This is a genomic window from Enterobacter cloacae complex sp. ECL411, from assembly GCF_021869665.1.
In the GTDB taxonomy this organism is placed as follows: Bacteria; Pseudomonadota; Gammaproteobacteria; order Enterobacterales; family Enterobacteriaceae; genus Enterobacter; species Enterobacter intestinihominis.
The window spans coordinates 1322456-1380126 of record NZ_CP091486.1 but is presented as its reverse complement, the minus strand read 5'-3'; the positions used below and the strand labels follow the sequence as shown (position 1 = coordinate 1380126).

The 57671-nt window shown below is 55.3% G+C and carries 54 protein-coding genes and 5 tRNA genes (2 of these 59 running past the window's edge); 15 read left to right on the top strand and 44 right to left on the bottom strand.

Going from position 1 to position 57671, the window contains the following annotated elements; all coding sequences use genetic code 11:
• The 3 genes in view from L3069_RS06560 to hutI are tightly spaced (at most 19 nt apart) and all read right to left on the bottom strand, a layout consistent with a single transcriptional unit that may run on beyond the window.
• Window positions 1–721: the 5' portion of a histidine utilization repressor gene (locus L3069_RS06560; protein ID WP_063160743.1), read on the bottom strand. Its footprint begins 14 nt before the window's first position; the window shows 721 of its 735 coding nt (coding positions 1–721); the start codon lies at window positions 719–721; its stop codon lies beyond the left edge, outside the window.
• Window positions 722–740: 19 nt separating this feature from the next.
• Window positions 741–1679, bottom strand: a complete 939-nt coding sequence (hutG, locus tag L3069_RS06555) for a formimidoylglutamase (protein ID WP_038415705.1) — start codon at window positions 1677–1679, stop codon at window positions 741–743.
• A complete protein-coding gene (gene hutI / locus L3069_RS06550) occupies window positions 1676–2899 on the bottom strand; it encodes an imidazolonepropionase (protein ID WP_023299627.1) in 1224 nt (407 codons plus the stop codon). The genes hutG and hutI overlap by 4 nt, the downstream gene beginning before the upstream one ends.
• 223 nt (window positions 2900–3122) lie before the next feature.
• Between hutI and L3069_RS06545 the strand changes: the two genes are divergently transcribed.
• Window positions 3123–4406: a putative acyl-CoA thioester hydrolase gene (locus L3069_RS06545; protein WP_032624632.1), complete on the top strand. Its 1284-nt coding sequence runs from the start codon at window positions 3123–3125 to the stop codon at window positions 4404–4406.
• Between the two features lie 103 nt (window positions 4407–4509).
• Here the strand turns inward: L3069_RS06545 and pgl are convergent, their stop codons facing one another.
• Window positions 4510–5505, bottom strand: coding sequence for a 6-phosphogluconolactonase (gene pgl / locus L3069_RS06540; protein WP_023299626.1), 996 nt, complete (start codon window positions 5503–5505; stop codon window positions 4510–4512).
• 119 nt (window positions 5506–5624) lie between these two features.
• On the opposite strand from pgl, the gene L3069_RS06535 reads away from it, so the two are divergent.
• The gene (locus tag L3069_RS06535) at window positions 5625–6443 is read left to right on the top strand and encodes a pyridoxal phosphatase (protein ID WP_022647486.1); all 819 of its coding nucleotides are present in this window, start codon (window positions 5625–5627) and stop codon (window positions 6441–6443) included.
• On the opposite strand, the gene modC is transcribed toward L3069_RS06535, so the two are convergent.
• The 4 genes from modC to L3069_RS06515 all read right to left on the bottom strand — a co-directional run bounded on the left by modC (window position 6444) and on the right by L3069_RS06515 (window position 9298).
• Window positions 6444–7502: a molybdenum ABC transporter ATP-binding protein ModC gene (modC, locus tag L3069_RS06530; RefSeq protein ID WP_038415704.1), complete on the bottom strand. Its 1059-nt coding sequence runs from the start codon at window positions 7500–7502 to the stop codon at window positions 6444–6446.
• Complete coding sequence (gene modB / locus L3069_RS06525) at window positions 7502–8194, bottom strand: molybdate ABC transporter permease subunit (protein WP_006809548.1); 693 nt, start codon at window positions 8192–8194, stop codon at window positions 7502–7504. The genes modC and modB overlap by 1 nt, the downstream gene beginning before the upstream one ends.
• A complete protein-coding gene (gene modA, locus L3069_RS06520; RefSeq protein WP_038415703.1) occupies window positions 8191–8967 on the bottom strand; it encodes a molybdate ABC transporter substrate-binding protein in 777 nt (258 codons plus the stop codon). The genes modB and modA overlap by 4 nt, the downstream gene beginning before the upstream one ends.
• A gap of 178 nt (window positions 8968–9145) precedes the next feature.
• Window positions 9146–9298: an AcrZ family multidrug efflux pump-associated protein gene (locus L3069_RS06515; RefSeq protein ID WP_003858549.1), complete on the bottom strand. Its 153-nt coding sequence runs from the start codon at window positions 9296–9298 to the stop codon at window positions 9146–9148.
• A 127-nt stretch (window positions 9299–9425) separates the two neighbouring features.
• On the opposite strand from L3069_RS06515, the gene modE reads away from it, so the two are divergent.
• From modE to gpmA, 7 genes are all read left to right on the top strand, one after another.
• Window positions 9426–10214, top strand: coding sequence for a molybdenum-dependent transcriptional regulator (modE, locus tag L3069_RS06510; RefSeq protein WP_022647484.1), 789 nt, complete (start codon window positions 9426–9428; stop codon window positions 10212–10214).
• 67 nt (window positions 10215–10281) lie between these two features.
• Window positions 10282–11754, top strand: coding sequence for a molybdate ABC transporter ATP-binding protein ModF (gene modF / locus L3069_RS06505; RefSeq protein WP_038415702.1), 1473 nt, complete (start codon window positions 10282–10284; stop codon window positions 11752–11754).
• Between the two features lie 201 nt (window positions 11755–11955).
• Entirely contained in the window at window positions 11956–12972 is a 1017-nt protein-coding gene (galE, locus tag L3069_RS06500) for a UDP-glucose 4-epimerase GalE (protein ID WP_022647482.1), read from the top strand.
• A gap of 9 nt (window positions 12973–12981) precedes the next feature.
• The gene (gene galT / locus L3069_RS06495) at window positions 12982–14028 is read left to right on the top strand and encodes a galactose-1-phosphate uridylyltransferase (protein WP_038415701.1); all 1047 of its coding nucleotides are present in this window, start codon (window positions 12982–12984) and stop codon (window positions 14026–14028) included.
• 2 nt (window positions 14029–14030) lie between these two features.
• Window positions 14031–15179 (top strand): galactokinase, encoded by a 1149-nt coding sequence (gene galK, locus L3069_RS06490; protein ID WP_038415700.1) that lies wholly within the window; start codon window positions 14031–14033, stop codon window positions 15177–15179.
• Window positions 15173–16216: a galactose-1-epimerase gene (gene galM / locus L3069_RS06485; RefSeq protein WP_023305716.1), complete on the top strand. Its 1044-nt coding sequence runs from the start codon at window positions 15173–15175 to the stop codon at window positions 16214–16216. Before galK ends, galM begins: the two co-directional genes overlap by 7 nt.
• Before the next feature lie 274 nt (window positions 16217–16490).
• A complete protein-coding gene (gene gpmA / locus L3069_RS06480; protein WP_003858562.1) occupies window positions 16491–17243 on the top strand; it encodes a 2,3-diphosphoglycerate-dependent phosphoglycerate mutase in 753 nt (250 codons plus the stop codon).
• Window positions 17244–17304: 61 nt separating this feature from the next.
• On the opposite strand, the gene aroG is transcribed toward gpmA, so the two are convergent.
• Window positions 17305–18357 carry a 3-deoxy-7-phosphoheptulonate synthase AroG gene (aroG, locus tag L3069_RS06475; protein WP_022647478.1) on the bottom strand — a complete coding sequence of 351 codons (1053 nt, stop codon included), beginning with the start codon at window positions 18355–18357 and terminating at the stop codon, window positions 17305–17307.
• Window positions 18358–18661: 304 nt separating this feature from the next.
• Here aroG and L3069_RS06470 point away from each other — a divergent pair, with 304 nt between their 5' ends.
• On the top strand, window positions 18662–19021 hold the full coding sequence (locus L3069_RS06470; protein WP_022647477.1) for a protein YbgS: 360 nt from the start codon (window positions 18662–18664) through the stop codon (window positions 19019–19021).
• Between the two features lie 99 nt (window positions 19022–19120).
• Window positions 19121–20059: a CDF family zinc transporter ZitB gene (gene zitB, locus L3069_RS06465; RefSeq protein WP_022647476.1), complete on the top strand. Its 939-nt coding sequence runs from the start codon at window positions 19121–19123 to the stop codon at window positions 20057–20059.
• Here zitB and pnuC read toward each other — a convergent pair.
• The 20 genes from pnuC to mngA all read right to left on the bottom strand — a co-directional run bounded on the left by pnuC (window position 20056) and on the right by mngA (window position 36946).
• Window positions 20056–20775: a nicotinamide riboside transporter PnuC gene (gene pnuC / locus L3069_RS06460; protein WP_022647475.1), complete on the bottom strand. Its 720-nt coding sequence runs from the start codon at window positions 20773–20775 to the stop codon at window positions 20056–20058. The two genes, zitB and pnuC, sit on opposite strands and share 4 nt — an antisense overlap.
• Window positions 20776–20797: 22 nt before the next feature.
• Complete coding sequence (nadA, locus tag L3069_RS06455; RefSeq protein WP_023299618.1) at window positions 20798–21841, bottom strand: quinolinate synthase NadA; 1044 nt, start codon at window positions 21839–21841, stop codon at window positions 20798–20800.
• A 330-nt stretch (window positions 21842–22171) separates the two neighbouring features.
• Window positions 22172–22247: transfer RNA gene (locus L3069_RS06450), tRNA-Lys, on the bottom strand.
• Window positions 22248–22278: 31 nt separating this feature from the next.
• Window positions 22279–22354 (bottom strand) — tRNA-Lys (locus tag L3069_RS06445).
• Between the two features lie 41 nt (window positions 22355–22395).
• Window positions 22396–22471 (bottom strand) — tRNA-Lys (locus tag L3069_RS06440).
• A gap of 3 nt (window positions 22472–22474) precedes the next feature.
• Window positions 22475–22550, bottom strand: a tRNA-Val gene (locus L3069_RS06435).
• A gap of 27 nt (window positions 22551–22577) precedes the next feature.
• A tRNA-Lys gene (locus L3069_RS06430) sits at window positions 22578–22653 on the bottom strand.
• 161 nt (window positions 22654–22814) lie between these two features.
• Window positions 22815–23603, bottom strand: coding sequence for a cell division protein CpoB (cpoB, locus tag L3069_RS06425; protein ID WP_038415699.1), 789 nt, complete (start codon window positions 23601–23603; stop codon window positions 22815–22817).
• A 9-nt stretch (window positions 23604–23612) separates the two neighbouring features.
• Entirely contained in the window at window positions 23613–24134 is a 522-nt protein-coding gene (gene pal, locus L3069_RS06420; protein WP_003858578.1) for a peptidoglycan-associated lipoprotein Pal, read from the bottom strand.
• A 34-nt stretch (window positions 24135–24168) separates the two neighbouring features.
• Entirely contained in the window at window positions 24169–25461 is a 1293-nt protein-coding gene (gene tolB / locus L3069_RS06415; protein WP_022647472.1) for a Tol-Pal system beta propeller repeat protein TolB, read from the bottom strand.
• Window positions 25462–25590: 129 nt separating this feature from the next.
• Window positions 25591–26844 (bottom strand): cell envelope integrity protein TolA, encoded by a 1254-nt coding sequence (tolA, locus tag L3069_RS06410; protein WP_023299616.1) that lies wholly within the window; start codon window positions 26842–26844, stop codon window positions 25591–25593.
• A 28-nt stretch (window positions 26845–26872) separates the two neighbouring features.
• Window positions 26873–27301 carry a colicin uptake protein TolR gene (tolR, locus tag L3069_RS06405; RefSeq protein ID WP_003858589.1) on the bottom strand — a complete coding sequence of 143 codons (429 nt, stop codon included), beginning with the start codon at window positions 27299–27301 and terminating at the stop codon, window positions 26873–26875.
• A 3-nt stretch (window positions 27302–27304) separates the two neighbouring features.
• Window positions 27305–27997, bottom strand: a complete 693-nt coding sequence (gene tolQ / locus L3069_RS06400; protein ID WP_022647470.1) for a Tol-Pal system protein TolQ — start codon at window positions 27995–27997, stop codon at window positions 27305–27307.
• Complete coding sequence (ybgC, locus tag L3069_RS06395; protein ID WP_003858593.1) at window positions 27994–28398, bottom strand: tol-pal system-associated acyl-CoA thioesterase; 405 nt, start codon at window positions 28396–28398, stop codon at window positions 27994–27996. The genes tolQ and ybgC overlap by 4 nt, the downstream gene beginning before the upstream one ends.
• A gap of 148 nt (window positions 28399–28546) precedes the next feature.
• Window positions 28547–28837: a cyd operon protein YbgE gene (ybgE, locus tag L3069_RS06390; protein ID WP_003858596.1), complete on the bottom strand. Its 291-nt coding sequence runs from the start codon at window positions 28835–28837 to the stop codon at window positions 28547–28549.
• The gene (gene cydX, locus L3069_RS06385; protein WP_014169181.1) at window positions 28837–28950 is read right to left on the bottom strand and encodes a cytochrome bd-I oxidase subunit CydX; all 114 of its coding nucleotides are present in this window, start codon (window positions 28948–28950) and stop codon (window positions 28837–28839) included. Before cydX ends, ybgE begins: the two co-directional genes overlap by 1 nt.
• Before the next feature lie 14 nt (window positions 28951–28964).
• On the bottom strand, window positions 28965–30104 hold the full coding sequence (gene cydB, locus L3069_RS06380) for a cytochrome d ubiquinol oxidase subunit II (RefSeq protein ID WP_022647469.1): 1140 nt from the start codon (window positions 30102–30104) through the stop codon (window positions 28965–28967).
• Window positions 30105–30119: 15 nt separating this feature from the next.
• On the bottom strand, window positions 30120–31688 hold the full coding sequence (gene cydA / locus L3069_RS06375; RefSeq protein WP_023299615.1) for a cytochrome ubiquinol oxidase subunit I: 1569 nt from the start codon (window positions 31686–31688) through the stop codon (window positions 30120–30122).
• A gap of 681 nt (window positions 31689–32369) precedes the next feature.
• Window positions 32370–35006, bottom strand: coding sequence for a mannosylglycerate hydrolase (gene mngB, locus L3069_RS06370; RefSeq protein ID WP_038415697.1), 2637 nt, complete (start codon window positions 35004–35006; stop codon window positions 32370–32372).
• Between the two features lie 23 nt (window positions 35007–35029).
• Window positions 35030–36946 carry a PTS 2-O-a-mannosyl-D-glycerate transporter subunit IIABC gene (mngA, locus tag L3069_RS06365; protein WP_038415696.1) on the bottom strand — a complete coding sequence of 639 codons (1917 nt, stop codon included), beginning with the start codon at window positions 36944–36946 and terminating at the stop codon, window positions 35030–35032.
• Window positions 36947–37117: 171 nt separating this feature from the next.
• Here mngA and L3069_RS06360 point away from each other — a divergent pair, with 171 nt between their 5' ends.
• Window positions 37118–37834, top strand: a complete 717-nt coding sequence (locus tag L3069_RS06360) for a GntR family transcriptional regulator (RefSeq protein ID WP_022647465.1) — start codon at window positions 37118–37120, stop codon at window positions 37832–37834.
• Between the two features lie 86 nt (window positions 37835–37920).
• Here L3069_RS06360 and sucD read toward each other — a convergent pair whose 3' ends face one another.
• From sucD to sdhC, 8 genes are all read right to left on the bottom strand, one after another.
• Window positions 37921–38790 carry a succinate--CoA ligase subunit alpha gene (gene sucD, locus L3069_RS06355; RefSeq protein WP_006809578.1) on the bottom strand — a complete coding sequence of 290 codons (870 nt, stop codon included), beginning with the start codon at window positions 38788–38790 and terminating at the stop codon, window positions 37921–37923.
• Window positions 38790–39956, bottom strand: coding sequence for an ADP-forming succinate--CoA ligase subunit beta (gene sucC / locus L3069_RS06350; RefSeq protein ID WP_022647464.1), 1167 nt, complete (start codon window positions 39954–39956; stop codon window positions 38790–38792). The genes sucD and sucC overlap by 1 nt, the downstream gene beginning before the upstream one ends.
• Window positions 39957–40052: 96 nt before the next feature.
• A complete protein-coding gene (odhB, locus tag L3069_RS06345; RefSeq protein ID WP_023299612.1) occupies window positions 40053–41279 on the bottom strand; it encodes a 2-oxoglutarate dehydrogenase complex dihydrolipoyllysine-residue succinyltransferase in 1227 nt (408 codons plus the stop codon).
• A gap of 14 nt (window positions 41280–41293) precedes the next feature.
• The gene (sucA, locus tag L3069_RS06340) at window positions 41294–44101 is read right to left on the bottom strand and encodes a 2-oxoglutarate dehydrogenase E1 component (protein WP_022647462.1); all 2808 of its coding nucleotides are present in this window, start codon (window positions 44099–44101) and stop codon (window positions 41294–41296) included.
• 238 nt (window positions 44102–44339) lie between these two features.
• On the bottom strand, window positions 44340–45056 hold the full coding sequence (locus L3069_RS06335; RefSeq protein WP_022647461.1) for a succinate dehydrogenase iron-sulfur subunit: 717 nt from the start codon (window positions 45054–45056) through the stop codon (window positions 44340–44342).
• A gap of 15 nt (window positions 45057–45071) precedes the next feature.
• On the bottom strand, window positions 45072–46838 hold the full coding sequence (gene sdhA, locus L3069_RS06330) for a succinate dehydrogenase flavoprotein subunit (protein WP_003858619.1): 1767 nt from the start codon (window positions 46836–46838) through the stop codon (window positions 45072–45074).
• Complete coding sequence (gene sdhD / locus L3069_RS06325) at window positions 46838–47185, bottom strand: succinate dehydrogenase membrane anchor subunit (protein WP_100167671.1); 348 nt, start codon at window positions 47183–47185, stop codon at window positions 46838–46840. The genes sdhA and sdhD overlap by 1 nt, the downstream gene beginning before the upstream one ends.
• Window positions 47179–47583 carry a succinate dehydrogenase cytochrome b556 subunit gene (gene sdhC, locus L3069_RS06320; RefSeq protein ID WP_026080740.1) on the bottom strand — a complete coding sequence of 135 codons (405 nt, stop codon included), beginning with the start codon at window positions 47581–47583 and terminating at the stop codon, window positions 47179–47181. The genes sdhD and sdhC overlap by 7 nt, the downstream gene beginning before the upstream one ends.
• A 639-nt stretch (window positions 47584–48222) precedes the next feature.
• Here sdhC and L3069_RS06315 point away from each other — a divergent pair.
• On the top strand, window positions 48223–49506 hold the full coding sequence (locus L3069_RS06315; protein WP_006809584.1) for a citrate synthase: 1284 nt from the start codon (window positions 48223–48225) through the stop codon (window positions 49504–49506).
• A gap of 84 nt (window positions 49507–49590) precedes the next feature.
• On the opposite strand, the gene nei is transcribed toward L3069_RS06315, so the two are convergent.
• From nei to L3069_RS06280, 7 genes are all read right to left on the bottom strand, one after another.
• On the bottom strand, window positions 49591–50382 hold the full coding sequence (gene nei, locus L3069_RS06310; protein ID WP_023299610.1) for an endonuclease VIII: 792 nt from the start codon (window positions 50380–50382) through the stop codon (window positions 49591–49593).
• An 18-nt stretch (window positions 50383–50400) separates the two neighbouring features.
• Complete coding sequence (pxpA, locus tag L3069_RS06305) at window positions 50401–51141, bottom strand: 5-oxoprolinase subunit PxpA (RefSeq protein ID WP_038417003.1); 741 nt, start codon at window positions 51139–51141, stop codon at window positions 50401–50403.
• Window positions 51128–52060, bottom strand: a complete 933-nt coding sequence (pxpC, locus tag L3069_RS06300) for a 5-oxoprolinase subunit PxpC (RefSeq protein WP_038415695.1) — start codon at window positions 52058–52060, stop codon at window positions 51128–51130. Before pxpC ends, pxpA begins: the two co-directional genes overlap by 14 nt.
• A complete protein-coding gene (pxpB, locus tag L3069_RS06295; protein WP_022647457.1) occupies window positions 52054–52710 on the bottom strand; it encodes a 5-oxoprolinase subunit PxpB in 657 nt (218 codons plus the stop codon). Before pxpB ends, pxpC begins: the two co-directional genes overlap by 7 nt.
• Window positions 52711–52724: 14 nt before the next feature.
• Window positions 52725–53468 (bottom strand): type 2 GTP cyclohydrolase I, encoded by a 744-nt coding sequence (locus tag L3069_RS06290; RefSeq protein WP_003858635.1) that lies wholly within the window; start codon window positions 53466–53468, stop codon window positions 52725–52727.
• A 10-nt stretch (window positions 53469–53478) separates the two neighbouring features.
• Window positions 53479–54891 carry a deoxyribodipyrimidine photo-lyase gene (phrB, locus tag L3069_RS06285; RefSeq protein WP_038415694.1) on the bottom strand — a complete coding sequence of 471 codons (1413 nt, stop codon included), beginning with the start codon at window positions 54889–54891 and terminating at the stop codon, window positions 53479–53481.
• A 598-nt stretch (window positions 54892–55489) separates the two neighbouring features.
• Window positions 55490–55696: a YbfA family protein gene (locus L3069_RS06280; protein ID WP_014069366.1), complete on the bottom strand. Its 207-nt coding sequence runs from the start codon at window positions 55694–55696 to the stop codon at window positions 55490–55492.
• A gap of 310 nt (window positions 55697–56006) precedes the next feature.
• On the opposite strand from L3069_RS06280, the gene kdpF reads away from it, so the two are divergent.
• Entirely contained in the window at window positions 56007–56096 is a 90-nt protein-coding gene (gene kdpF, locus L3069_RS06275) for a K(+)-transporting ATPase subunit F (RefSeq protein WP_003858638.1), read from the top strand.
• Window positions 56096–57671, top strand: partial view of a potassium-transporting ATPase subunit KdpA gene (gene kdpA / locus L3069_RS06270; protein WP_038415693.1) — the 5' portion only. It continues 104 nt past the right edge of the window; only the first 1576 of its 1680 coding nucleotides appear in the window; the start codon lies at window positions 56096–56098; its stop codon lies beyond the right edge, outside the window. Before kdpF ends, kdpA begins: the two co-directional genes overlap by 1 nt.

Here is a 57671-nt window from a genome sequence, read left to right as displayed (position 1 = left end):
GGCCCTGCAACCGGTAACGATTCCCCGGGAACAGCAGCTTCGCATGCGACACGATCTGCGAGGATGACCAGGTACGACGGCGGATCAGCAGGCAGGGATCGTGCTCTTTAATACGCAACAACTCGCACTCCTGAGGCGTGGCGCGCACGGCCTCCACGATATGCTCCCCTTCCGTCAGCGGGGCGACGAGCGAGAGATACGCATGCGGTGTGGTTTGGGTGTAATCCTGGTTCAGGTAGTCCGGGATCCGCTCCGCGTTGACGCAGCGATCTTCAATCTGGACCGGAATATCGTTCTCATAATGCACCATCACCGAATGGAAGATCCGGGTGCCCTCATTAACGTTCAGCTCAATGGCCTGTTCGGCGCTGGCCTGCGTCTCTTCAATCACCAGCACTTCGCAGTGGTGCTGATGGTTGCGGGCGGCAATTTCATCGGCAATGCTGCGGATTTCAAACAGCGCCGACTGTCCTTTTGGCTCGGCGACAAAGGTTCCGACACCCTGCAAACGCACCAGCAACCCTTCATCGGTCAGTTCCCGCAGCGCCCGGTTAATGGTCATTCGACTAAAGCCAAACTGCGCGACCAGTTCAGCTTCGGAGGGAATACGGTCGTGCGGACGCCAGACGCCGGCAGCAATTTTTTCGCTGATCGCCTGCTTCACCTTTTCGTAAAAAGGCGCAGGAGGGCTCGGCTGCGGCAGGGGCGAGCGTGAAAACATCATGACTCCTTGAATGTTGTTATGCCCACCAGTGAGCAATTTGCCAGGCCAGTCGGGCGGCAAGCTTCGCCCCCTGACCGTCCCGGTCGTAGTGCGGATTATATTCCACCAGATCCGCCGCCTGTAGTTTACCGCTTCGGCAGATACGCTCAATCACCGGGAACAGATCCAGCGCCGGGATCCCCAACGCCGCAGGGGCGGACACGGCGGGCATTTCTGCGGCGGGCAGCACATCGAGGTCAATGGTGAGATAAACCCGGTCTGCCTGCGCAAGCACGCTATCCAGCGCGGATAGCGCATCCCGGCGAAAATCGAGATCTTCAACCAGCATCACGTTCAACCGTTCAGCTTCCTCCCACAGCGCCTGGGTATTCGCCGCACGGCTTACCCCCAGGCAGGCGTAGTGAAACGACCGCGACTGCGACGCGCAGTAGTGCGCCAGCTGGCGGAACGGCGTGCCGGACGTAGCCCGTTCAGCCTTACGCAAATCGAGGTGCGCATCCAGGTTGATCACCGCAATGCGATCGTTCGGAAAGGCGTCCAGCACGCCGCGCCCGTGCGCCCAGGCGGTTTCATGTCCACCGCCGAAAACCAAAGTACGCATCCCGGATTGCTGGCACGCGGTAATGGCCTCGCTCAGCCCCTGCTGTGCCGCCTCCAGCGCATTGCCTTCAACATAAATGGAGCCCATATCCACGAGGCGCGCATGCCCCTGATGGCTCGCCATATTCGCCAGCGCGCCGCGCAGAACATCGGGAGCCTGTGCAGCACCGGGCCTGCCCTGGTTACGCTTAACCCCTTCATCACATTCAAAGCCCAGCAGGGCGATGCCTGACGGCACGGGTGCAAAGTGTACGCGCTGCTGTATGGTCTGGAAGAGACGTTTCGCGGTGCTGGATTCGGCGCTGTCGTCACGACCCTGCCAGACCTGCGGGGAAACGGGATGCCACAATTTCATGCTACCTGCCCCCGAAACACGCGTTGATATAAAGGATTCCGCCCCGGCTCGTAAACCATCTCAACCGGATGATTCGCCTCCCAGACGACGAAATCAGCCACATAACCGGGCTTTAACTGCCCGTGCGTCGCGCCACGACCTAGCGCCTGCGCCGCATGCCGCGTCACGCCAGCCCAGGCCTCTTCCGGCGTGAGGCCAAACTGGACGCAGGCCATGTTCATTGCCAGATGCAGGCTGGCAAACGGGCTGGTGCCCGGGTTGTAGTCGGTAGCCACCGCCATCGGCACGCCCTGCTCTCTGAGCTGCGCCACCGGTGGACGCTGGCGCTCCTGAAGAAAATAGAACGCGCCGGGGAGCAATACCGCCACCGTGCCGCTTTGCGCCATCGCCTGAATACCTGCATCATCGAGATACTCAATATGATCGGCCGACAGCCCCTTATACTGGCTGACCAGCGCCGCGCCGCCCAGATTCGACAGCTGCTCTACATGCCCTTTAACCGGTATCCCGAGCGCGGCGGCGGCCTGAAACAGGCGCTCGGTTTGCGCCGGGGTAAAGCCGACGTTTTCACAAAACACGTCCACCGCTTCAAATAACTCTTTTTGCCACAGCGTGGGCATGATCTGCTCACAGACCAGCGTGAGATAGGCATCCGGATCCTGTCGGTACTCGGCAGGAACGGCGTGCGCGGCCAGCAGCGTCGGGCTGATATCGACCAGATTGTTCAGGCTGAGCTGGCGGGCAACCAGCAGCATTTTCTCTTCGGCCTGGGCATTCAGTCCGTATCCCGATTTGATTTCAATGGTCGTTACGCCTTCATTCATCAGCCGCTGGAGCCGCTGCTGTGCCACCGTCAGGAGCATTTCCGGCGAACTGTTGCGGGTCGCCGTGACCGTGGCGTTAATACCGCCGCCCTGCGCGCTGATGGTCTGATACGACACGCCGTTAAGCCGTTGCTCCCATTCCGCTGCGCGATCGCCGCCGAACACCAGATGGGTGTGGCAATCGATCAGGCCGGGAGTAACCAGACGCCCGTCGAGATCGACACACTGACGATGCCCGGAGGGGATCTCGGCTTCAGGAATAACGGCCGCAATCGTCTGGCCGCGCACGACGAGGGCATGTTGTTCTTTCAGACCATAGGGTTCCGGCTCACCTGTTGCCAGGGTCGCCAGTCGCGCATTTCGCCATATCACATCATCGGGATGAAGCTGCTGCATGTGCCTTCCGCTTGTCATGGGTTGTATAGACATTTATTTTCATCTGTCACCTGCTGTCAACCGCCTTGCAGGAAAATGTTATTTATTTGTGATGACTTTCCCGTCGCCTGCGGGCAAAAATGCAACTTTTCCCGTTTTTATCTTCCCGTTTCGCTCAACTTAGTATAAAAAAGCAGGCTATTTCGTCTATTCAGATAAGACTTGCATACCCAGGAGCATTACCTTGAATATTTCCAGGATTTCCCGTCTGGCGTTGGCACTCGCCTTTGGCGTGACTTTATCCGCTTGCAGTTCAACACCACCGGATCAGCAACCTTCTGAGCAGGTTGCTCCGGGCACCGCTTCCCGTCCGATCCTGTCAGCGGCTGAAGCGAAGAACTTCACCCGTGCGCACTATTTCACGGCGATGGATCCCAATGCAGCCCCATGGACGCCTTCTTCTATTAACCTGCCGAAACAGCCAGACTTCGTTGTCGGCCCGGCCGGAGCAGAGGGCGTTACGCACACCTCAATTCAGGCAGCTGTTGATGCCGCAATCACCAAACACAGCGCATCTCGTCAGTACATTGCCATCCTGCCGGGTGAATACGAAGGAACCGTTTATGTTCCGGCTGCACCGGGAAGCATTACGCTTTACGGACTTGGCGAAAAAGCGGTCGACGTGAAAATTGGCCTGGCGATTGATTCAGAGATCGACAGCACCACCTGGCGCCATCTGGTGAACCCGGCCGGTAAATACATGCCAGGTAAACCGGCGTGGTATATGTTTGATAACTGCCAGCGCAAACGTGCCGCCACCATTGGCGTGATGTGCTCGGCGGTATTCTGGTCACAGAACAATGGCCTGCAATTGCAGAACCTGACCATTCAGAACACCCTGGGCGACAGCGTTGACGCAGGTAATCACCAGGCCGTGGCGCTGCGTAGCGATGGCGACAAGGTACAGATTAACAACGTCAATATCCTGGGCCGCCAGAATACCTTCTTCGTGACCAACAGCGGCGTGCAGAATACCCTTCAGAACAATCGTCTGACGCGTACTCTGGTCACCAACAGCTACATTGAAGGCGACGTGGATATGGTCTCCGGTCGCGGCGCGGTGGTATTTGATAACACCGACTTCCGCGTGGTGAATTCACGTACGCAGCAGGAAGGTTACGTCTTTGCCCCGGCCACGCAGTCCAATCTGTTCTATGGCTTCCTGGCCGTGAATAGCCGCTTTACTGCTGCTGGCGATGGCGTGGCGCAGCTTGGCCGCTCTCTGGACGTGGACTCCGCCACTAACGGCCAGGTCGTGATCCGCGACAGCGTGATTAACGAAGGCTTTAACATGGCGAAACCGTGGGCGGATGCGGCGATCTCGAAACGTCCTTTCTCCGGCAACACCGGCACGGTGGATGATAAAGACAACGTGCAGCGTAACCTGAACGACGCTAACTTCAACCGCATGTGGGAATACAACAACCGCGGTCTGGGTAGCAAAGTGGTTGCTGAACCGAAGCAGTAAAATGCCTGCTGCCGGGTGGCGGCTACGCCTTACCCGGCCTACCTCATGCATTAACCACGCATAAAAAAACCTCGCATGTGCGAGGTTTTTTTTCGTCTACGGATCAGTGAGCGTTAATCACAACCCACATCGGCCCTTGTCCGACCGCATAGCGTCCTTTCTCTTCCAGTAGACCCTGCACGCCTTTGATTTCATAGAGCGCGATGTGGTGGGATTTCTGCCCCGCCGCAATCAGGTATTTGCCGCTGTGATCGACATTAAAGCCGCGCGGCTGGGTTTCTGTCGGCTGGAAGCCCTCAACTGCCAGAACGCTGCCGTCTTCTGAGACGCTGAAGATGGTGATCAGACTGGAGGTACGGTCACAGGCATACAGGTGGCGGCCATCCGGCGTGATGTGAATGTCTGCCGCCCAGCGTGTGTCGGAGAAATCAGCTGGCATCATGTCCAGCGTCTGTACGCACTCGATCTGCCCGTTAGGATCGTTCAGCTCCCAGACATCTACCGAGCTGTTCAGCTCGTTAACGACATAGGCATACTGCTGATTCGGGTGGAAGACCATATGGCGCGGGCCTGCGCCTTCCACGGTGGTGACTTCCGCCGGGCTCTGCGCGACCAGATGACCGTCATCGCTCAGGGTAAACAGGCAGATGCGATCCTGCTTCAGCGCTGGCACCCACAGCGTGCGGTTATCCGGCGAAATGTTGGCGGAGTGGCAACCCTCAAGCCCTTCTACCACGTCGACGGTTTCAACGGGAATACCGTCTTCCAGGCGGGTGATGCTCACGCAGCCTGCATTGTAGGAGCCGCTGAAGATAAAGTTACCTTTAAGGTCGGTAGAAATATGGGTCGGGCTGCCCGGCAGCGGCGCTTCTGCGGTATAGGTCAGCGCGCCGTCATCCGGGGAGATGCGGTATGCGAGTACGCGGAATTCCGGGCGTACCCCGACATAAAGAAAACGTTTATCCGGGCTGACGACCATCGGCTGCACCTGGCCTGGCACATCAACAACCTGAACCAGCGTAAGCGAACCTTCTGTATTCAAACGCCAGACATGGATCTGCTGACTTTCAGGACTGGCGGTATAAACGGTTTGTTTCATGAATACTCCTGATTATTTTTAACGGTGAATGCTGAATTGTAGTCCGGGATTTTGCAGGGTTCCGCTCTCGGTGTACCATCCCGACAGACCTTAAATTCAACATTAACCCGGAAGAAAAAATGACCTCGCGAGTGATTGCCCTGGATTTAGACGGAACACTGCTTACCCCTCAGAAAACCCTGCTCCCCTCTTCTCTTGAGGCCCTCAAACGAGCCCGGGAAGCGGGGTATCAACTTCTCATCGTAACGGGTCGACATCACGTAGCCATTCATCCTTTTTATCAGGCACTGGGCTTAGATACACCTGCAATTTGTTGTAATGGCACTTATTTGTATGATTATCAGGCAAAAAAGGTTTTAACCTCTGATCCGCTTCCCGTTCCGCAGGCGCTGCAATTGATTGATTTACTGGATGAGCACGCGATTCACGGCCTGATGTATGTGGATAACGCCATGCTGTATGAACGCCCTACCGGCCATGTGATCCGCACCAGCAACTGGGCCCTGTCTCTGCCGGAAGCGCAGCGTCCGGTGTTCACTCAGGTTTCCTCCCTGCGCCAGGCGGCGGAAGACGTCCAGGCAATCTGGAAATTTGCCCTGACCGATGAAGACACTGCCAAACTGAATACCTTCGCAAAACATGTCGAGCATACGCTGGGTCTGGAATGTGAATGGTCCTGGCACGATCAGGTGGATATCGCCCGTAAAGGCAACAGCAAAGGAAAGCGTCTGACCCAGTTCGTTGAGTCACAGGGCTGGTCAATGCAGGACGTGATTGCCTTCGGCGATAACTATAACGACATTAGCATGCTGGAAGCGGCCGGAACGGGCGTGGCGATGGGCAACGCCGATGATGCGGTGAAAGCGCGTGCTAACGTGGTGATTGGCGATAACACCACCGACAGCATCGCGCAGTATATTTATACCCACCTGCTGTAATCAGGCGGTGATAGAGACGCTCTTGATTTGCGCGTAAAGCCACAGGCCAGGCTTGATGCCTAACTCATCCCTGGCCCACGGGCTGATGCGCGCCCACAGCGTTCTGTTGCCCACTTCCAGTTGCACTTCCACCTGGCCGTTATCATCAAAACACTGCGCCACTTTTGCGCGCAAAATATTGCGGATACTGGTTTGCAGCGGCGGTTGCAGCACCAGAGAGACATCCGACGCCTGAATGCGGATCCGTAACGTGGACTGAATCGGCGTATCGATTTTATTCACCCACAAATGCTGGTCACCCAGCGCCAGCGCGGTCATCGCATAATGTGGATGGTGCTCCAGCACGCTCACCTTCAGAATGCTGCTCTGCTGCTCCTTTGGCAGCCACGGATGCATAACGCTGCTGCCCCATACCTCTTCCAGATTGCCGAATGCCTTCACCCTGCCCGCCTCCAGCACCAGCACTTTGTCGGCCAGATGTAAGATCTCATCCAGCGAATGGCTGACGTACAGCATGGGCACGTTGATTTCCCGCGCCAGACGTTGCAGATACGGCAGCAACTCGCGCTTGCGCGGAATATCCAGCGAGGCCAGCGGCTCATCCAGCAGCAACAATTCCGGCGCGGTTAACAGGGCGCGGCCAATCGCCACGCGCTGTTTTTCACCACCCGACAGCGAAGACGGGAGACGATCGAGCAGCGGTTCGATGCCCAGCAGCGCCACCAGCTTATCGAACTGTCCGGCCATGCATTTTGCCATGCCATAGCGCAGATTTCCGCGCACGCTGTAGTGCGGAAACAGGCGCGCATCCTGAAACACATAGCCGATGCGGCGCTTGTCCGGTGACAGGCAGATCTTCTTCTCCGCGTCGTTTAAGACGCGGTTATTTAACACAATACGGCCAGACTGGGGACGCGTCAGGCCGCTAATCGCATTAATCAGCGACGTTTTCCCTGCCCCGGAAACGCCAAAAATGGCGGTGATACCGCTGGCAGGCAGCGTTTCGTTAAGCGTCAGAGTGTGGCTGCCCAGGGTTTGCGTAAAGTTGAGTTCCAGCATCACGGTTTCCCCATCCGTTCACGGCTGAGGCGCGCCAGCCATTCAGACACCAGCAGCGAGACCAGGGCGAGTACAATCGAAATAATACACAGCCGGGCCGCCGCACCTTCGCCACCCGGGGTTTGAATCAGGGTATACATGGCCGACGGGATGGTCCGCGTCTCGCCGGGAATGTTGGACACAAAGGTGATGGTCGCGCCGAACTCACCCAGTGAGCGGGCGAAGGCTAACACCGTACCGACGATAATGCCCGGTAAGGTGAGCGGAAGCGTAATGGTCAGGAATACCCGCCAGCGGCCTGCACCCAGCGTGCGGGCGGCCTGCTCTAGCCGGATATCCACCCCTTCCAGCGCCAGGCGGATAGCGCGCACCATTAGCGGGAAGGACATTACTGCCGCGGCCAGAACCGCGCCGCGCCAGCTGAAAGCAAAGGTCAGGCCGAACCAATCGTACAGCCATTCGCCGATAAAACCGCGTCGCCCCATAGAGATCAGCAGCAGATAGCCGACCACCACAGGCGGTAACACGAGCGGAAGATGGAGAACACTGTCGAGCAGGGCTTTGCCTGGAAACTTCACGCGAACCAGTAACCAGGCAAAGAACACCCCAAAGGGCAAACTCAGCGCAACCGCCAGGGAAGAGACTTTCAGGCTCAGCAGCACGGCCTGCCATTCAGGTTCGGTCAATATCATTCGTGAGTCGTAAATCCGTAACGTTTAAAGATAGCGGACGCTTCAGGCCCCTTCAGGTAGTCAACGAAGGCCGTCACGGTCGCATTTTTATGTCCATCAACTATCGCAACAGGATATTCTACTTTCTTATGCGAGTCTTCCGGGAAGGTACCGACCACCTTCACACCTTTACTGGCGACGGCGTCGGAGCCGTAAACGATCCCGAGTGGCGCTTCGTTACGCTCCACCAGCGCCAGCGCGCCACGCACATCTTCTGCGGGAGCCAGCTTCGGTGATAAGGTCTTCCATGCGCCCAGTTTTTGTAGCGCTTCTTTCGCATAAATCCCGGCAGGAACATGCTCCGGATCGCCCACCGCCAGACGGCCACCGTTGAGCAGACGGGTCCAGTCCGTCTGTTTGTTGATGGCGATGTCGCCCTGCTTGCTGTTTGCGGGCGCGACCACCACCAGGCTATTTCCCAGCAGGGTTTCGCGGCTAGCCGTATCAACAGATTTTTTCTCCACCGCGTAGTCCATCCATTTCTGATCGGCAGAGATGAACAGATCAGCCGGAGCCCCCGCTTCGATCTGGCGGGCCAGCGTGGACGAGGAGGCAAACGACGAAACGACCTCGACGTTTTTCTCTTTTTTGTATACCGCAGCAATATCCTGCATCGCGTTAGTCAGCGACGCCGCCGCAAAGACCGTGATTTTTCCTTCATCCGCCAGCGCGTGGCCGGTGAGTGAGAGAGTCAGCGTTGCCCCTGCGAAAAGGCGTACCCATGAACGTGCCATTTGAAGCTCCTGTGTATATCGTTATATACAAACAAATATAACGACATATCGCAGGCGTTCCTAGCGCTAAATCGTACCCATTAATGCGTAAACTCAAGGAACGTTGTAAAAGATATCGGCGGGAGAGGAATAAACTTGAGAGCAAAACGCCCGGGCTGGCCGGGCGTTTTGGAGGAAATCATTGCTGCTTTTTAGGCTGGTCACGACGATGACCAATGTTCGAAAAGACGTTGAACACTTCACCCAGGCCGTAGATGGCACCGAGGATGATAGCCATCACTACTGGCACCATGATTACCGCGAATACCAGACTTTTCAACAACTCTAACATGGTTTTCTCCAGATCTTGTGAACGGCTTATTCTACCCTGAAAAGTAAGAAAAACATCCCCTTTTGTGCGGTGCGCTTTCCGCACCCGGACATTTGGGTCACAATAACCTTTTTGCCGGGACATTGTTATGCAGGCCGAAATTCTCCTCACCCTACGACTTCAGCAGAAGCTTTTCGCCGATCCGCGACGCATCGCCCTGTTAAAACAAATAGAACAAACTGGCTCGATTAGCCAGGGAGCCAAAAACGCCGGCATCAGCTATAAAAGCGCCTGGGATGCGATTAACGACATGAACACCCTGAGCGAACAAACACTGGTAGAGCGCGCCACCGGCGGAAAAGGCGGCGGCGGCGCCGTGTTGACGCGTTACGGGCAACGCCTGATCCAGCTCTATGACTTACTGGCGCAGATCCAGCAAAAAGCATTTGATGTGCTGAGCGATGACGACAACCTGCCGCTGGACAGCCTGCTGGGCGCCATCTCCCGTTTCTCTTTGCAGACCAGCGCCCGCAACCAATGGTTTGGTACGGTGACGGGGCGCGATCATTCGCAGGTGCAGGAGCATATTGAGATCCTGCTCGCGGACGGCACAACGCGCCTGAAAGCCGCCATCACCGCGCAAAGCGGTCAACGCCTCGGGCTGAACGAAGGTCAGGAAGTGCTGGTATTACTCAAAGCGCCCTGGATCAGCATCACGCTTAACCCTGAGCAGGCCGCCGAGGCCGACAACCAGCTACGCGGGCGTATCAGCCACATCGAGCGCGGCGCAGAACAGTGTGAAGTGCTGATGACCCTGCCGGATGGACAGTCGCTCTGCGCCACCGTTCCGGTGAACGACGCGACCGAATTAGATGAAGGTGCTGTGGTGACCGCATATTTCAATGCAGACCGGGTAATTATCGCCACATTGTGCTAAGCGCATTGACAACCCCACCAACACTGAGTATCCCTGACATCTGTTGCTGCAAAAAATGGGATAACACATGTCATCATTGCATATTTCGCAAGGCACGTTTCGTCTTAGCGATACCCGTACCTTATCGCTGCCAGAGTTAACCCTTCGCGCCGGAGAAAGCTGGGCGTTTGTGGGCACGAATGGCAGCGGAAAATCCGCGCTGGCCCGCGCTCTGGCAGGCGAATTAACCCAGCTGAAGGGTGAGCGACAGTGCACCTTTACCCGGCTGACGCGCCTTTCCTTCGAACAGCTGCAAAAGCTGGTCAGCGATGAGTGGCAGCGTAACAATACCGATTTGCTCAGCCCCGGCGAAGAAGATACCGGCCGCACGACGGCGGACATTATCCAGGATGAGATAAAAGATCCTGCCCGCTGTCAGCAGCTGGCGGAGCAATTTGGCATTACCGCCCTGCTTAACCGCCGCTTTAAATATCTCTCTACCGGCGAGACGCGCAAAACGCTGCTGTGTCAGGCGCTGATGAGCGAGCCGGAACTCCTGATTCTGGATGAACCGTTTGACGGACTGGATGTGCAGTCCCGCGCGCAGCTGGCAGCGTTGCTGGCGTCGCTTAACCAGCAGGGATACACCCTTGTGCTGGTCCTTAACCGCTTTGATGAGATCCCGGATTTCGTACATTACGCGGGCGTGCTGGCGGACTGTAGCCTGACCAAAACCGGCGAGAAAGCCGTACTGCTCCGGCAGGCGCTAATTGCACAGCTGGCACACAGCGAGAAACTGGACGGTATTGCGCTGCCGGAGCCGGATGCCCCTTCGGCACGCCACGGGCTGGATCCTGACCAGCCGCGCATTGTGCTGCGCGATGGGGTGGTTGCTTACGACGATCGCCCTATTCTTAATCATCTCAGCTGGACGGTTAATCCTGGTGAGCACTGGCAGATCGTCGGCCCCAACGGGGCGGGTAAATCCACGCTGCTAAGCCTGATCACTGGCGATCACCCGCAGGGTTACAGCAACGATTTGACCCTCTTCGGCCGCCGCCGCGGCAGCGGGGAAACCATCTGGGATATCAAAAAGCATATCGGTTATGTTAGCAGCAGCCTGCATCTGGACTACCGGGTGAGCACTACGGTGCGAAACGTGATCCTCTCTGGCTTCTTCGATTCCATTGGTATTTATCAGGCGGTATCCGACAAGCAGCACAAGCTGGCGCAGCAGTGGCTGGATATTCTGGGTATGGACAACCGGGTAGCCGATGCGCCATTCCACAGCCTGTCGTGGGGGCAGCAGCGGCTGGCATTGATCGTCCGCGCGCTGGTTAAGCATCCTACTCTGCTGATTCTTGATGAACCGTTGCAGGGGCTGGATCCCCTCAACCGTCAGCTGATCCGCCGCTTTGTGGATGTCCTGATTAGCGAAGGTGAAACCCAGCTGCTGTTTGTCTCCCACCATGCTGAGGATGCCCCATCCTGCATCACCCATCGGCTGGAATTTGTGTCTGACGGCGAGCATTACCGCTACCTGCTGAGCAAAATCGATTAACGCGTGGAGGGCGCTGCCCTCCGCTTTTCAGACAACCTGCAACAATACATCTCTATCTCTTTGATCTACAATGCACTCAGTCTGTGAAAAAGCGCCTGTGAAAACCAGTGTAAACGATACCACTATTTTATCCCATGTCACACTTTTCGCGTCTCTGATATGCTATGGTTAATTCATACCATAAGCCTAATGGAGCGAAATATGCGAGTTCTGGTAACAGGTGGTAGCGGTTACATAGGAAGTCATACCTGCGTACAACTTCTGCAAAGCGGCCACGATGTCGTCATTCTTGATAACCTGTGCAACAGTAAGCGCAGCGTGCTGCCGGTCATTGAACGCCTTGCGGGTAAACAGCCGACTTTCGTGGAAGGCGATATCCGCAATGAAGCATTGATGACTGAAATCCTTCACGATCACGCGATTGAAACCGTTATCCACTTCGCGGGCCTGAAAGCGGTGGGCGAATCGGTAGCAAAACCGCTTGAGTACTACGACAACAACGTCAACGGTACCCTGCGTCTGATCTCCGCCATGCGTGCGGCGAACGTTAAAAACTTTATCTTCAGCTCTTCCGCGACCGTCTACGGCGATCAGCCAAAAATTCCTTACGTTGAAAGCTTCCCGACCGGTACGCCGCAAAGCCCGTATGGCAAAAGCAAGCTGATGGTAGAGCAGATCCTGACCGACCTGCAAAAAGCCCAGCCTGAGTGGAGCATCGCGCTGCTGCGCTACTTCAACCCGGTTGGCGCGCATCCGTCAGGCGACATGGGTGAAGATCCGCAGGGCATTCCAAATAACCTGATGCCGTATATCGCGCAGGTTGCCGTAGGGCGTCGCGACTCCCTGGCGATTTTTGGTAACGATTATCCCACCGAAGACGGCACCGGCGTGCGCGATTACATTCACGTGATGGATCTGGCCGACGGCCACGTGGCGGCGATGCAGCAGCTGGCGGATAAACCGGGCGTGCATATTTACAACCTCGGCGCCGGCGTCGGCAGCAGCGTGCTGGATGTGGTGAATGCCTTCAGTAAAGCCTGCGGCAAGCCAGTGAAGTATCACTTCGCGCCGCGTCGTGATGGCGACCTCCCGGCTTACTGGGCCGATGCCACCAAAGCGGATAAAGAGCTTAACTGGCGTGTTACCCGCACGCTTGATGAAATGGCACAGGATACCTGGCACTGGCAGTCACGCCATCCGCAGGGTTATCCGGATTAAGGATTTGTCATGACGCAATTCAATCCCGTCGATCACCCGCATCGTCGTTTTAACCCGCTCAGCGGGCAATGGATTTTAGTTTCACCGCATCGCGCCAAGCGCCCCTGGCAGGGGGCGCAAGAGACGCCTGCAAAACAGTCGCTGCCACAGCACGATCCGGACTGCTTCCTCTGTCCGGGCAACACGCGCGTGACGGGCGATACAAACCCGACCTACAAGGGCACCTTCGTTTTCACTAACGATTTTGCGGCGCTGATGACCGACACGCCGGACGCGCCGGAAAACAACGACCCGCTGATGCGCTGCGAAAGCGCCCGCGGCACCAGCCGCGTGATCTGCTTCTCTCCCGATCACAGCAAAACGCTGCCGGAGCTGAGCGTTGAGGCGCTGAAAGAGGTGGTCAGCACCTGGCAGGCTCAAACGGCGGAGCTGGGCCAGACCTATCCGTGGGTGCAGGTATTTGAAAATAAAGGCGCGGCGATGGGCTGCTCTAACCCGCATCCGCACGGCCAGATCTGGGCGAACAGCTTCCTGCCGAACGAAGCCGAACGTGAAGACCGGCTGCAAAAAGCCTATTTCGCCCAGAACGGTTCGCCGATGCTGGTGGATTACACCCAGCGTGAACTGGTGGACGGCAGCCGCACTGTGGTGGAAACCGAGCACTGGCTTGCGGTAGTCCCTTACTGGGCGGCGTGGCCGTTTGAAACGCTGCTGCTGCCAAAGGCCCATGTTCAGCGTATTACGGACCTCAGCGACGCCCAGCGAGACGACCTTGCCCTGGCGCTGAAAAAACTGACCAGCCGCTACGACAACCTGTTCCAGTGTTCCTTCCCCTACTCCATGGGCTGGCACGGTGCGCCGTTTAACGGCGAAGAGAATCAACACTGGCAGTTACATGCACACTTCTATCCGCCGCTGCTGCGTTCTGCGACGGTACGTAAATTCATGGTGGGCTATGAAATGCTGGCGGAAACCCAGCGCGACCTGACGGCGGAACAGGCGGCAGAACGCCTGCGTGCCGTTAGCGACGTCCATTACCGCGAATCAGGAGTATAAAAATGAGTCAGAAAGATAAAACACAATCCTTGTTTGCAGAAAAATTTGGCTACCCTGCCACCCATATTATCCAGGCGCCAGGCCGCGTTAATCTGATCGGCGAGCACACCGACTATAACGACGGTTTTGTCCTGCCGTGTGCCATCGACTACCAGACGGTAATCGCCTGCGCGAAACGTTCAGATCGTAACGTGCGAGTGATCGCCGCGGATTACGGCAATGAAATTGACGAATTTTCCCTCGATGCGCCGATCGTGACCCACGACAGCCAGCAGTGGTCGAACTATGTTCGCGGCGTGGTGAAGCATCTTCTGAAGCGTAACAAGAATTTCGGCGGGGCCGATCTGGTGATCAGCGGCAACGTTCCGCAAGGGGCGGGATTAAGCTCTTCCGCATCGCTGGAAGTGGCGGTCGGCACCGTGTTCCAGCAGCTTTATCATCTGCCGCTGGACGGGGCGCAGATCGCCCTCAATGGTCAGGAAGCGGAAAACCAGTTCGTGGGCTGCAACTGCGGCATTATGGATCAGCTGATTTCCGCGCTGGGCAAGAAAGAACATGCTTTGCTGATTGACTGCCGCTCCCTCGGGACCAAAGCGGTTCCACTGCCAAAAGGTGCGGCTGTGGTGATCATCAACAGCAACTTCAAACGCACCCTGGTGGGGAGCGAGTACAACACCCGCCGCGAGCAGTGTGAAACCGGCGCGCGCTTCTTCCAGCAGCCAGCCCTGCGTGATGTCTCACTTGACGAATTTAACAAGGTTGCCCACGAACTGGATCCGGTTGTCACGAAGCGCGTGCGTCACGTGCTGACGGAAAATGCCCGTACCGTAGAAGCCGCCTCCGCGCTGGCGAAAGGTGACCTGAAACGGATGGGCGAGCTGATGGCCGAATCGCATGCCTCCATGCGCGACGATTTCGAAATCACCGTGCCACAAATCGACACCCTGGTTGAAATTGTGAAAGCCACGATTGGCGACAAAGGCGGCGTGCGTATGACCGGGGGTGGATTTGGCGGCTGTGTCGTCGCCCTGGTGCCGGAAGAGCTGGTCCCTGCCATTCAGGACGCGGTGGCTAAACAGTACGAAGCCAAAACGGGCATCAAAGAAACTTTCTATGTCTGCAAAGCATCACAAGGAGCCGGACAGTGCTAAACGAAACACCTACTCTCGCACCGGATGGTCTGCCGTATCGCCTGTTGACCCTGCGCAACAGCGCCGGGATGGTGGTTACGCTGATGGACTGGGGCGCAACGTTACTTTCTGCCCGCGTACCAATGCCTGACGGCAGCGTGCGCGAAACCCTGCTCGGCTGCGCATCGCCCGAGCAGTATATCGAGCAGACCGCTTTTCTGGGCGCATCCATAGGCCGCTACGCCAACCGCATCGCCAGAAGCCGGTTTACGCTGGACGGCGTAACCTATTCCCTGCTTGCCAGCCAGGGTGAAAATCAGCTGCACGGCGGCCCCGAAGGGTTTGATAAACGTCGCTGGAAGATTGTGCAGCAAAATGACCGTGAGGTCTGGTTCTCTCTGGACTCCCTCGACGGAGACCAGGGCTTCCCGGGCAATCTCACCGCAACCGCGCGCTTTACCCTGACCGAAGATAATCGTATCGCCATTGAGTACCGCGCGATCGTCGACAAGCCGTGCCCGGTCAACCTGACTAACCACGCCTATTTCAACCTTGACGGCAATCAGACCGATGTCCGCAGCCACAAACTCCAGATCCTGGCGGACGCGTATCTGCCGGTCGATGAGATGGGGATCCCTTATCAGGGGCTGAAACCGGTAAGCGGTAATAGCTTTGATTTCCGTCAGCCGAAAACCATCGCCCAGGATTTCCTGAGTGATGACGATCAGCGCAAGGTGAAAGGCTACGACCACGCTTTCCTGTTGCAGGCGAAAGGCGATCTTTCTCAACCTGCCGCACAGGTCTGGTCTGCGGATGAGAAGTTACAGATGACGGTCTACACCACCGCCCCTGCCCTGCAGTTCTACTCCGGTAACTACCTGGAGGGGACCACGGCGCGTGAACATAACGACTACGCCGCCTGGCAAGGTCTGGCGCTGGAGAGCGAGTTCCTGCCGGACAGTCCTAACCATCCTGAATGGCCGCAGCCGGACTGCGTGCTGCGTCCGGGTGAAGAGTACGTAAGCGTCACAGAGTATCATTTCATTCCGCGCGCATAATGTCCGGCGGCGCTACGCGTGCACGGGCCTACGAATGTAGGCCGGATAAGCGAAGCGCCATCCGGCAAAAAAGCCTGGCCCTCACCGCGAGGGCTTTTTTCTGCTCCGCTTGCTGAAAATAGCGGCGATCGCAGACAAAATCATAACCCTGGATTCACATGCATCTTACACTCTCGAACTATTTTCGCTATGGTTAGGGTTAAGCGTTGCTGCTGGCACAGTCACGGCAATATAATGAGAATTGTTATCATTCAAAATGCTTGAGGAGTAAGAAATGGCTAATACTAAGCTTGTCCTGGTGCGCCACGGCGAAAGCCAGTGGAACAACGAAAACCGCTTCACCGGTTGGTATGACGTTGATCTGTCCGAGAAAGGCGTGAGCGAAGCAAAAGCGGCAGGTAAGCTGCTGAAAGAAGAAGGCTTCACCTTTGACTTTGCTTACACCTCTGTGCTGAAACGTGCCATCCATACCCTGTGGAACATCCTGGACGAGCTGGATCAGGCCTGGCTGCCGGTTGAGAAATCCTGGAAACTGAACGAGCGTCACTACGGTGCGCTGCAAGGTCTGAACAAAGCAGAAACCGCAGAAAAATACGGTGACGAGCAGGTTAAGCAGTGGCGTCGTGGTTTTGCGGTCACGCCTCCAGAGCTGAGCAAAGATGACGAGCGCTACCCGGGCCACGATCCGCGTTACGCGAAGCTGACTGAGGCTGAACTGCCGCAGACCGAAAGCCTGGCGCTGACCATCGACCGCGTTGTGCCTTACTGGAACGAAACCATTCTGCCACGCCTGAAAAGCGGCGAGCGCGTCATTATCGCTGCTCACGGTAACTCCCTGCGTGCGCTGGTGAAATACCTGGACAACATGGGTGAAGATGAAATCCTTGAGCTGAACATCCCTACCGGCGTGCCGCTGGTGTACGAGTTCGACGAAAACTTCAAGCCAGTTAAACATTACTACCTGGGTAACGCCGACGAAATCGCTGCAAAAGCGGCGGCCGTGGCGAACCAGGGTAAAGCGAAGTAATTTTCGCCGGACATAAAAAAAGCGTGGAGCAATCCACGCTTTTTTATTTCCCGCGATAAACTTAACCGCGACGCGCTTTTACCGCATCCGCCAGCTGACGCAGGATCGCATCGGTATCATCCCAGCCAATGCAGGCATCCGTCACGCTCTTACCGTAGACCAGCGGCTCGCTGCCCTCCAGGTTCTGATTGCCTTCCACCAGATGGCTCTCAATCATCACCCCAATCACTGCGCGTTCACCGTTGGCGATTTGCTGACAAACGTCTGCACCAACTTCCATCTGCTTTTTGAACTGTTTGCTTGAGTTCGCATGGCTGAAATCGATCATGATCTGCGGCGCCAGTCCCGCTTTCTCCAGACCCGCCTTCACTTCCGCTACGTGTTTAGCGCTGTAGTTAGGCTCTTTACCGCCGCGCAGAATGATATGGCAATCGCCATTACCGCTGGTATTCACGATAGCCGAGTGGCCCCACTTAGTCACCGACAGGAAGCAGTGCGGCGCGCCAGCCGCATTGATGGCATCAATAGCGACTTTGATGGTGCCATCAGTGCCGTTTTTGAAACCCACCGGGCATGACAGGCCAGACGCCAGCTCACGGTGAACCTGCGATTCAGTCGTACGCGCACCAATAGCGCCCCAGCTCATCAGGTCAGCCAGATACTGCGGGGTGATCATATCGAGGAATTCTCCGGCAGCAGGCAGCCCGCTGTCGTTAATCTCCAGCAGCAGCTTACGCGCAATACGCAGGCCGTCGTTGATCTGGAAACTGTTGTCCATGTGCGGATCGTTGATCAACCCTTTCCAGCCCACGGTGGTACGCGGTTTTTCGAAATAAACGCGCATCACAATTTCCAGTTCGCCCTTCAGCTCTTCGCGCAGGGTGAGCAGACGTGACGCGTACTCTTTGGCCGCAGCAGGATCGTGAATGGAGCACGGTCCGATGACCACCAGAAGACGATCGTCGCTACCTTTCAGGATCTTGTGGATCGCCTTGCGGGCATGAGACACCGTGTTGGCGGCATTTTCGGTGGCGGGGAATTTTTCAAGGAGCGCTACGGGAGGTAATAACTCATTGATCTCTTTAATGCGTAAATCGTCGTTCTGATAATTCATCTTCTTTCCGGCTCTGCCATATCTTTAGTAATGAAAGCAATGCTTTCAATCTAACTTGTCGGTCACGAAGTGTAAACGGGCTTTTACACTTCGCGCAGATAATTCCTGGAATTCGCCTAAAATACGCAACAAAATAGCGAAAAATGAGATCTCGCCTAAGCTTTTTACTTGTAACGACTGTTTTTAAAAATTTATACGCGATTCCATCCTGACATAATTCAGGAATCTGGGATCTTTCGCCACTGAACAAGATGCACTGTTGGAGAATGTTATCCAGCGTAACGATAAGAACAGGAGCACCATGATGAAAATGACGAAACTGACTACGCTTTTCCTGACGGCAACCCTTACCCTGGCAAGCGGTAGCGTACTGGCAGCCGATACAGGCTCCTCCGGCAGCAACGGCGACGCGAATGCCGCTGCCGAAGCGGGCCAGGTTGCGCCGGATGCAAAACAGAATATCGCGCCAAATAATGTTGATAACAGTAATATCAACACGGGCAATACCAACACCGGCGGTACGAATACCGGCACGATGAACCATGACGGTATGAGCACTGACGAAGTTCACAAAAACTCAATGTGTAAAGACGGGAAATGCCCGGACCCGAATGACAAAGTGGGCAGCGATGCCAATACCAAAACGGACGGTACTACCCAGTAACCTTCCGTAAGGTAAAAGAGGGAGAGCGAATGCTCTCCTTTTTTATTTAAGCTCTTAAAAACGCTACACTAAAAATAATAATAAATCAGGAACGATACCATGGCGCACTCCCACTCCCATTCCCATTCCACTGGCGATGAAAATGCCAAACGGCTTCTGCTGGCTTTTGGCGTCACTGCCACCTTTATGATTATTGAGGTGACAGGCGGACTGATCTCCGGATCGCTGGCGCTGCTGGCCGATGCCGGGCATATGCTGACCGACGCTGCCGCGCTCCTGTTTGCTCTGCTGGCCGTGCAGTTTGCCCGTCGCCCTCCCAATGCCCGCCACACCTTTGGCTGGCTCAGACTGACCACACTTGCTGCGTTCGTGAATGCGATTGCACTGGTGGTTATTACCATTCTTATCGTCTGGGAGGCGTTTCAGCGCTTTCGTCATCCACAACCGGTAGCCGGAACGACGATGATGGTGATTGCTATTGCCGGGTTGGTCGCCAATATTCTGGCATTCTGGATATTGCACCGCGGCAGCAGCGAAAAAAATCTGAACGTACGGGCCGCGGCGCTTCACGTGCTGGGCGATCTGCTGGGTTCCGTAGGTGCCATCGTCGCCGCGCTGATCATTATGGGTACGGGCTGGACCCCCATCGACCCGATTCTTTCCGTGCTGGTATCGTGCCTTGTATTACGCAGTGCCTGGCGGCTGTTGAAAGAGAGCGTGAATGAACTGCTGGAAGGCGCTCCCACGTCGCTGGATATTGGCGAGCTAAAACGCAATCTGTGTCGTTCCATTCCTGAAGTCCGTAACGTTCACCACGTTCACGTTTGGCTGGTGGGTGAGAAACCGCTTATGACGCTGCACGTTCAGGTTATTCCGCCCCACGATCACGATGCGTTGCTTGAACGTATTCGGCACTTCCTTGAGCATCACTACGAAATTGCGCACTCCACTATCCAGATGGAGTACCAGCCCTGTAACGGGCCAGACTGTCACCTGAACGAGGCGCAGTCCGGCCACTCACACGAGCATCACCATTAGCGGGAAAGCGCGCGAGAGCCACGCTCACGCGCGCTGTTGATCCACATGCGGCTACCGTTCAGGGCAATGACGGTCAGCAGCATATACTCCAACGACATGGCATAAACGCCCTGACGGGCAAAAATCACCACGCTAATCACGTTGATGACCACCCACAGCAGCCAGTTTTCAACGTATTTACGGGTCATCAGGATCATTGCGGCAATCGAAAGCACCATCATGCAGGAATCCCAGAACGGGAAGGCATCAGGCTGAAGCTCAGGCATCGTCACGTTTAATCCCAGACCCGACATGACCGAGACCGCCACGCGCGTCAGGAAGGCAAATACCGGGTCAATAAAGACGGTCATAAAGCCGATTGCCACCACGCAGGCCGCGAGCCAGGCAATGGCTTTTGGCAACGGCAGCCAGCGGATTTGCAGCTCCGCCTCCTGCTGACTGTTTTGCCGCGACCAGGCGTACCAGCCATAGATATTGGCCGCGAAGAAGAACAGCTGCAGAAGCAAGCTGGCGTAGAGCTGGATCTGGAAGAAGATGATCGCAAACAGCGTGACGTTTATCAGCCCGAACGCATAGTTACTGATCTTCTCAAGGCTGGCCAGCCAGATACAGAGTAAACCGGCCAGCGTACCTACCGCTTCAATCCACGACAGGTCATAGCCGCCCGCACCAATCGGGATATGAACCAGGATGTTCTGTGTGCTAAAAAAATCCATTTTTTCTCCGGGGCGTAATAAGTTAAGTACGTAGTGTAGCCGCAAAATCCAGCATACGGTTAAGCGGAATTAACGCGCCTTCGCGCAGGGCGGCGTCTACGTGGATCTCATGCGCTGCGCCCCCGATCTCCAGCCCCTCCGCTATCGCCTTAAGTCCATTCATCGCCATCCACGGGCAGTGCGCGCAGCTTCGACAGGTCGCCCCTTCTCCGGCGGTTGGCGCTTCGAGCAGCTCTTTTTCTGGTACGGCCTGCTGCATTTTATAGAAGATACCGCGATCGGTCGCCACGATGAGCTGCTTGTGCGGCAGGGTTTTTGCCGCGTTTATCAACTGGCTGGTTGAGCCGACGGCGTCCGCCATCTCAACAATCGACTGCGGCGACTCCGGATGCACCAGAATTGCGGCCTGCGGGTATAAGCGTTTCATCCGGGTCAGTGCCTGGGTCTTAAACTCGTCGTGAACGATACAGGCGCCCTGCCAGCACAGTACATCCGCACCGGTCTGTTTTTGTACGTAGTTTCCCAGGTGACGATCGGGCGCCCAGATGATTTTCTCCCCCAGGCTGTCCAGATGTTCAATCAGCTCAACGGCGATACTGGACGTTACTACCCAGTCTGCCCGGGCTTTCACCGCCGCAGACGTATTGGCATAGACCACCACGGTACGGTCAGGGTGGGCATCACAGAAGGCGGTGAACTCATCAATCGGGCAACCGAGGTCAAGAGAACATTCGGCATTCAGCGTAGGCATCAGAATCGTTTTTTCCGGGTTGAGGATTTTTGCCGTTTCACCCATAAAACGAACCCCCGCGACCAGCAGCGTGGAGGCTGAATGCTTAGCACCGAAACGCGCCATCTCCAGGGAGTCTGAGATACAGCCACCCGTCTCTTCCGCCAGCTGCTGAATTTCCGGGTCGGTGTAGTAATGCGCCACCATCACCGCATCACGCTCTTTAAGGAGGCGCTTGATTTTTTCACGATAGAACTGCTTCTCATCCCGGCTTAGCGGAGCTGGCTTCGGCGGGAAGGGATAGATTGCGGTTTCGGGATCAAACATCACACTCATTATGGCTTCTCGTTTTACTGGCTTAACAATATTGCCTTTGTTTTGCATGAGATAACAAAAATGAGGCAATGGTGTTTTATATACTAAACAAGATAGCGAATTTGAGGGGGAATGTCATCGGGAATTGATGCCGGTAGCATTTGTCGGCTGGTGGCTTCGCCTTACCCGACCTACAAGGCACTGGCGAACGACAGATAGCAAAAAGGCGCCTTTAGGGCGCCTTTCTACACTGGTGGGTCGTGCAGGATGATTCGGCTTCGCCTCGCCCATCGGGCCGTTGCTAAAGCAACGTTATCCTTCACGTGTAGTATCTGAGTAAGACATTAAAATTGGTGGGTCGTGCAGGATTCGAACCTGCGACCAATTGATTAAAAGTCAACTGCTCTACCAACTGAGCTAACGACCCCTTACGGGATGTACTTCAAATCTATTCAGGCTGGTGGGTCGTGCAGGATTCGAACCTGCGACCAATTGATTAAAAGTCAACTGCTCTACCAACTGAGCTAACGACCCATTCGGGTGTTGCCTGAATTATCACTCGGAACCAATAAAATTGGTGGGTCGTGCAGGATTCGAACCTGCGACCAATTGATTAAAAGTCAACTGCTCTACCAACTGAGCTAACGACCCGAGTGGTGGGTGATGACGGGCTCGAACCGCCGACCCCCTCCGTGTAAAGGAGATGCTCTACCAACTGAGCTAATCACCCACTCTGTACTGCCGGAACTGCTTTAAGTGGTGGGTCGTGCAGGATTCGAACCTGCGACCAATTGATTAAAAGTCAACTGCTCTACCAACTGAGCTAACGACCCACTTTTGCGCTGCTTTCACGTTGTTTGATATCCCGTGGCAACGGCGGCATATATTACTGATTTAAGAATTCTGCGCAACAAAAATTTCGATGAAGATCACTTAACTGCTTAGGAATCATGCTGCACGACCAGAAATAACGCGATTTCTGGTCATGCGATAATCAACCCATCGAACTCAAACGTTTTTGCGCTTGTTTGGCGCCGTCTGTACCCGGGAATTTCGCAACCACCTGCTGATAAACCGCTTTGGCTTTTGCAGTGTCGCCTTTGTCCTGCATGATCACGCCGACTTTATACATCGCATCCGGCGCTTTCGGTGATTTCGGGTAATTTTTCACCACAGAGGCAAAATAAAACGCCGCATCATCCTTTTTACCCTTGTTGTAATTCAACTGACCCAGCCAGTAGTTCGCATTTGGCTGGTAAGTAGAATCAGGGTACTTCTTAACGAAGTTCTGAAACGCAACGATAGCATCGTCCTGGCGCGATTTGTCCTGTACCAGGGCAATGGCCGCGTTATAGTCCGTATTCGCGTCACCGCTTTGTACAGGCGCTCCAGACGACGCGGAGGCATCTGCCGCAGGTGCAGGCGTCACCGCACCGCTTTGATCGCCTGCTGCGGGCTGTGCAGCCGCACCGCCGCTGCTCAGGCTATCCATCTGCGACAAGATTTGCTTCTGGCGTTCCACAACCTGATTAAGCTGATACTGACTCTCCTGGATCTGACCACGAAGGGAATCGATATCGTTCTGGTTGTCAGAAAGTTGCTGCTGGAGTTGAGTTAAAAGCTGGCTGTGAGCGTTAGAGATACGCTCGAGTTGGGTGACCCGGTCTTCTACCGAGCCTGAGCCGACACTACTGATTGGTGCCTGAGCAAAAGCGGCCCAGGGGGCCGCTATTCCAACCAGTAACGACAGACTCATCAGATGATGTCTGAAGTTACTGCTCATGCAATTCTCTTAGTAAACGAGTACGGCACGACGGTTTTTGGAGTAAGCCGCTTCGTCGTGACCCAGTACTGCTGGTTTTTCTTTACCGTAAGAAACGATGGAGATCTGGTCAGCAGAAACGCCTTTACCCTGCAGGTACATTTTAACAGCGTTCGCACGACGTTCACCCAGGGAGATGTTGTACTCTGGAGTACCACGTTCGTCCGCGTGACCTTCTACGGTGACTTTGTAAGACGGGTTGCTACGCAGGAAGTTTGCGTGCGCATCCAGCATTGCAGCGAAGTCAGAACGGATGTCGTATTTATCCAGATCGAAGTAAACGATGTTGTTCTGCTGCAGCTGCTGCATCTGAAGACGCGCTTGCTCTTCAGAAGACATATTGCCATTGCCGTTAGCGTCCATACCGGTGCCGGCACCCATCATGCCTTCGCCGCTCTGGTCATTGCTTGCGTTCTTGTTAGAAGAACACGCTGCGATTGCCATAACAGGCAGAGCGATCATCAGCCCCTTCAGCACTTTGTTCAGTTGCATTTCTAAGATTCCTTTAGTAATCAATTAATTATTATTACAGATACGGCGACCAGGCAGGTGATTTTACCTGTCCATCAGTTGCCGGAAGACGCGCTTTGAAACGCCCATCTGTAGAAACCAGATTCAGCACGGATCCCATCCCCTGAGAAGAGCTGTAGATTACCATGGTGCCGTTAGGTGCCAGACTTGGCGTTTCATCCAGGAACGTTGACGACAGTATTTGTACGCCTCCCGTTACCAGATCTTGTTTGGCAATGTGCTGCTGACCACCCGCAGTGCTAACCATTACCATTGTTTTACCATCGGCACTGACGTCAGCATCCTGGTTCTGAGAACCTTCCCAGGTAATACGCTGCGCTGCTCCGCCGTTGATATTCACTTTATAAACTTGTGGACGACCTGCCTGGTCGGACGTAAAGGCCAGATTCTGGCTGTCCGGGAACCAGGTTGGCTCAGTGTTATTGCTACGACCATCCGTGACCTGACGGATCTGACCAGAACCAATATCCATTACGTACAGATTCAGGCTACCGGTTTTAGACAGGGCAAACGCCAGTTTGGTACCGTCCGGAGAGAACGCAGGTGCACCGTTGTGACGTGGGAATGACGCAACCTGACGAACAGCACCGTTAGAGAGCGTCTGGATGACCAGCGCGGAGCGGCCGCTTTCGAAGGTCACATACGCCAGCTTTGAGCCGTCCGGAGACCATGCCGGAGACATCAGCGGCTGCGGTGAACGGTGTACGGTGAACTGGTTGTAACCATCGTAGTCAGAGACGCGCAGCTCATAAGGGAACTGGCCGCCGTTGGTCTGTACCACGTACGCGATACGGGTACGGAACGCACCTTTAATACCGGTCAGCTTCTCGAACACTTCGTCACTCGCCGTATGGCCAGCGTAGCGCAGCCACTGCTTGTTCACTTTATACGTGTTCTGAGCCAGAACGGTACCCGGCGCACCGCCGGTATCAACCAGCTGATACGCAACGTTATAGCCGCCGTCTGGTGCAGGCGTAACCTGACCGACAACTACCGCATCAATACCCAGCGCAGACCATGCAGCAGGCTGAACGTCCTGCGCAGTACCCGGCTGCTGAGGCAGGCGGGAACGATCTAATGGGTTAAATTTACCGCTGTTACGCAGGTCAGCTGCAACAATGCCGCCAATATCTTCAGGCGCAGCGCCCGGGCCTGCCCACTGGAACGGAACGACACCAATCGGACGCGCCGAGTCCACCCCCTGGGTGATCTCGATACGTACTTCTGCGTGCAGTACAGCTGCCCACAGCATTAAAAAACTAACTGCTACACGTAATGCCTGCTTCATCATATCTCCCTTATCTGGGTAACCTTACCCACGATAATTTAGCAGAATGTTAACAAACCCAAATAGACAAAACTACTTATCCTGTTTACGACCATAGACTGTTTTTCATACTTCCGTTAGAAGAGTTGATTACAGCTTAAAGTCCAGTTTGGCATCTTTTATCCTTTCATAAACAGCCTCGCTAGGCGGTTTAGGAATGTTCGCCGATCTGGCTGCGGCCAGCGCAGCCTGACAGAGCGCAGGATCGCCCCCTTCAGACGTCACGCTTTTCAACCTGCCGTCTGGCGCAAGATTGATGTGCAGTACGCATTGCTTGCCCTGATACAGGCCTGCATCAAAGAGTCGGCTCTGAATCGCAACCTGGATCTGTTTGGCATAAGCACTGATATCTGCACCTGTTGCCCCACCGTTGGCTCCGGAGGTACCGCTGTCTTTTGACGGCTGTCCATTTCCTTTCGCCCCACCGCCCGTTTTCGGTGCATTCTTACCGGAACTCAGGTCGCCCAGCAGATCGTCAACTCCTGCGGCTGCGGCAGCTTTCTCAGCGGCAGCGGCCTTTTTAGCAGCGGCTTTTTCGGCTGCTGCTTTCTTATCGGCAGCGGCTTTCTCAGCTGCAGCTTTTTTATCAGCAGCGGCTTTTTCCGCAGCGGCGGCTTTTTCTGCCGCAGCTTTCTCAGCGGCAGCCGCTTTCTTCGCCGCTTCGGCGGCCGCTTTTTTCTCTGCTTCCTGGGCGGCTTTCTTCGCGGCTTCTGCTTCGGCTTTCTTCTGTGCGTCAGCAGCGGCTTTTTTCGCGGCTTCGGCTTCCGCTTTCTTCTTCGCATCAGCAGCGGCTTTCTTCGCGGCTTCTGCTTCGGCCTTCTTCTGCGCGTCAGCAGCGGCTTTTTTCGCTGCTTCTGCGGCTACTTTCGCCTGAGCATCTGCCTGCGCCTTAGCGTCTGCTGCGGCTTTGGCTGCCGCCTCCTCCGCCTGCTTCTGCTGTTCCTGCGCTTTCTTCGCTGCGGCTTCAGCCTGTTTCTGCTGCTCCGCCTGCTCTTTCGCGGCTTCCTGCGCCTGCAAACGCTCTTTCTCAAGCTGCTTCAAACGTTCCTGCTCGGCGGCCTGCTTTTCACGCAGCTCTTCCGCCTGCTGTTGCGCCTGTTTTTCACGCTGCTCTTCAGCGCGTTTTGCGCTTGCCTGCTGCTGTTGCTGACGATTATAGTTCTGCACTACCGCACCGGGATCTACCATGACGGCGTCGATGGATGAGCCTCCACCACCGCCCGATGCATCAATGTGCTCATCGAACGAACTCCAGATCAGCGCTGCAAAAAGAATCACGTGCAGCACTGCGGAGACGATTATCGCTCGCTTAAGCTTGTCGTTCTGTTCGGTTGCCTTTGACACTATCGGTTCCCAAAAACTACGCAGATGATCAAATAGGCTGAGTCATTAAGCCAACTGACTTAACGCCCGCGCTATGTAGCAAGTTCAGCGCTTTGATAATTTCATCATATGGTACGTCTTTCGCACCACCGATTAAGAAGACCGTCTTCGGATTTGACTCCAGGCGTCGTTGCGCTTCAGCAATAACCTGCTCTGGGGGGAGCTGATCCATACGATCCTTCTCGACCACCACGCTGTACTGCCCTACGCCGGAAACCTCAATGATGACCGGAGGATCGTCATTGGTGCTTACCGCCTGTGATTCTGTCGCATCCGGCAGATCAACTTCTACGCTCTGGGTGATGATGGGGGCTGTCGCCATAAAGATCAGCAGCAGCACCAGCAGCACGTCCAGTAACGGAACGATATTGATTTCGGACTTGAGCTCGCGACGACCTCGTCCACGCGATCTGGCCATGGTTTACCCCTTGTTGCTCTCGGTGCTGGTAAACGCCTGACGATGCAGAATCGCGGTGAACTCTTCCATAAAGTTGTCGTAGTTCAGTTCCAGTTTATTCACGCGCTGGTTCAGACGGTTGTACGCCATTACCGCCGGAATTGCCGCGAACAGACCGATTGCGGTCGCGATCAGTGCTTCTGCGATACCCGGTGCCACCATCTGCAAGGTTGCCTGCTTCACCGCCCCCAGGGCGATAAAGGCGTGCATGATCCCCCACACCGTACCAAACAGGCCGATATACGGGCTGATGGAGCCAACGGTTCCGAGGAAAGGAATATGCGTTTCAAGATTTTCCAGTTCGCGATTCATGGAGATGCGCATCGCACGCGACGCACCTTCTACCACGGCTTCCGGCGCATGGTTGTTAGCACGGTGTAAGCGAGCGAACTCTTTGAAACCACTATAAAAAATTTGTTCGGAGCCTGAAAGGTTATCACGGCGTCCCTGGCTTTCCTGATAGAGACGAGAAAGCTCTATACCCGACCAGAACTTATCTTCAAACGCTTCGGCTTCGCGGCCAGCGGCATTGAGGATACGCGTTCTCTGGATGATGATGGCCCAGGATGCGATTGAAAAACCAATCAAAATCAACATGATAAGTTTAACCAAAAGGCTTGCCTTCAGGAACAAATCAAGGATATTCATGTCAGTCACTGCTTAAACTCCGCGACAATAGACTTAGGAAGCGCACGAGGCTTCATTATGGTTGGATCAACACAGACAATCAGGACTTCAGCTGAGTTCAGTACCGTGTTCTCTGCATTGACTATCCGCTGCGTGAAAACCAGTGAAGTTCCGCGCATTGATGTAATTTCTGTTTGGACTTCGAGCATATCGTCGAGTCTGGCAGGCGCAAAATACTCAAGCGTCATCTTGCGTACCACGAAGGCAACTCGCTCAGCCAACAGCACCTGTTGACTAAAGTGATGATGGCGCAGCATCTCTGTGCGTGCCCGTTCATAAAAAGCAACGTAGCTGGCGTGGTAGACCACACCACCGGCATCGGTATCTTCGTAATAGACACGTACCGGCCATCGAAACAGCGTTGTATTCACTTTACATCCCGGTAATACAAGAAAAGTTGGAGCTTTCAAACTTCGCTACTATACGCGCGGGAATGATGGTTTGGAATGGGGGAAAGTAAACGGAGAGTAAATTTTTATGGGCTCGGGTAAGCCCATATCATTAACGGACATTTCTTATTCAGAAGAAGAAGAAAATCAAACCGGCGAGAAGAACCAGATCGGCAATCAGCGGGCAGAAGATGCCCTGCCAGTGAAGCGCTTTCGGACGAAAGCCGACACCGTGAATCACACCTGCACACACCGCCCACATAATCAAGAAGCCGTGCCAGATCTCAAGCTCGCTGGTTTTAGCCGCGAAGCGCGACGGGTCCCAGAAGATACAGCCCGCCAGCAGTAATGCCATAATGAGGGAAAGCGCCCGCAGGGGGCGCTTGTCCATTACCGCATATAAAGTTGCGATAATATTCATTAGTGCTTATCTTCACCTGCTTTAGACGCTTCTACATGCTCAAGCGCCAGGGCAGTGATGACACCAAATGCACAGGCAAGAAGCGTCCCTAAAATCCATGCGAAATACCACATATTCAGCTCCTTACTTAATACATAGAGTGGGTGTTGCTTTCGATATGTTCTTTAGTGATGCGACCGAACATTTTCCAGTAACACCAGGCGGTGTAGAGCAGGATAATCGGCACGAACACGCAAGCAACGTACGTCATCAGGTTCAACGTCAACTGGCTGGACGTTGCATCCCACATGGTCAGGCTAGCATTCATCATGGTGCTGGATGGCATCACGAATGGGAACATAGCAATACCTGCTGTCAGGATAATGCACGCCAGCGTCAGGGAAGAGAACACGAACGCCATAGCGCCTTTCTCCAGACGAGACATTAACACTGTCAGCAGTGGCAGCAGCACACCCAGAGCAGGGATAGCCCACAGCGCAGGCATATTGTTGAAGTTCACCAGCCATGCGCCAGCCTGACGCGCCACCTCTTTGGTCAACGGGTTAGACGGTGCGGTATGGTTAATGGCGGAGGTCACCACGTAGCCATCAATACCGTACACGACCCACACGCCTGCCAGCGCGAAGCAGACCAGCGTCACCAGCGCCGCCACCTGAGCGGTCGCACGGGAACGCAGGTGCAGTTCACCCACGGTACGCATCTGGAGATAGGTTGCGCCCTGGGTGATGATCATCGCCACGCTCACCACGCCCGCCAGCAGACCAAACGGATTCAGCAGCTGGAAGAAGTTACCGGTGTAGAACAGACGCATATATTCGTCGACGTGGAACGGTACGCCCTGTAACAGGTTACCGAACGCCACACCAATGACCAGCGGTGGAACGAAGCTACCAATGAAGATGCCCCAGTCCCACATGTTACGCCAGCGGGTGTCTTCAATCTTGGAGCGGTAGTCAAAACCTACCGGACGGAAGAATAAAGAGGCCAGCACCAGAATCATCGCCACATAGAAGCCGGAGAACGCAGCCGCGTAAACCATCGGCCAGGCAGCGAACAGCGCGCCGCCTGCGGTGATCAGCCACACCTGGTTACCGTCCCAGTGCGGGGCGATGGAGTTGATCATGATTCGACGCTCGGTGTCATTACGACCGAGGAAACGGGTGAGCATGCCCACGCCCATATCGAAACCATCGGTGACCGCAAAACCAATCAGCAGAACGCCGATCAACAGCCACCAGATAAAACGCAATACTTCATAATCGATCATTTGATGACTCCTGTCTTAGCGTGCCGGCTGAGTAGTCGTAACAGACTGCTCGTAGTGGTAGCGACCGGTTTTCAGGCTGCTTGGGCCAAGGCGCGCGAACTTGAACATCAGGAACAGTTCAGCCACCAGGAACAGGGTGTACAGACCGCAAATCAGCAGCATGGAGAAGATCAGGTCGCCTGCGGTCAGGGAGGAGTTCGCTACCGCTGTTGGCAGCACCTCACCGATCGCCCATGGCTGACGGCCATATTCCGCAACAAACCAGCCGGACTCGATAGCAATCCATGGCAGTGGGATACCGTACAGCGCGGTGCGCAGCAGCCATTTTTTCTCACCGATACGGTTACGAATGACTGACCAGAACGAGGCCGCGATGATCAGCAGCATGATAATGCCGCAACCCACCATGATGCGGAACGCGAAGTACAGCGGCGCAACGCGTGGAATAGAGTCTTTGGTTGCCATCTGAATCTGCGCTTCCGTCGCGTCGGAGACGTTCGGGGTATAGCGTTTCAGCAGCAGACCGTAACCGAGGTCTTTCTTCACGTCGTTAAATTGATCGCGAACGGCCTGGTCGGTAGAGCCGGCGCGCAGCTGTTCCAGCAGCGAGTAGGCTTTCATCCCGTTACGGATACGCTCTTCATGCTGCACCATCAGATCTTTCAGGCCAGTCACCTGTTTGTCGACGGAGCGCGTGGCGATAATACCCAGAGCGTAAGGAATTTGAATGGCGAAGCGGTTTTCCTGCGCGTCCTGGTCAGGCACGCCGAACAGGGTAAACGCTGCCGGTGCCGGCTGGGTTTCCCATTCAGCTTCAATTGCGGCGAGTTTGGTTTTCTGCACGTCACCCATTTCGTAACCGGATTCATCACCCAGAACAATAACGGACAGAATCGCGGCCATACCGAAGCTTGCTGCGATAGCGAAAGAACGCTTGGCGAACGCGAAGTCACGGCCGCGCAGCATATAGTAGGAGCTGATGCCCAGCACGAACATCGCGCCGCACACATAGCCAGACGCCACGGTGTGCACGAATTTAACCTGGGCAACCGGGTTCAGGACTAGCTCAGCGAAGCTGACCATCTCCATACGCATGGTTTCGAAGTTGAAATCAGATGCGATTGGGTTTTGCATCCAGCCGTTCGCCACCAGGATCCACAGTGCGGACAAGTTGGAGCCTAATGCCACCAGCCAGGTTACCGCCATATGCTGGACTTTACCCAGACGGTCCCAACCGAAGAAGAACAGACCTACAAAGGTGGATTCGAGGAAGAAGGCCATCAGACCTTCAATGGCCAGCGGCGCACCGAAAATATCCCCTACATAGTGGGAATAGTAAGACCAGTTTGTCCCGAACTGGAACTCCATGGTCAGACCGGTTGCCACGCCCAGCGCAAAGTTGATACCAAACAACTTGCCCCAGAACTTGGTCATATCTTTATAAATCTGTTTGCCGGAGAGGACGTAAACCGTTTCCATGATGGCCAGCAGGAACGCCATACCGAGCGTCAGCGGCACAAAAAGGAAGTGGTACATCGCGGTCAAGGCAAACTGTAAGCGCGACAGTTCGACTACGTCTAACATTATGACTCCTTGCTCATCGCATGAAGACTCCGAGAGTGAACCCCGTTAGATAAGGATCCACACGCATGCCCCAATACAAAGTTATCTGCTTCCCTTCTTCGTTGCTTATTCTCTACAGGAGGAAAAAGCAATGATGAAAGGTTACAAATACGTTAAGAAAAAACCAAATTGATCCCGTAAATATAATACGCTGCAAAACCCTTACAATAAACAGGTTTTTATTCGAACAGATTTACGTTTTTCGACGGCGATCAATTTATAGCAAAATTACCACTTTTCGGCCATTTTGATCGGGAACAATTTAACGCCTTTTGGAGCCTTTTTCCAAGGATTAAACATTGATTTAAATCAAAAACAGCCGGTACTGTTAATGATGTTTCTTTGTGACATGGATAGTAAAAACCTTGTTAATAACATGTATATTTAAAGGCATTAATGGTTATAAAAGCCAGAAGATAATATAAACAGTTGTGATTTTTATTAACGCGTGTGAAAAAAGACCTTTTTGCAGGGAGAGAAACATATAATGTTATCCGCTTCACAGTATTTTTCTTTCGTTTTACTACCCGCCTAAAAGATTACATTTCATTCACCTTCGCTAATCTTAAAATTAACACCCTTTAGTGACTATTTGATGAAATAAAGGCCGCAGGGGATGCGGCCTTGATATTGTTCTTGAGATTACCTTTCAATTTTTATGCTGAAGGTGCGTGACTGGCCTGGCCGGAAAGGCCCCGTAATGGCTGAGCCCTCCTCCCCTTGCGCTTTGCACACCTCATTCATGTCCGTTTCGCAACAGGCCTGGACCTCACGGTTCACAGACAAAGCCACGTCACAGGAGCGGGTCTCCGAAGGGTTGTACAGACGAAGAATCATCTCGTCACGATCCTCCGCTTTTTTCAGCGCACTGAGTACACATCCGTTAGGCGCCAGCGTTAGCAGGCTATAGCTACAGGGTGTGGTGAAAGAGGCACGGTTAAGCTTCATCGCATCCCACGGAATTTTGTTATAACAGTGCACTGGCGTTAACCACGACTTCGCCTGCTGCGCAACGCCAGCACTGACGGGCGTACCATTAAAACTGAACAGGCTAAAGCGACAGGTTAACTGACCCCGCATCTGCGAATCAGGCACCGGCATTTTGATCCCGGACGGTCTGCCAGGGCGCAGAAGTAAGTCTTCCTTCCCAAGCAACCCGACGCCGCGAAGCAACGTCAGGGCAAACGTGTTTTGACGCTCACCTGTTACTTCAAATTCGCGCAACCCTTCGGTAAATAGCGCCATCCCGTTACGCCGTTCCTGGAGCACCGCGTAGTTGAGCAGATTCCACACCGGCAGCGGCGCTTCCTTCCATCCCTCCTCCTGCCAGTCTGCCATCGCTTCATCCTGTACAGGGCGCGTCAGCGAACCAAACTGGGTATCGGCTAAGACCGTCTCTGTGGTGAATGGTGTCGGGATCAGCACCCGCACACGGTGGTCATCCGCGTGATTTCCGAGACGTGCCTTGACGTCGATACGTCGGCTGTTATGGCTGAGCGTGACCGTGAGTTCTGCCTCAAGCGTTCCCGTCTGCTGACGCGCAGAACGTTCAGCGAGATCCGCTGGCACCGCCATTCGATGGCGGATCACCGCCCTGCTCTGCCAGGCCTCGTGGATCACCTCAACCTCATGTTCGCCCTGCGCGGAAGAGAGTCTCCACTCTTCCCGTGAAGGCGAGTAGTCGTACTCATCGCCATCATCCGAGCTCTCTTCAATTTCCAGCGCGCGGTCATAGATAAGCCCGGACGCTTTATCGAGCAGACGCAAAGTACCGTCCTCGTTTAACGTTACTTCCCAGAAAGCATTTTCCAGTAACGCCTCCGGCGATTTATCTGGCGTCTGCAGTTTGCCGGCCACGTGCGGCTCGATATAGAGCGTGCGGTAACCCATAGATGGCAGGATCTGGTTGAGCTGGATGTCAAACTCCATGAAGGGATCGTAGTTGCCGTAATGCACTATCTGCCGGTCAATCAGCCCGGGGTCTATCTCACGCGCGCTGCGGAGATAATAAGGGATTTCATTTCCCTTTTCGTCCAACAGGCGGAACTGGCTGGCGCGCAGACGTATCGTGGTGTTGATCACCTCCTCACGCGGCCAGGGCGTGAGGTTAAACATCACCAGTTTGTCTTCCTCGCTCTGCGGCATGTTGTCGACAATCTTGCGCATATAGAAGCACGTCAGGTTATCGGCCATGTCTTCCGCCAGCTCAAAGCGCGACATCACCTCGCGATGCACTTTATCGCTGCAGCAGCAGCCGATACTGTCGTGGGCGTGATTCTTGAGGATCTCTTTCCACATTTTTTCCAGCAAGCCGTGGTGATAGTCAAAGCCCAGCGTCCAGGCAAGCGTAGCCAACGGCTCGAGGACGTTGACGATTTTATTCTCTATCCGGGCGTGGGCGATTTTGATGTCCATCCGCGTGGAGCCGATCGTCCGGTGCACCCGCATATATTTACCGTCAATAAATTCCCCTTTCAGCGTCGCCAGTTCATCGCGGTGCGCATCGATATGGTCAAACACCTCCTCGAAGCGGCTCATCACAAACTGACGCTGCGGGTAGATTTTGCGCAGCTTATCCATCACCGCAAATATGTTCTGCTGGAGCGGCATCTGATCATGGCCGTTAGGCAGCAAAATTTCTTTCGTCACGGAGGCTTTTTCGAGCACCTCGAAGTAGTTGTCGAGCCGTTTGCGCAGTCCGGCTTCATCCTCCGGTAAGTACTTACCAATCGCGTAGCCCAGCGGCAGTACCTGTGCCGTCACTTCGCTGCCGTCCTGGCTTTGCCAGAGAAATTCGGTTTTATCGGTACCGTGCCGCTCGGAACAGCCGCGCCAGAACATGGTGCGCGTGATGCCAAAACCGTTGTAAATGTGTGGCAACTGGGAAGACATGCCGAAGGAGTCCGGCAGATAGCCAATTTTCATCGGCTCGCCAAAGGCCAGACAGTCGCGCATGCCGTACATCAGATTGCGCACAATCGACTCGCCGGAGACAAGGGTGGTGTCCGTCTGGGTATACCACGGCCCGATAATCAGCTTCCCGGCCGCCACCAGCGCCTTCACGCGTGGCCTGTTTTCCGGTTTCACGGCAAAATAATCTTCCAGCACCGCCGTCTGGCCGTCGAGAACGTAGTATTTATACTCTGCGTCCTGCTCAAGACGGGTGAGGATCTCTTCCATATTATTGACCAGAAGAATACGTGACGCTTCGGTGGTGAAGTACCACTCCCGGTCCCAGTGCATATGTGGCGTGATATGAACGCGAGATACAGCTTTCATCTTCGTTTCCTGTCAGTGCGTGTTTAGGATGGTATGTCTTCAGTCACGTAGGTACCGCTCTTCACGGCCTGGCGTCGCCAGAGCAGTAAAATGAGCGTAGAGATTGCGGCGCCCACCAGCGCGGCGCCAAACCACCCGGCAGCGGCTATCACGCCGCCCAGCCCGGCATCATGCAGTAAGAAGAGAGAGAAAATGCCCGCGCCCGGGGTGGAGAGCCCAATACCCATCGCTCCGACAATCGCTCCGGTCGCCATTGACCCCAGAACAAATGAGCCGATGACTCGCAACGGATCCTCGATAGCCATCGGAATTGCCCCTTCGGTGATGCCCGCCAGCCCCAGCAGCCAGGTGGATTTTCCGGTCTCAATTTCGAACTGTTTAAACAGATTCGGAGCCAGCATCGTTGATGCCGTCACGGTAAAGGCCGAAACCATTTTGACGGAGGCGAAGATCGCATAAGGCCCGTATACGCCGTTGGCCATCGCGCCCAGACAGAACGCGTAAGAGGCTTTGTTGACCGGACCGCCCAGATCGAACGAGCACATAAAGCCCAGGATCGCCCCCAGCAGCAGCGCGTTCGCACCGGAGAGACCATTAAGCCAGGCGGTCAGGGCGTTATTGATCCAGGCCACCGGTTCGCCGATCACAAACAGCATCAGGCTGCCTGCGCCCAGTACGCCAATCACCGGATAGAGATAAAAGGTCAGAAAGCCGTTGTAGCGGCTACTCAGCCGGATGTGGTTTTTCACCCAGCGCATCAGGTAGCCCGCAATCAGCCCGCCGACGATGGCCCCCAGAAAGCCGGAGCCGATCATATTGGCGGCAAGGCCCGCCGCAAAGCCCGGCGTAAGCGCAGGTTTATCCGCCAGCGAGTAAGCGGTATAGGCCGCCAGAACAGGGACCATCAGAATGCCGAGCATCCCACCGCCCAGTTTGCGGTACATCCACAGCCACGAGTTTTCCTGATCGAACAGGTGCTGCAAGCCCAGGATTTGCGCCAGCAGTACCGACACGGCCAGCACCGTGCCGCCAGCGACAATCAGCGGCACCGCAAAGGAGATACCGCTGAGCAGCGCTTGCTTGAGTTCGGTTTTAACGGACTTTTTCGCGTCCGAGTCGACATGCGCAGGACGCGCATCGGATACAGGCTGTAGCGCCAGCGCACGCTCAATGAGCGCTTCCGCATGGCGCAAGGGTTCCGCGACGGGCACGGAAATGGCGGGGATCCCCTGAAAACGCTCACGCTCTTTGATCGCCACTTCCGCCGCGAAGATACACGCTTTTGCCTCCTGCAAATGCTGCGCCGTGATGCGCCCCTCAATACCGTTTGCCCCCTGCTTTTCGACCACTACATTGACGCCGAGCTTACGTCCCGCTTTTTCGAGATATTCCGCTGCCATGTAGGTATGGGCGATCCCGGCCGGACAGGCGGTAACGCAGACGATCGTCGGGGCATTCTCTGCGACGGCGGTTTCTTGCGCGTCAGGCGTCGTTTCCAGCGCAGCAAGCACCTCTTCCGCGCTGGTCGCCGTCATCACGTGCGCCCTGAGATCGTCATCCGCCAGGCGGGACGTCAGTTCCGTCAGCACCTGAATATGCGTTGATCCCGCTTGTGCGGGAGGAATGGCGAGCAAAAAAATCAGCTCGACCTCCTCCGGTCCGTCCACGCCTTCCCAGACCAGCGGCTCGCGCAGTGTTGCCACGGCAAAAGCCGCTTCCTTTACTGCCGCTGATTTACCATGGGGTACGGCCAGCCCCTCGCCCAGCGCCGTCGGGCCAAGCGATTCGCGATGGAAAACCTCTGCCAGAAACGTATCGGCGTCGGCTATTTTGCCCAACGCTACCAGCCGCGTCGCAAGCTGACGGATTGCCTCATCACGGCTGGTAAACTGCGCCTGCACGCAGACAGCACGGGGGTCGGTCAGAGTCGTCAGGTTCATAAGATCCTCACCTATCCAAAGTTATTGTCTGGGGAGGATTATGGCAGACTGGATAATACATTTATGTGATCATTTTCACTAACAACGATATTTGTATTTAATTTGTATTATTTACAAATCAGTCACTGAAGGCATAATTCCCCTAAAAAGGTATTAAAAAGGCGTAACACAATGGGCAATAAACCGATGTACCGGCAGATCGCCGATGCGTTCCGCGAGAAGATTAACGCCGGGGAATTAAAACCCGGAGACGCGCTGCCGACGGAATCCAGCCTTCAGGAGGCATTTAACGTTAGCCGTGTCACCGTGCGGCAGGCTTTGAAGCTGCTCGCCGACGAGCAGATCATCGAAAGCATTCAGGGCAGCGGCTCGTATGTAAAAGAGGAGCGGGTGAATTACGATATTTATCAGCTTACCGGCTTTTACGAAAAACTGGCGGATCGCAACGTTGATACGCACAGCGACGTCAGCGTCTTCGAAGTGGTGAAAGCCGATGAGCGGCTCGCGGCAAAACTGGCGCTCAATCCGGATGATAAGGTCTGGCACGTCAAGCGCGTACGCTTCATCAGGGAAAAGCCGGTGAATCTGGAAGAGACATGGATGCCGCTGGCGATGTTCCCCGACCTCACCTGGGAGGTAATGGAACAGTCGAAATACCATTACATTGAGCAGGTCAAAAAGCTGGTTATCGATCGCAGCGAGCAGGAGCTGGTGCCAGTCATGCCATCGGACGAGGCGATTGCCGCCCTGGCGCTCGATCCGGCAAAACCAATTCTTGAAAAAGTTTCCCGCGGCTTCCTGAAAGACGGCCGGGTATTTGAATACAGTCGCAACGTGTTTAACACCGACGACTATAAATTCACTCTGGTGGCTAAACGCAGGCAATAAAAAAAGGCCGCTTTACAGCGGCCAACCATGTCGAAACGGACATTTTTTTATACTTCAACGCGCCCCATTCGGGGAGCAGAGAGGACTTACTTAATGATGGATTTCAGTGCTTCACCGATATCCGCCAGGCTGCGAACGGTTTTCACGCCTGCGGCTTCCAGTGCTGCGAATTTCTCATCAGCCGTACCTTTACCACCAGCGATAATCGCGCCCGCGTGACCCATACGTTTGCCTTTTGGCGCGGTCACACCCGCGATGTAACCCACCACCGGCTTGGTCACATGATCTTTGATGTAAGCAGCCGCTTCTTCTTCCGCGCTACCACCGATCTCACCGATCATCACGATCGCTTCGGTCTGTGGATCTTCCTGGAACAGCTTCAGGATGTCGATGAAGTTAGAGCCTGGGATCGGGTCACCGCCGATGCCCACGCAGGTGGACTGGCCGAAGCCGTAATCGGTGGTCTGCTTAACTGCTTCATAGGTCAGGGTACCGGAACGGGACACGATGCCCACTTTGCCCGGTTTGTGAATGTGGCCCGGCATGATGCCGATTTTGCATTCGCCCGGGGTGATAACGCCTGGGCAGTTCGGGCCGATCATGCGCACGCCTGCTTCGTCCAGCTTCACCTTCACGGTCAGCATATCCAGCGTCGGGATGCCTTCGGTGATGGTGATGATCAGCTTAATGCCTGCGTCGATCGCTTCCAGAATAGAGTCTTTACAGAACGGCGCTGGAACGTAGATCACGGTCGCGGTTGCGCCCGTCGCTTCTACTGCTTCACGCACGGTGTTGAACACCGGCAGGCCCAGGTGCGTGGTGCCGCCTTTACCTGGCGTTACGCCGCCAACCATCTGCGTACCGTAGGCAATCGCCTGTTCGGAGTGGAAAGTCCCCTGGCTACCGGTGAAGCCCTGGCAGATAACCTTGGTATCTTTATTAATTAAAACGGACATTATTTCCCCTCCACTGCGGCAACAACCTGCTGAGCTGCATCCGTCAGACTTTTCGCTGCAATAATATTCAGGCCGCTGTCAGCCAGTTTTTTCGCGCCGAGTTCAGCGTTATTCCCTTCCAGACGTACAACAACCGGAACGTTAACGCCCACTTCTCCTACCGCGCCGATGATACCGTCGGCGATCAGGTCGCAACGTACGATACCGCCGAAGATGTTCACCAGAACCGCTTTTACGTTGCTGTCAGAGAGAATGATTTTGAACGCTTCGGTTACGCGCTCTTTGGTTGCGCCACCGCCCACGTCGAGGAAGTTCGCTGGCTCACCGCCGTGCAGCTTAACGATGTCCATGGTGCCCATTGCCAGGCCCGCACCGTTAACCATGCAGCCGATGTTGCCATCCAGCGCCACGTAGTTCAGCTCCCACTGGGCAGCCTGCGCTTCACGCGGATCTTCCTGAGACTGGTCGCGCATTTCGCGCAGATCCGCCTGGCGGAACAGCGCGTTGCCGTCAGCGCCCAGCTTGCCGTCGAGGCAGATCAGGTCGCCCTGGGTGGTGATCACCAGCGGGTTGATCTCGATCAGCGCCAGATCGCGCTCCAGGAAGATGGTCGCCAGCCCCATGAAGATCTTGGTGAACTGCTGAACCAGCTTGCCTTCCAGACCCAGTTTGAACGCCAGCTCACGTCCCTGGTAAGGCATTGGGCCCGCCAGCGGATCGATTGCCACTTTGTGGATCAGGTGCGGGGTCTCTTCCGCCACTTTTTCGATTTCCACACCGCCTTCGGTAGATGCCATGAACACCACGCGACGGGAGCTACGGTCTACGACTGCGCCGAGGTACAATTCTTTCGCGATGTCGGTTGCCGCTTCAACCAGGATCTGGTTGACCGGCTGGCCATTCGCATCTGTCTGGTAGGTTACCAGACGCTTGCCGAGCCAATGTTCAGCAAACGCACGGATCTCTTCTTTGCTCTTAACAACCTTCACACCGCCCGCTTTACCACGGCCACCAGCGTGAACCTGACATTTAACTACCCACGGGCCGGAACCGATTTTAGATGCGGCTTCTTCTGCTTCACGCGGGGTAGTACAGGCATAACCCACCGGAGCCGGTAAGCCTGACCTGGCAAACAGCTGTTTGGCCTGATATTCATGTAAGTTCATGTGTTCTATCCATCCTTCAGGGTAATCGTTATCTTCAAACCTGTAGACCGGCGCTACGCTTATCCGGCCTACAGGGCAGGTGATGCTAAATAGTTACTAAACGTCCAGCAGCAGACGCGTTGGATCTTCCAGCAGCTCTTTAATGGCAACCAGGAAGCCTACGGACTCGCGGCCGTCGATCAGGCGGTGATCGTATGAGAGCGCCAGGTACATCATCGGCAGGATCTCAACTTTACCGTCTACCGCCATTGGACGATCTTTAATGGCGTGCATACCCAGGATCGCGCTCTGCGGCGGGTTGATGATCGGGGTAGACATCAGCGAGCCGAACACGCCACCGTTGGTAATGGTGAAGTTACCGCCAGTCAGGTCTTCAACGGTCAGCTTGCCGTCGCGGCCTTTCACGGCCAGCTCTTTGATTTTCTTCTCAATGTCAGCCATACCCAGGGTGTCCACATCACGCAGAACCGGGGTGACCAGGCCGCGTGGGGTAGAAACCGCCATGCTGACGTCGAAGTAGTTGTGGTAAACCACGTCATCGCCATCGATAGACGCGTTCACTTCCGGGTAGCGTTTCAGCGCTTCAACTACCGCTTTCACGTAGAAGGACATGAAGCCCAGACGGATACCGTGACGTTTTTCAAACGCGTCACCGTACTGCTTGCGCAGGTCCATGATTGGCTTCATGTTGACTTCGTTGAAGGTGGTCAGCATCGCGGTGGAGTTTTTCGCTTCCAGCAGACGCTCGGCCACGCGCTTGCGCAGGCGGGTCATCGGCACGCGTTTTTCGCTACGTGCGCCCAGAGCTGGCTGTGCCGCTGGTGCTGCCGCAGGGGCTTTCGCTTCCGCTTTCGCCTCTGAAGGCGCTTTTGCCAGATGCTTGTCGATATCTTCGCGAGTCAGACGGCCACCCACGCCGGTACCTTTGATGGCTGCCGGATCGAGGCTGTGCTCAGCCAGCAGGCGACGGATCGCCGGGCTGAGCGCGTCATTGGTTTGCTCTTCCAGAGACGCCTGCTGGCGCTGGGCTGGGGTAGACGCTTTCTCTTCAGATTTCGCGCTGGACTCTTTGCCCGCGCTGTTGCCTTCACGCAGGCGACCCAGGATCTGGCGAGAAGTCACGGTCGTACCTTCGTCTTCCAGGACTGCATCCAGAATGCCATCCGCTGAAGCCGGTACTTCCAGTACCACTTTGTCAGTTTCGATTTCTACCAGCACTTCGTCACGGGTTACCGCGTCGCCTGGTTTTTTGTGCCAGGTGGCGACGGTTGCATCTGCTACGGACTCAGGCAGGTCGGGAACAAGAATATCTACGCTACTCATTATGTATCCTTTAATTAATCGACGTTCAGCGCGTCATTGACCAGATCTTGTTGCTGCTTCTGGTGAACGGACATATACCCTACCGCCGGAGAGGCGGAGGCCGGGCGACCTGCATAACGCAGGGCAGACCCAAATGGAATCACTTCACGGAAATGATGCTGGCTGCAATACCATGCGCCCTGGTTGAGCGGCTCTTCCTGGCACCAGACAAAATCATGAACGTGAGCGTACTGTTTCAGTACTTCCTGCATCGCCTGATGCGGGAACGGATAAAGCTGCTCGATACGCACGATGGCGACATCTTTCTGATCGTTCTTACGGCGCTGTTCCAGCAGGTCGTAATAAACCTTACCAGAACACATTACGACACGCTTAACGGCCTGCGGATCCAGCTCGTCAATTTCACCGATGGCTGGCAGGAAGGTGCCATTAGCCAGTTCATCCAGGCTCGAAACCGCCAGCGGATGACGCAGCAGGGATTTTGGCGACATGACCACCAGCGGACGGCGCATACCGCGCAGCGCCTGACGACGCAACATGTGGTACACCTGAGCCGGGGTGGACGGCACGCAGACCTGCATGTTCTGCTCGGCGCAGAGTTGCAGATAACGCTCCAGACGCGCGGAGGAGTGCTCCGGCCCTTGTCCTTCATAGCCGTGCGGCAGCAACATCACCAGACCACACATACGGCCCCACTTCTGCTCACCGGAGGAGATGAACTGGTCGATGACGACCTGCGCACCGTTGGCGAAGTCACCGAACTGCGCTTCCCAGATAGTCAGGGTGCGGGGTTCTGCGGTGGCGTAGCCGTATTCGAAGGCCAGAACCGCTTCTTCTGACAGCACGGAGTCCCAGACCTTGAACTGGCCCTGACCGTTATGCACGTGCTGAAGCGGAGTATAGGTTGAACCGTTAGACTGGTTGTGTACAACCGCATGACGGTGGAAGAAGGTGCCACGACCCGCATCTTCACCGGACAGACGAACCGGAATACCTTCGTCAACCAGCGTCGCATAGGCCAGCGTTTCCGCGCCGCCCCAGTCGAACAGCTTCTCACCCGCCGCCATGGCCTGGCGGTCGCCATAGATCTTGGCTACGCGGGATTGCATCTCGATCGCTTCCGGCACGGTGCTGATGCGTTTAGCCAGCTCCTGCAAACGCTTCATCTCAACCTTGTTCGGGTAGCTCTCGTCCCACTCGTGGTTGAGGTACGGCGACCAGGTAAAGGAGTGCATGTTCATTGGGCGCAGCTCTTTGACCACGCATTCACCCGCGTCCAGCGCGTCGCGATAAAGATTGACCATTTCGGTCGCATCTTCCAGCGTCGCCACTTTTTCGCTTTCCAGCTTGTCAGCATAGATTTTACGCGGCGTCGGGTGTTTTTTGATTTTCTGGTACATCAGCGGCTGGGTTGCACTTGGCTCATCCGCTTCGTTGTGGCCGTGACGGCGGTAGCAGAAGAGGTCAATGAACACGTCGCGCTTAAAGGTGTTACGGAAGTCCAGCGCCAGACGGGTAACGAAAGCAACGGCTTCCGGGTCATCCGCGTTTACGTGGAAGATTGGCGCCTGAACCATTTTACCGATGTCGGTGCAGTACGGGGTAGAACGCGCATCCAGCGGGTTAGAGGTGGTGAAGCCCACCTGGTTGTTGATTACGATGCGAACGGTACCGCCCACTTCATAACCACGCGCTTTCGACATGTTCAGGGTTTCCTGAACCACGCCCTGCCCTGTGACTGCCGCATCACCGTGAATGGTGATTGGCAGCACTTTATTGCTGCTCGGCTCGTCCAGACGATCCAGACGCGCACGCACGGAACCGATAACCACCGGGCTGACGATTTCCAGGTGCGACGGGTTAAACGCCAGCGCCAGGTGAACCTGACCGCCCTCGGTTTCGATATCCGACGAGAAGCCCATGTGGTACTTCACGTCACCGGTGCCGAGGTGCTCTTTATGTTTACCCGCAAATTCGTCGAACAGATCCTGCGGTTTTTTACCCAGCACGTTAACCAGCACGTTCAGACGGCCACGGTGCGCCATGCCCAGCACCACTTCGCGCGTGCCGCTCTTACCGGCATGACGAATCAGCTCTTTCAGCATCGGGACTAACGCATCGCCGCCCTCCAGTGAGAAGCGTTTTGCGCCCGGGAATTTCGCGCCCAGATAGCGCTCAAGGCCTTCCGCTGCCGTCAGTTCGCTCAGGAAACGTTTTTTCTCGTCTGCTGAGAAATTCGCGTGACCCGCCACGGATTCGATACGCTGCTGGATCCAGCGTTTCTCTTCGGTGGAGGTAATGTGCATATATTCCGCGCCGATGGAGCCGCAGTAGGTTTGCTTGAGCGCATCAATCAGATCGCCCAGCTTCATCGTGTCTTTGCCGATGGCAAAGGAACCTACGTTAAAGCTTTCCTGGAAATCGGCCTCGGTCAGATCGTGATAAGCCGGATCGAGATCCGCTACACGTTCCTGCTGCCACAGTCCCAGCGGATCGAGATTCGCATGCTGGTGACCACGGAAGCGATAAGCGTTGATAAGCTGCAGGACTTTTACCTGCTTCGCATTGGTGTCAGGGTCGGAAATCGCAGAAGAGTAACGTGAGGCATCCTTCGCCAGACGACGGAAATAATCACGTGTTTTTGAATGGAATTGATCCGGTTTGACCCCTGTACCAGGCAACTGCTGGAACATGGAACGCCAGTTTGCGTCCACTGAGTCAGGATCGGTTAAGAAGTCTTCATAGAGCTGTTCTATCCAGCTCTGGTTTGAACCAGAGAGGTAAGAAGAGTCCAGCCAGGCTTTCATTGCGCCGTTCTGCATCGTGATCCCTTAAGCATTTTTATGCTTACTTTCGCCGTAGAAACTACCACGCACACCACGTGTACGTGCCGGGGTTCACCTGCGAGCTCTTTTCATTTGGCCCGCGAAGGAACCTTTAGAAACTGTCTAAACTTCAGGGCAGTTTTTAAAGGTTTCTGCAATTTGCCCGGTGGCGCTACGCTTACCGGGCCTACTGTTACGTAGGCCGGATAAGCGCAGCGCCATCCGGCGTTGTTACTTACGCACTGCGCTGCAACAACATCGACTTAATATGGCCGATGGCGCGCGTCGGGTTCAGCCCCTTAGGACACACACTGACGCAGTTCATGATGCTATGGCAGCGGAATACGCTGAAAGCGTCACTTAACCCTTCCAGACGATTCTCGGTTTCGGTATCGCGGCTGTCGATCAGGAAGCGATAGGCAGCCAGCAGACCCGCAGGGCCGATAAATTTATCCGGGTTCCACCAGAATGACGGGCATGACGTTGAACAGCATGCACAGAGAATACACTCGTACAACCCATCGAGTTTTTCACGCTGCTCAGGCGACTGTAAGTGCTCGCGAGCGGGTGGATTTTGCCCATTATTCAATAAGTAAGGCTTAATCTTCTCATATTGTGCATAGAATTGCCCCATGTCCACCACCAAATCACGCACGACCGGCAGGCCAGGCAGAGGACGGATGACAATTTTCTGGCCTGCACGCTGTAGCGCTGAAATTGGCGTGATACAGGCCAGACCGTTTTTGCCGTTCATGTTTACACCGTCAGAGCCACATACCCCTTCACGGCAGGAGCGGCGGAACGACAGCGTAGGATCTTTTTCTTTCAGCTGGATTAAAGCATCCAGCAGCATCATGTCACGACCTTCTTCCGCTTCGAGGGTGTAATCCTGCATACGCGGAGCATCGTCTACATCCGGGTTATAACGATAAACTGAGAATTCGAGTTTCATTATCCTGTCTCCGCATTAGTAAGTACGAATCTTCGGCGGGAACGCCGGACGCAGTTTCGGTTCCATGTTAACGCTACGACGCGTCATGGTTTCCGACTCTGGCAGATACAGGGAATGGCACAGCCAGTTTTCGTCATCACGATCCGGGAAATCGAAGCGGCTATGGGCGCCACGGCTTTCGGTACGGAAGTTTGCCGACATCGCGGTCGCGAACGCGGTTTCCATCAGGTTATCCAGCTCCAGGCACTCAACGCGCTGGGTGTTGAACTCGCTCGAGGTATCGTCCAGACGGGCATTCTTCAGACGCTCGCGGATCGCTTTCAGTTGCTCCAGCCCTTTGGCCATCGCGTCACCTTCACGGAATACCGAGAAGTTGTGCTGCATACACTCTTGCAGCGCTTTACGGATTTCCACCGGATCTTCGCCGTTACGGTTGCCGTTCCAGCGGTTGAGGCGCTCAAGAGAGGCATCAATTTCGTCGTCGGTCGCATCACGCAACGCGCCCTGCTCGGCAATAGATTCCTGGAGATGCAGCCCCACCGCACGGCCAAATACCACCAGGTCCAGCAGGGAGTTGCCGCCCAGACGGTTTGCGCCGTGCACGGATACGCAGGCAATTTCGCCTACCGCGAACAGACCAGGGATGACCACGTCTTCGCCCTGCTCGTTCACGGTCAGCGCCTGACCGGTCACTTTGGTCGGAATACCGCCCATCATGTAGTGACAGGTTGGGATAACCGGAATCGGCTCTTTCACCGGGTCGACGTGGGCGAAGGTGCGGGACAGTTCCAGAATGCCCGGCAGACGGGATTCCAGCACTTCTTTACCCAGATGGTCGAGTTTCAGCTTCGCGTGCGGGCCCCAAGGGCCGTCGCAGCCGCGGCCTTCACGGATTTCGATCATGATGGAACGCGCCACCACGTCACGGCCCGCCAGGTCTTTCGCATTCGGGGCATAACGCTCCATAAAGCGCTCGCCATGTTTGTTCAGCAGATAGCCACCTTCACCACGGCAGCCTTCTGTCACCAGCACGCCCGCACCGGCGATACCGGTTGGGTGGAACTGCCACATCTCCATGTCCTGCACCGGCACGCCAGCGCGGATAGCCATCCCAACGCCGTCACCGGTGTTGATGTGGGCGTTGGTAGTGGACTGATAGATACGGCCTGCGCCGCCGGTGGCCAGCACGGTTGCGCGCGCTTTGAAATAGACCACTTCACCGGTTTCAATGCACAGTGCGGTACAACCCACCACCGCGCCATCGGCGTTTTTCACCAGATCCAGCGCATACCACTCGGAGAAGATGGTGGTGTGGTTTTTTAGGTTCTGCTGATAGAGCGTGTGCAGCAGCGCGTGGCCGGTACGGTCAGCCGCCGCTGCGGTACGTGCCGCCTGCTCGCCGCCGAAGTTTTTCGACTGGCCGCCAAACGGACGCTGATAGATGGTGCCATTTTCCAGACGGGAGAACGGCAGACCCATGTGGTCCAGCTCCAGAATCGCTTCCGGGCCAGTTTTACACATATATTCGATGGCATCCTGGTCACCGATGTAATCGGAACCTTTTACCGTATCGTACATGTGCCATTCCCAGTTATCTTCATGGGAATTACCCAGCGCAACGGTGATACCGCCCTGCGCAGACACAGTGTGGGAACGGGTCGGGAATACTTTAGAGAGCAGCGCACAGGTCTGGCCGCTCTGGGAAATTTGCAGTGCGGCGCGCATACCTGCGCCACCCGCACCAATCACAACAGCATCAAATTCTCTGACTGGCAGTTTCATTACACACCCCACACCACAACAAATCCATAATTGACGTAAACCAGCAGAGCAACAACAATAATCAGTTGCAGCGGAAGGCGAATCGCCAGCGGTTTAACGTAATCGGTCAACACCTGCCACATGCCAATCCAGGCATGAATAAGGATGGAGAACAGGGCCAGCAGGGTGAACACTTTGGTGAAGGCCGATCCGAAGAAACCACTCCAGATTTCCCACGTCAGTGTGCCGCTAGTGGCGAAGAAACCGATCATATAGATGATGTAGAGCGTGAGGACGATGGCGGTAGCGCGGACCAGGATGAAGTCATGTACGCCGTTGCGTCCTAATGCGGAGGCGTTGCTTACCATACGAGAACTCCTGCGAGAAGTGAAAGCACGACAGTGATCACAAATGAAATGTTAGCGGTACGTTTACCGGCCTCGAACGTCTCTTCCAGGTAGCCAAAGTCCATCAGCATATGGCGAACGCCGCCAACCACGTGATAGGCCAGCGCGGTCAGAATGCCCCACATGATAAATTTCACGAAGAAGCTGTTCATGATGGCTGAGGCCTGGAGGAATCCTTCAGGAGATGAGAGGCTGGTTCCCAGTAACCACAGCAAGATACCAACCGCCACAAACGTAATCACACCAGAAACACGGTGCAGAATGGACGCTATTGCTGTTACAGGGAATCGGATCGTTTTGAGATCCAGATTGACAGGTCTTTGTTTTTTCACATTTCTTATCATGAATAACGCCCACATGCTGTTCTTATTGTTTCCTTCCTCCGGACTGCGATGCGGGTCAGACAGCGTTCCTTTTCTATAACTGCGCGTCATGCAAAACATTGCTTCCAAATGCTAAAACGACACGTTACAACGCTGGGTGGCTCGGGATTGCAGGGTGTTCCGGAGACCTGGCGGCAGTATAGGCCGTTCACAAAATCATTACAATTAACCTACATACAGTTTGTTGGGTTTTCTCTGGAACAGTGATCGGGGTCACGATAACAACATCTTTTTAATTTTTAATCATCTGATTTGACAAATGTTAAACAATATTGTTACAAACGTCATCAGAAAAGGCATATAATGCGCAAAAGTTATGAGGTCTCTCTTTCACCTGACAAATAGTTATGTAACAGTGTGATGGTATTGACCGAAGTTATCAGGACAGTTATTAGTGATATACAGGTTTGAATAATTCGGACTGCAAAAACGCTGATTTGCTGTTGTTTCACTGATATTTCATTCGTTTACCTGCAAGGCGCCATAGCTCTGTACCCTGGTTTCTCCTCGTGAGCTGAGCGGTAAGCCAAATAACAATCTGGTAACGATGATTAACAGCTGAAAGCAAATCCGGTAAAGCGCAGTCTTAAGCATAAGGCGCTAAGGAGACCGTAAATGGCTGATACAAAGGCAAAACTCACCCTAAATGGTGATGATGCTATTGAACTGGATGTGCTAAAAGGCACGCTCGGTCAGGATGTTATTGATATCCGTACGCTGGGTTCCAAAGGGGTATTCACCTTTGACCCTGGATTCACCTCCACCGCATCTTGCGAATCCAAAATCACCTACATTGACGGTGACGAAGGTATCCTGCTCCATCGCGGCTTCCCCATCGATCAGTTAGCCACCGAATCCAACTATCTGGAAGTGTGCTACATCCTGCTGAACGGCGAAAAACCGACGCAGGCCCAGTACGATGAATTTAAAACCACCGTGACCCGTCACACCATGATCCATGAGCAGATTACCCGTCTGTTCCATGCGTTCCGTCGTGACTCTCATCCGATGGCGGTCATGTGCGGTATTACCGGTGCGCTGGCGGCGTTCTACCACGATTCTCTGGACGTGAATAACCCACGTCACCGTGATATCGCGGCGTTCCGTCTGCTGTCCAAAATGCCTACTATGGCGGCGATGTGTTACAAATACTCTATCGGTCAGCCGTTTGTGTATCCACGCAACGACCTCTCCTACGCAGGTAACTTCCTGCGCATGATGTTCTCTACGCCGTGTGAAGAGTATGAAGTGAACCCGGTGCTGGAACGCGCGATGGACCGTATTCTGATCCTGCACGCTGACCACGAACAGAACGCCTCGACCTCTACCGTCCGTACCGCGGGCTCTTCCGGCGCGAACCCGTTCGCCTGTATCGCTGCGGGTATCGCCTCCCTGTGGGGACCGGCGCACGGCGGCGCGAACGAAGCAGCACTGAAGATGCTGGAAGAGATCAGCTCCGTTGAGCACATTCCTGAGTTCGTGCGCCGCGCGAAAGACAAGAATGACTCCTTCCGTCTGATGGGCTTCGGTCACCGTGTTTACAAAAACTACGACCCTCGCGCGACCGTTATGCGTGAGACCTGCCACGAAGTGCTGAAAGAGCTGGGCACCAAAGATGATCTGCTGGAAGTGGCGATGGAGCTGGAACACATTGCGCTGAACGATCCGTACTTCATCGAGAAGAAACTCTACCCGAACGTCGATTTCTACTCCGGTATCATCCTGAAAGCGATGGGCATTCCGTCTTCCATGTTCACCGTGATCTTCGCCATGGCGCGTACCGTAGGCTGGATTGCGCACTGGAACGAAATGCACAGCGAAGGCATGAAAATCGCCCGTCCTCGTCAGCTGTATACCGGCTACGAGCAGCGTGACTTTAAGTCTGATATTAAGCGCTAAAAAACACGCCCGGCGGCGCTTCGCTTGCCGGGCCTACAAGTGCGAGATGTAGGCCGGGTAAGGCGTAGCCGCCACCCGGCTTTTTTACATCTGGCACCCAGGACACCAGTAAAACGGCCTGGAAGAGATCGTCGCCTTCTCAATCACCCCGCCGCACCGCTCGCACTTTTTACCCGCCCGATGAAACACCTTGAAGCGAAACAGCGCCCCGTGATGCTTGTTCTCATCCACCACGCCGCGCGTGTTGTACGACAGCCGGGGAATGTCCAGCAACGCGTGGGACAGCGCCTCCAGCTGTTCATCGCTTAGCTGCGACGCTTTGTGCTGCGGCGCCAGCCCGACTTCCCAGAGGATCTCCACCCGCAGGTAGTTTCCCAGCCCCGCCAGAAATGCCTGATCGAGCAACAGCCCGGAAAACTGCCGGTTGCGGAATGTGGGCGATAACAGCCGGGCTTTCACATCGCTTGCCGTCAGGCGCATATCCAGCACGTCCGGCCCAACCCGCTGTAAGAACGGGTGCGTGAGCAACTGCTCCGGCGTTAACATTTCGATATCAGAAGCGCTGTAGAGCAGGATCGCCTTATCCGCCGTTTGTAGCCGCACTCGCAGCACGCGGGTCGTTTGCGGCTGCTCGTCCGCCTTTACCACCCGCCAGACGCCGTAAAGCTGATTGTGGCTATATAACGTCAGGTTATGGGAAAAGTGGGTGAGCAACGCTTTGCCGCGCGTTTCAATGTGGGTCACCGTCTGTCCCACCAGCTCTGTTTCAAACGGTTTGAGTTGAGGAAAGGCAAACCAGACGTGTGTCAGAGTTTTGCCCTTTATCGCCGCCTCCAGGCTATCCGCCGCGCGGCGGATCTCCGGACCTTCTGGCATGTTATTGTCCTTTCATGATTATTCTGCGCTGACAACAATGCCCTCTTCCGAGAACGCCGCCCGCAGGCGTCGCGCAAACTGGAGCGCATGCTCGCCGTCACCGTGTAAGCACACCGTATCAGCCTGAACGTTTGCCGTTGTACCCTCCGTTGAGGTTACTCGCCCGAAGCGCACCATCTCCAGCGTCTGCGCCAGCGCTTTACCTTCGTCGGTGATCAGCGCACCGGCCTGCGTACGCGGAACCAGGCTGCCGTCCGGCAGGTATCCCCGATCGGCAAACACTTCCTGCCGCGTAATCAGCCCCAGCCGTTCGCCGGCACGGATAAGCTCGCTGCCCGCCAGGCCAACCAGAATCAGACGCGGATTGCAGTCCCGTACCGCGCGGGCAATGGCGTCTGCCAGCGCCGGATCTTTCGCTGCCTGGTTATAGAGCATGCCGTGCGGCTTGACGTGACGCAACACGCCCTTCTCAGCGCGCACTATCGCCTCCAGGGCGCCGATCTGGTAGAGCATTTGCGCGTAAACCGTCTCAGGCGGCAGATCCATCGCCGTGCGACCAAAGTTTTCCCGGTCCGGAAAGCTGGGGTGAGCGCCTATCGCCACGCCATTTTTCATGGCATTGCGCACGCTCGCCAGCATGGTCTGCGCATCGCCGGCATGAAACCCACAGGCGATATTCACCGAGGAGACCAGCGTCATCAGCGCCGCATCGGCGCTGCTGCCCTCCCCCAGATCGGCGTTTAAATCAATCTTTACCATCGAGCCTCCACGCCAGCTGTTCGAGATAACGCTGCTGATCCTGACGGGCTTTCAGCGCCTCCTCCAGCGAACACTGCACAAAATGAATTGGCTGACCGAGAGGAATTTGCGCCAGATGGTAGCGATCCGCTTCGATAATGCAGGCAATACGCGGATATCCTCCCGTGGTTTGCGCATCGTTCATCAGTACGATAGGCTGTCCGTTGCCCGGCACCTGAATCACCCCCGGCAACAGACCATGGGAAAGCAGCTCCCGGTCAGTCGTGCGGGTCAGCGGCTGGCCCTGAAGCCGGTAACCCATGCGGTTACTCTGCGGGCTGATCTTCCATGGCGAGCGCCAGAAAGACTCTTTTGAGGCCTCATCGAACTCATGATATTCCGGCCCCGGCAGGGCGCGGATCAGGTTCCCCCACAACAGCTGCTTCACGCCCTGCGTGGTGGTGAAATGGCGCGCTGATGGCTTAATCGCCAGGCGATCGCCGTCGCGCAGCAGCCGTCCTTCATGTCCGCCCATTCCCGCTTTCTGGTCGGTGCTGGATGAGCCCAGCACCTCCGGCACGTCGATACCTCCCGCCACCGCAAGATAGCTGCGCACGCCGTGCAGAGGACGCTTGAGCGTCAGACGCTGTCCGGCTTTCGCCCGCAGGCGCCAGCCGGTCCACACCGTTTTGCCGTCCAGCGTCGCGTCACAGCCCGCGCCGGTTAAGGCAAACCAGGTTTCCTGACCAAACTCAATCACGCACTGACCCAGCGTAATTTCTAACGCCGCCGTGCTGCCGGCGTTGCCTACCAGCAGGTTGGCAATCTCCAGCGAGGGACGATCAAGCGCACCGCAGTAGCTCACGCCCGACTGACGCAGCCCAAAACGCCCGGCATCCTGTACCGAGGTGTAAAGCCCTGCGCGAATAAGCGTTAACATATCCCCTCCTTTTGCGGGATAAAGCGCAGGGTATCCCCCGGACGCAGGAGTATGGGCGCGTCCTGGCCTGGTTCAAATAACGGCGTGGACGTGTGCCCGATAAGCTGCCAGCCTCCCGGCGAGGCGAGTGGATAAATTCCCGTTTGCTCGCCACCAATCGCCACGCTGCCCGCCGGTACGCTCAGGCGCGGCTCAGCCCGGCGCGGCGTATGCAACTGGGGCGATAACCCGCCCAGATAGGGGAAACCCGGCTGAAATCCCAAAAACCAGACAACATAGTCGACTGAGCTATGCAGCTCCACAACCTGCTTCTCCGTTAATCCACAGTGTTCGGCCACCACGCCAAGGTCGGGGCCTCCCTTGCCGCCATAGACAACCGGGATCTCAATCGTCCGCGATTCCGGCTCCAGCGCCTCGCTCTCCTCCCACCAGCGTTGCAGGCGCTCAATGGCATCCAGCGCCCCCGTGTGCGGATCACGCAGCACCACGGTGATATTATTCATACCCGGAATAGCTTCAACCACGCCAGGTAGCTCGGGCAGTCGTTGAGCCAGACGCCAGATACGCTTTTGCGTGGCAAGCGTCACCGGAGGCTCAAGTTCCAGAACCACTGCGGTCTCACCCAGAAGATAACAACGCGCTCGCTGCACTTAACTACCTCTCATCAGGCCGGATTAGGGATATCAATAAACGTCACATCCAGATCGGTATTTTCCGTCAGCCACTCGCTGAGGGCGCGGATGCCGCCACGCTCGGTAGCGTGATGGCCTGCCGCGTAAAAATGCAGGCCTTGTTCACGGGCAGAGTGAATGGTCTGCTCGGAAACCTCGCCGGTAATGAAGGCGTCGACACCGAAACGCGCCGCGCTATCAATAAAGCCCTGGCCGCCGCCGGTGCACCATGCCACGCGCTTCACGGTATCCGGCCCGGTGTCGCCGCACCACAGCGGACGACGCCCCAGGCGTGCTTCGATCCACGATGCCAGCTCCAGACCCGGAACCGGCATCGACAGTTCACCCCACGGCACCAGGGGTTCAATTTCGCCCATCACGGTAATCCCCAGCAGCTGCGCAAGCTGAACGTTATTCCCCAGTTCAGGATGCGCATCGAGCGGCAGGTGATAGCCGTACAGGTTGATGTCATTCGCCAGCAGCGTTTTGAGACGGTTGCGCTTCATGCCGCGAATAATCGGTGATTCGTTTTTCCAGAAATAACCGTGATGGACAATCACCGCGTCGGCTTCCTGACGCACCGCCTCATCCAGCAGCGCCTGGCTTGCCGTTACGCCGGTGATGATTTTTTGCACCGTCTCGCGCCCCTCCACCTGTAAGCCATTCGGACCGTAGTCGCTAAACGAGGCCGTGTTGAGTTTTTCGTTAATCAGGCGTTCCAGTTCACTGTTTTTCATCATCATTCTCTCAAACTTTTCGGGCGGTTTCGTACGCCGCCAGCGTGGCGACGCGCGCCTGTTTATGGTCGACAATGGGACGGGGATAGTTCAGGGTAACACGCTGTTTATCCGCCCATGCCCAGGGTTCATGAATGGCTTTGGCGGGGACATCCTTAAGTTCAGGCAGCCAGCGACGGATAAACTCGCCGTCGACGTCAAATCGTTGTCCCTGCGTGGTCGGATTAAAGATCCGAAAATAGGGAGCCGCATCCGTGCCGGTGGAGGCCGCCCACTGCCAGCCGCCGTTATTTGCCGCCAGATCGCCATCGATCAGCTGAGAGATAAAATAACGCTCTCCGGTTCGCCAGTCGATAAGCAGATCCTTCACCAGGAAGCTGGCGGTAATCATACGCAGACGGTTATGCATCCACCCGGTTTCATTGAGCTGCCGCATAGCCGCATCAACAATCGGGAAGCCGGTGAGCCCATGCTGCCATGCCTTAAGCAGCTTCTCATTCGACTGCCACTGTACCTTATCGGTCCAACGAATGAAGGGGCGATGTTTACATAAATCAGGATGATACGTCATCAGATGGCGATAAAACTCACGCCAGATCAGTTCGTTCAGCCACACTGCGCCCGCCCCCCCATCTAACGCCTGAGGCTGTTCCGCCAGTAGCCGATGTAAACACTGGCGCGGGGAGAGCGCGCCCAGCGCTAAACAGGCCGACAGGCGGCTGGTGCCTTCAATCGCTGGAAAATCCCGCCGCGCCTCGTAATCCGCCGCCCCCTGCGCGCAGAACTGACGCAACCGGGCGATAGCCGCTTTCTCGCTGGCGGGGAATACCGTTTCATCAAACGACTGCTGGGGATAATTCAGCCTGATGTCCTGCAGATCCGTTATCGTTTCCCCTCTTATAGCCGGGGCGGGAACGCATTCTGGCAGCCCCTCTTTCAGGCGTTTGATAAAAGCATTTTTAAACGGCGTGAAAACTTTATACATTTCGTGACTGCCGGTCATCACGCTGCCCGGTGCGAGCATCACGCTGTCATCAAAGCCTTCACAGACCACGCCCGTAAGGTTTTTCTCCAGCTGACGATCCCGCTGCTGCTCGTTAAATTCATACTGGTAGTTGTAAAAAAGACGCGTTACCGCGTGCTGCTTACAGATTGCCTGCACCATCTCAAGCTGTGCGGCAAAATCATGGGCCTCTTTATAGATCAGCGGAATGCCTTTTTCGGCCAGTGAATGTTGCAGGTCATTCAGATACGCGCTGAGTAATGCCGCTTGCCGGGGCGCCATGTCATGCTGCCGCCACTGTTCAGGCGTGGCGATAAACAGGGCCAGCACATTCGCGTCTTTAGCGCGGCAGGCGGCCGCGAGAGCGAAGTTGTCGTGAATGCGTAAATCCGCGCGAAACCAAACCAGATGGGTGGGCATAAAACTCCAGGCAATTGTCCATTATGTCCGTAAGGGCATGCCGTAAAAGGAAAAAGGCATGCATTGAACTACTTTGCCATGAAGTGTAGACGGGATGAAATAAAAAAGGCCGCCCGAGGCGGCCTTAACGCTACTTGTCCTGCGCTATCGGGGTAAAGGCAATAAACACATCCGGTTTATCACTCTTTACAACGAGTGCGCTGGCGACAATGAACGCGATGCATAAATAGCGTTTCACTATGCGGTCCCTGCTGCTAACCGCTCCACCTATCACCACCGGTGATAAATCGGTGGACACAAGCCCGGGTAGGCGGGCTGCTTTACGGCTATGGATACACCTTTCCCAGGACCGATGCCCATTTGCGAGATGGCGGAAAGGGACGTGGCATCATAATTAACACCAACGCCAAAAGTAAGTTATTTCAGTAAAATTAGGAATTTATAAAGGTGAAGTGGATTGCGAACTTTTTAAAGAAGGGTATGATAAAAATCCCGGGTAGGGGCTGCAAGATTACCCAACGGACCGCGAATCCCGAGGGACAAAAAAACCGCCACTTTGCTGTAGGCGGTTTTTTTATGGCTACGATGTCACACCGTATCAGTAGAAATCGCAGGTTGCTTTCTCGGCCTGATCCATCCACACCGGCTTTTCGCTGGTTTTCGCCCAGACGCGGTGCAGATAGCTGTAAAAACGTGCGCGATCTTTCCAGAACAGCATCACCGGCAGGGCCAGCACGCCAGCCACTACGGCGAAAGTGCGACGCATGAACACGATATGAGCCGGATACTCTTTATAAAGATCCATATTTTTCTCCCCTGTAGTTGGCCGGAAACCGTCTCCGGAAAATGTGAAATCTGTGACCTGGTTAAAATAATACCGCTTTGTTTGTAATTTTACTACTCATCCGACCACTTATTTTCATCCATTTCGTGAATATTTACATTCACGCCTGTAATTAAGTTACAAAAAAGTTAACAGTTTACTTAACAATAGTTAAATTGTGGTCTTTCCCATTTTTATACTTTTTTTACACCTGCCCTTCTGATTTTTGCGAAATCTTTGCGCCACAAATCCTACCGTTTGTACAACAACAAAAGTCACCCGGAGGTGGAGTGTGAGTGCAGGTCTGATTGCCGGCATCGTGCTGGTGTTCCTGTTATTGGGTTATCTGATTTATGCCCTGATTAATGCGGAGGCATTCTGATGGCTGCTCAGGCGTTTTTGCTTATTGCCAGCTTTTTACTGCTGCTGTTTGTGCTCGCCAGGCCGCTGGGAACAGCGCTGGCGCGGCTGATAAACAACGTGCCACTGCCGGGTACGCGAAAAATTGAAAACGTGCTCTGGCGCATTTCAGGTATCAGCGACCGCGAAATGAGCTGGGGCCAGTACCTGATGGCGATACTGCTTCTGAATATCGTGGGGCTTATTGCCCTCTTTACGCTGCTCATGCTCCAGGGCAATTTGCCGTTGAATCCGCAGCAGTTACCAGGTTTATCCTGGCATCTGGCGCTGAACACGGCGGTCAGCTTTGTCACCAATACCAACTGGCAGTCTTACGCCGGTGAAACCACGCTCAGCTACTTCAGCCAGATGGCCGGGTTAACCGTGCAAAACTTTCTGTCTGCAGCCAGCGGTATCGCGGTGATCTTCGCCCTGACGCGCGCGTTTGCCCGTCAGAATGTCAGCACGCTCGGCAACGCGTGGGTTGATGTCACGCGCATCACCCTTTGGATCCTGGTGCCTGTTGCGCTGATTATTGCCCTGTTCTTTATACAGCAAGGCACTCTGCAAAACCTGCTGCCTTATACCCCTTACACCTCGCTTGAAGGGGGCAGGGAACTCCTGCCAATGGGGCCAGTGGCGTCGCAGGAAGCAATCAAGATGCTGGGCACCAACGGGGGCGGCTTCTTCAACGCCAACTCATCGCATCCGTTTGAAAACCCAACGGCATTAACCAATTTTGTACAGATGCTGGCGATCTTCCTGATCCCCGCCGCGCTCTGCTTCGCCTTTGGCGATGTGGTTAACGATCGCCGCCAGGGCCGTACGCTGCTGTGGGCCATGTCGTTAATCTTCGTGGTCTGCGTAGCACTGATGATGTGGGCCGAATGGAACGGCAACAGCCACTTCATGCAGCTGGGGGCTAACAGCAATATCAACCTGGAAGGCAAAGAGAGCCGCTTCGGCATTCTTGCCAGCAGCCTCTATGCGGTGGTCACCACGGCGGCCTCCTGCGGGGCGGTGAACGCCATGCACGACTCTTTCACCGCGCTCGGCGGCATGATCCCGATGTGGCTGATGCAGATTGGCGAGGTAGTCTTCGGTGGGGTCGGTTCGGGGCTGTACGGCATGCTGTTGTTCGTTCTGCTCGCCGTGTTTATCGCCGGGCTGATGATCGGCCGCACGCCGGAATATCTCGGCAAAAAAATCGACGTCCGCGAAATGAAATTAACCGCGCTGGCAATCCTGGTCACCCCCGCCCTTGTGCTGCTCGGTACCGCCCTGGCGCTGATGACCGACGCCGGGCGCAGCGGCATCTTTAACCCGGGCATTCACGGCTTTAGCGAAGTGCTTTACGCCGTTTCGTCTGCCGCAAACAACAACGGCAGCGCCTTTGCAGGGTTAAGTGCCAACTCACCGTTCTGGAACTGTCTGCTGGCGTTCTGCATGTTCTTCGGTCGTTTCGGCGTGATTATTCCCGTCATGGCGATCGCCGGAACACTGGTGAATAAGAAGATCCAGCCGACCACTACCGGTACGTTACCGACTCACGGCGCGC

Bases quoted from the DNA above. Each gene is read 5' to 3' on its own strand.
- hutG (WP_038415705.1), bottom strand. From the start codon at position 1,679: ATGAAATTGTGGCATCCCGTTTCCCCGCAGGTCTGGCAGGGTCGTGAC.
- hutI (WP_023299627.1), bottom strand. From the start codon at position 2,899: ATGCAGCAGCTTCATCCCGATGATGTGATATGGCGAAATGCGCGACTG.
- pgl (WP_023299626.1), bottom strand. From the start codon at position 5,505: ATGAAACAAACCGTTTATACCGCCAGTCCTGAAAGTCAGCAGATCCAT.
- L3069_RS06535 (WP_022647486.1), top strand. From the start codon at position 5,625: ATGACCTCGCGAGTGATTGCCCTGGATTTAGACGGAACACTGCTTACC.
- modC (WP_038415704.1), bottom strand. From the start codon at position 7,502: ATGCTGGAACTCAACTTTACGCAAACCCTGGGCAGCCACACTCTGACG.
- modB (WP_006809548.1), bottom strand. From the start codon at position 8,194: ATGATATTGACCGAACCTGAATGGCAGGCCGTGCTGCTGAGCCTGAAA.
- modA (WP_038415703.1), bottom strand. From the start codon at position 8,967: ATGGCACGTTCATGGGTACGCCTTTTCGCAGGGGCAACGCTGACTCTC.
- L3069_RS06515 (WP_003858549.1), bottom strand. From the start codon at position 9,298: ATGTTAGAGTTGTTGAAAAGTCTGGTATTCGCGGTAATCATGGTGCCA.
- modE (WP_022647484.1), top strand. From the start codon at position 9,426: ATGCAGGCCGAAATTCTCCTCACCCTACGACTTCAGCAGAAGCTTTTC.
- modF (WP_038415702.1), top strand. From the start codon at position 10,282: ATGTCATCATTGCATATTTCGCAAGGCACGTTTCGTCTTAGCGATACC.
- galE (WP_022647482.1), top strand. From the start codon at position 11,956: ATGCGAGTTCTGGTAACAGGTGGTAGCGGTTACATAGGAAGTCATACC.
- galT (WP_038415701.1), top strand. From the start codon at position 12,982: ATGACGCAATTCAATCCCGTCGATCACCCGCATCGTCGTTTTAACCCG.
- galK (WP_038415700.1), top strand. From the start codon at position 14,031: ATGAGTCAGAAAGATAAAACACAATCCTTGTTTGCAGAAAAATTTGGC.
- gpmA (WP_003858562.1), top strand. From the start codon at position 16,491: ATGGCTAATACTAAGCTTGTCCTGGTGCGCCACGGCGAAAGCCAGTGG.
- aroG (WP_022647478.1), bottom strand. From the start codon at position 18,357: ATGAATTATCAGAACGACGATTTACGCATTAAAGAGATCAATGAGTTA.
- L3069_RS06470 (WP_022647477.1), top strand. From the start codon at position 18,662: ATGAAAATGACGAAACTGACTACGCTTTTCCTGACGGCAACCCTTACC.
- zitB (WP_022647476.1), top strand. From the start codon at position 19,121: ATGGCGCACTCCCACTCCCATTCCCATTCCACTGGCGATGAAAATGCC.
- pnuC (WP_022647475.1), bottom strand. From the start codon at position 20,775: ATGGATTTTTTTAGCACACAGAACATCCTGGTTCATATCCCGATTGGT.
- nadA (WP_023299618.1), bottom strand. From the start codon at position 21,841: ATGAGTGTGATGTTTGATCCCGAAACCGCAATCTATCCCTTCCCGCCG.
- cpoB (WP_038415699.1), bottom strand. From the start codon at position 23,603: ATGAGCAGTAACTTCAGACATCATCTGATGAGTCTGTCGTTACTGGTT.
- pal (WP_003858578.1), bottom strand. From the start codon at position 24,134: ATGCAACTGAACAAAGTGCTGAAGGGGCTGATGATCGCTCTGCCTGTT.
- tolB (WP_022647472.1), bottom strand. From the start codon at position 25,461: ATGAAGCAGGCATTACGTGTAGCAGTTAGTTTTTTAATGCTGTGGGCA.
- tolR (WP_003858589.1), bottom strand. From the start codon at position 27,301: ATGGCCAGATCGCGTGGACGAGGTCGTCGCGAGCTCAAGTCCGAAATC.
- ybgE (WP_003858596.1), bottom strand. From the start codon at position 28,837: ATGAATATTATCGCAACTTTATATGCGGTAATGGACAAGCGCCCCCTG.
- cydX (WP_014169181.1), bottom strand. From the start codon at position 28,950: ATGTGGTATTTCGCATGGATTTTAGGGACGCTTCTTGCCTGTGCATTT.
- cydB (WP_022647469.1), bottom strand. From the start codon at position 30,104: ATGATCGATTATGAAGTATTGCGTTTTATCTGGTGGCTGTTGATCGGC.
- cydA (WP_023299615.1), bottom strand. From the start codon at position 31,688: ATGTTAGACGTAGTCGAACTGTCGCGCTTACAGTTTGCCTTGACCGCG.
- mngB (WP_038415697.1), bottom strand. From the start codon at position 35,006: ATGAAAGCTGTATCTCGCGTTCATATCACGCCACATATGCACTGGGAC.
- mngA (WP_038415696.1), bottom strand. From the start codon at position 36,946: ATGAACCTGACGACTCTGACCGACCCCCGTGCTGTCTGCGTGCAGGCG.
- L3069_RS06360 (WP_022647465.1), top strand. From the start codon at position 37,118: ATGGGCAATAAACCGATGTACCGGCAGATCGCCGATGCGTTCCGCGAG.
- sucD (WP_006809578.1), bottom strand. From the start codon at position 38,790: ATGTCCGTTTTAATTAATAAAGATACCAAGGTTATCTGCCAGGGCTTC.
- sucC (WP_022647464.1), bottom strand. From the start codon at position 39,956: ATGAACTTACATGAATATCAGGCCAAACAGCTGTTTGCCAGGTCAGGC.
- odhB (WP_023299612.1), bottom strand. From the start codon at position 41,279: ATGAGTAGCGTAGATATTCTTGTTCCCGACCTGCCTGAGTCCGTAGCA.
- sucA (WP_022647462.1), bottom strand. From the start codon at position 44,101: ATGCAGAACGGCGCAATGAAAGCCTGGCTGGACTCTTCTTACCTCTCT.
- L3069_RS06335 (WP_022647461.1), bottom strand. From the start codon at position 45,056: ATGAAACTCGAATTCTCAGTTTATCGTTATAACCCGGATGTAGACGAT.
- sdhA (WP_003858619.1), bottom strand. From the start codon at position 46,838: ATGAAACTGCCAGTCAGAGAATTTGATGCTGTTGTGATTGGTGCGGGT.
- sdhD (WP_100167671.1), bottom strand. From the start codon at position 47,185: ATGGTAAGCAACGCCTCCGCATTAGGACGCAACGGCGTACATGACTTC.
- sdhC (WP_026080740.1), bottom strand. From the start codon at position 47,583: ATGTGGGCGTTATTCATGATAAGAAATGTGAAAAAACAAAGACCTGTC.
- L3069_RS06315 (WP_006809584.1), top strand. From the start codon at position 48,223: ATGGCTGATACAAAGGCAAAACTCACCCTAAATGGTGATGATGCTATT.
- nei (WP_023299610.1), bottom strand. From the start codon at position 50,382: ATGCCAGAAGGTCCGGAGATCCGCCGCGCGGCGGATAGCCTGGAGGCG.
- pxpA (WP_038417003.1), bottom strand. From the start codon at position 51,141: ATGGTAAAGATTGATTTAAACGCCGATCTGGGGGAGGGCAGCAGCGCC.
- pxpC (WP_038415695.1), bottom strand. From the start codon at position 52,060: ATGTTAACGCTTATTCGCGCAGGGCTTTACACCTCGGTACAGGATGCC.
- L3069_RS06290 (WP_003858635.1), bottom strand. From the start codon at position 53,468: ATGAAAAACAGTGAACTGGAACGCCTGATTAACGAAAAACTCAACACG.
- phrB (WP_038415694.1), bottom strand. From the start codon at position 54,891: ATGCCCACCCATCTGGTTTGGTTTCGCGCGGATTTACGCATTCACGAC.
- L3069_RS06280 (WP_014069366.1), bottom strand. From the start codon at position 55,696: ATGGATCTTTATAAAGAGTATCCGGCTCATATCGTGTTCATGCGTCGC.